Genomic DNA, 47,519 nt, shown 5'->3' on the forward strand with positions numbered 1-47,519 from the left:
GTTCCGCTCACAAACTGCGCTCGTGATGTAATATATGATGAAAAAGAGCTACCCGTAAAAATGACAGCCCACACACCATGCTTTAGAAGTGAAGCTGGTAGCTATGGTCGTGATACTCGTGGACTTATTCGTCAGCATCAATTTGATAAAGTTGAGCTTGTGCAGTTAGTGAAGCCTGAAGATTCGATGGCAGCATTAGAAGAGCTTACAGGACACGCAGAACAAATCTTACAGTTATTAGACCTACCATATCGAAAAGTAGTCTTGTGTACTGGCGACATGGGCTTTGGTGCAACTAAGACTTATGATTTAGAGGTGTGGTTACCTGCACAAAACACATATAGAGAAATTTCTTCTTGTTCAAATATGTGGGATTTCCAAGCTCGTCGTATGCAGGCTCGTTTCCGTCGCAGTGGTGAAAAGAAACCAGAACTATTACATACACTAAATGGTTCAGGGCTAGCGGTTGGTAGAACTTTGGTTGCAATCCTTGAAAACTATCAACAAGCAGACGGTTCGATTGTTGTTCCTGACGCATTAAAGCCTTATATGGGCGGGTTGGAAGTGATTAAGGCGAGCTAAGTGCCAAGTACTTAACCGAGCAAATGCTTGCATTGAGATACAAGTTATTGAAAAAAGGCTGGATCTATCTGGCCTTTTTTTATGACTATCTTATGAATGTTTTTTTACAGGAATTACAATAAAAACCAGCCCAAATTAAATGCAAATTTAGCTTGTCTATCCAACTTCTGATTAATTCAAAGTAAATTTATGTTTTTTACTGCTGTATACCCAAGAATTACAATTATGATCATTGCATGACTCCCCCAGATATGATTTATTGAAGGTATGGGTTTGGCCAAATCTCATCGGTAAGTAGCGCATCTGTATTTTTATGATGTGGCTAGTGTTTAACTTTTCTCAATAAAATCTAAGTTTTAGTTTATTAGTTAGATGAGCAAAATCACGTCCGTGGATACACGTAAGAGTGAGTTTTGTTCTAATCAAGTTTGAACTACGCAGTATCAGTACACTCAAAAGCTGATAGAGAAAAAGGTGAGGATATTACCTATGAAGAGACAGAAAAGAGACCGTTTAGAAAGAGCACATTCACAAGGATTTAAGGCTGGATTAGCCGGACGGTCGAAAGAAAATTGTCCCTATCAACAAGTAGAACACAGATCAGAATGGTTAGGCGGATGGCGAGAAGCGATGGACAATCGCAACATCTTTAAAACCTGATACCGAATTTTAGGAGAACAAAGCCCCGTTAGGGGCTTTGTGCGTTTTACAGAAAATCGTGAGATTATACCAATTTGACTTAATACTTGCTCAATTTTAAGGAGTAAATCTAACGCTAACCGCGTTAAAAATCTCTTTTTTAGAACAACTAAAGAGCAAAATTTTTGCTTGCCTACAGGACTTAGGTACCCCAGCGTGAGCAGGACGCGAAAGCGGTGTTATCGACAAAATTTTCTCGCCTCAAAATAGACTACTTAAATAAGAAAATTGGTATTAAAAAGCGCTGGTGTCTTGGAAAAGGCCAACTTTTAAGTCTTTTGCTTCATAAATAACACGACCATCTACTTCAACGATGCCATCAGCAAGTCCCATAAATAGTTTTCGCTTTATTACACGCTTCATTTCAATACGGTAAGTCACTTTTTTCGCTGTCGGTAATATTTGTCCTGTGAATTTTACTTCACCAACACCAAGAGCGCGACCAAGGCCAGGGCCACCAGACCAACCAAGGAAAAAGCCAACTAGCTGCCACATTGCATCTAAACCTAAACAACCAGGCATAACCGGATCACCTTTAAAATGGCAATCGAAGAACCATAAATCTGGATTGATATCTAACTCTGCTATGATTTGGCCTTTGCCGTGTTCACCGCCATCATCGTTAATTTGGACAATGCGATCCATCATGAGCATGTTGTCACTTGGCAGTCGGCAGTTGCCTTCACCAAACATTTCGCCGCGACCACATAAAATAAGTTCTTCTTTTGTATAGCTGTTCTTAGGTTCCATAACTTTTCTTCTTAGCTTGCAAATTGACGCTACTTTAGCGTACAGATGTACGCTAAACAACTCCGAACAGTTAAAAAGCGTACGCTGACTTGTAAACTTTGCGCTAAGGATATGTCTATTTGATTAAATTTCAAAAAATTGAAGAGATTAAATGCAAATCAGTTCTGATTAGGGGCGATTTATAGTGGGAAAATCATTATAATCAACATTGATTTTTTGTAGGCTATTTTGGGTAATTTATGATCCTTTTTGTTGACTCTTTAACCGTGATTGATTTTTCGTACCTTTGCCCTCGTCGTGGTGCGGTAGGGGAAAGTTGGATCACGGATATCGTATTACATGGCGACTTAAACGCTGAGTCTATGGTGCTAGATTTTGCGAAAGTCAAAAAACAAATCAAACAAATTATCGATGAAAAGCTAGATCACAAATTAGCAATACCTAGCGCGCTTAGCGCTAATACCAAACACACAAATGGTCGATTTGAACTTGATCTTCATATTGGTGATAGTCATTTAGCAATGAGTGCACCAGAGCAAGCTGTGTGTATGATTGAAGGTGAAGAAGTCAACGAAGTAAATACAATTGCCTATCTCAAATCAGTGATCTTGCCTCACTTACCGGATAATGTGAAAGATCTCGACATCACTTTACGACCAGAGGCGACAAGCGGCTTCTATTATCACTATAGTCACGGTCTTAAAAAACATGATGGTAACTGTCAGCGTATTATTCATGGTCACCGTTCACTGATTGGTATCAAGCTAAACGACGTCAGTATGCCGAGATTACAAAAGCAATGGGCAGATAAATGGCAAGATATATATCTCGGAAGTGAGGAAGATTTGATATCCTCAGCTGAGCTCAAACATATCGTAGCGGAAGAGGGAGATTACGCGTTTGCTTATACGTCATCACAAGGCTACTTTGAGCTTGCGATAAGTAAATCGCGCTGTGATATTTTGCCGTGCGATACCACCGTTGAGTGCATTGCCGAATACTTGGCAGGTCAGGTAAAAGTGCAGCATCCTAACGATCATGTGCAAGTGCGTGCCTATGAAGGTGTGGGTAAAGGAGCGATTGCTTATGCTTAAAGCGCTCATGTTTGCCGTAATTGCAAGTACAGCACTTTTTACTGAAGCATTAGAACTAAAAGGCAATTTAACCCAAGGTGGTATGGTCATTGGTAAACTGCCACAGGCCAGTAATATAAAGTTAAATGAAAGAGCAATAAAGCGTTCAAAAGAAGGCTACTTTGTTTTTGGATTTGGTCGCGATGCTGAGTTAAGCCATACGTTAAGCTGGCAATCTCAAGACGGCAAAAAACACTCTCAACCTCTGCTTATTACTAAACGTGATTATGATATAGATAAAATTACAGGGGTGGCTAAAAAATATGTTTCACCGCCTGAGTCAGTCCTCAAACGTATTCGTGAAGAAGCGCAAGCTGTGTCGAAAGCCAGACAAGGTGACTCAGATTTATTATATTTTAAAGAAACAGTATACCGACCTGCCAAAGGCCGAATATCAGGCATATATGGAAGCCAAAGATACTTTAATGGTGAGCCGAGACGCCCTCACTTTGGTTTAGATATAGCGAACAAAACAGGTGAGCCAGTGTATGCACCTGTATCCGGTGTGGTTGTTTTTGCAAATTCAGATCTATACTACAGTGGTGGCACATTAATTATCGACCATGGTCACGGTATTACGTCAACATATATTCACCTCAGTAAGTTAGATGTAAAAGCAGGCGACAAAGTTACAACAGGTGACAAAATTGCTGAGATAGGTGCTACGGGAAGAGTAACCGGCCCTCATTTAGATTGGCGATTTAATTGGTTTGGGGAAAGACTTGACCCTGCTCTACTTATGAAAGAAACATTAGCAAACAAAGCAGTTAAAAAATGACAGAAGAACAAAGAAAGATAATTATAGAGCAGCGTATCGCAAGCTCTATTACTCACGTAACCAAGACAGTGTTTCCTGGACGTACTAATCATCACAACACTTTGTTTGGTGGGGATGCACTAGCGTGGATGGATGAGGTGGCGTTTATTGCAGCCACACGCTTTTGCCGTAAACCGCTTGTAACTATTTCTTCTGATCGTGTTGATTTTAAAGAGGCGATACCAGCCGGCACGTTTGCTGAACTGGTATCAAAAGTAGTGCATGTTGGTAATACAAGTTTGAAAGTAGATGTTGAGATTTATCTCGAGAGAATGCACAAAGACGATAAACACCTAGCAATAACGGGGAGTTTTACCTTTGTTGCAGTAGATGATAACCACAGACCAACCCCAGTGGTATGTGACAAAATGCTAAATGGCTTTTGATGATTTTAACAAGGCATAGTCTTTATATGTCTTGTTAGTCCCTTACAACAAAAAGAACACATCATACAAATTGTTAATTTATTAATACCAATTTTCTTAATTAAGTGGTCTATTTTGAGGCGAGAAAATCTTGTCGATAACTAGGCAAAAATTTTGCCATTTAGTTGTTCTAAATAAGAAATTTTTAACGCGGTTAGCGTCGGATTTACTCCTTCAAATTGAGCAAGTATTAAGTTAAATTGGTATTAACTCAATATACGGTACGGTTTTGTGGAACTTAATCTTAATGTGCAAGTAGAAACCTTGAGTGATAGGGTCTATCAGACCGATATTTTCAGAGTTAGCGAACTATGTTAAACGCATTTTTGAATTCAACGGTTGGATAATAAAGCTTAAGAAAGGCACCATGATACAAGGTGCCTTTCATCAGTCAATATTTTGATAATTTATAGCACCATTGCAGCTATCCAACCAAAGCAGAGGAGAGGTATATTAAAATGAATAAATGTAGGTACTACAGAATCCCAAATATGGTCATGCTGCCCATCAGCATTTAACCCTGATGTCGGACCTAGCGTTGAGTCGGAGGCTGGGGAGCCTGCATCACCCAAGGCACCAGCAGTACCGACCAAAGCTGCCGTTGCCATGGCTGAAAAGCCGACTTCCAATGATAGAGGTACGAACAGCGTCGCTATAATTGGCACTGTTGAAAAGGAGCTACCAATGCCCATCGTGATCAGCAGGCCAACTAATAGTATCATTGCAGCTGCGAGAGGTTTGTTGTCGCCAACAAAGTTTGCGCAACTAGAAACTAGGCTAGCTACATCACCTGTCGCTTTCATCACTGACGCAAAGCCTTGTGCCGAAATCATAATGAAACCTATCATTGCCATCATGGCAACTCCTTTACTAAAAACGTCAGAGTTTTGCTCCCATTTTACAATACCAAATAAGCTGAAAATCATAACACCAACCAGTCCGCCTAGAATCATCGAGCCACTGATATTTTGCGCAATAAGCGATACAGCTACAGCAACAGCGCCAACTAGCATCACCTTTTTAGCTTCTTTTCCCTCGGGCAAAACAGGTACTTGCTCGCTTTGCAGTTGACCTACTTGATATTCGCGTTTTTTTCTATAGCTAATGAATAGGGCAATGATCAATCCCAGTAACATACCAAGCGCAGGAATAACCATTGCGTAGGGCACATCAAACTTTGCAAGTGTTAAACCATTATCAATGAGGTTTTTATGTAAAATAGAATATAAATAAATACCTCCAAACCCATATGGAAGCACCATGTAGCTAGTTGCAAGGCCAAACGTCAAGATACAAGCAATGGCGCGGCGATCAAGCTTTAATTTATTCAATACTACAAGCAAAGGTGGGATCAGGATTGGAATAAATGCGATATGAACTGGGATCAGATTTTGCGATGCCACAGAGCAAGCTAAAATAACAACCATAATAAACATACTCAGGTATGTTGAACCTTCATTGCTATTAGCATTAACAAGGTTAAGGAGCCTTTGTGCTAAAATTTGTGTTAAGCCTGATTTCGAGATAGCGACAGCGAAGCCGCCAAGCATTGCATAACTAAGCGCGATCTCTGCACCACCAGATAACCCATCATTGAACGCATTGAGTGTTGTCTTTATGTCTAAACCAGCAACAAGTCCGGCAGCCATAGCACTAATAGTCATTGCAACGATGACATTAATTCTTACAAGGGTTAGCCCCAACATGAGCAACACGCCCAAAATAACAGCATTCATTTATTTCTAGCCTTTCTTTTTTATTTGCCTGTATAAGGTCTTTAATTTTTTTAACTCAGTCTTAGATAGTGGTTTTTGTTGATACTGTGACTTCTCAAATAACGCATAGAACTGCCAAAGTACCTTCTCATTCTCCGGAAACAATTGTGTTAATTCCTGAATATTCTGTCGAACGCTACCACTGTGTGAGTCCCTATTTAAATAACGCACTATATCATTGTAATAAGCCAACTCGATAGGGGGGGAAGCCCTACGTATATAGTTTACCAAGAAGAAGAGAATGACAGATAGTATCGCAAATATTAGTAATGATATAATCCCAGCCCACAGTGTGCCGTATTTACCAAACCAATTTTTGAACAACTTGCTTTGTTTGTCTCTATCAAAGTTGATGACAACTCTAGTCCACTGATAATCTAGCTCTTCTAGTTTTAATCGTACCCAATTAATTGAATGCCAATTTGAAAAAGCGATTAAGCTGTATCCTAATCCTTGTTGAAACTCATTAGACAATTGCGCTAGCTGCGACAGGCTACCTGTCATGCGTTCTGGTGCTATCCATGCTGTCGGATCTAACCGTTGCCAACCTACTCCAGGCGTAAAATACTCGACCCAAGCGTGAGCATCATATTGATAAACACTATAATAACCTTGGTTTTTGTTTTGCTCACCACCTAAATAACCCGATACCAAGCGCGCTGGAATGTTTGCGCTTCTCAGCAAAAATGCAGCTGCCGAGGCGTAGTGCCCACAAAAACCATTTTGTGTATTAAACAAAAATTCATCAACTCTGTTATCAGACTGACTAGGTGTTGGGGTCAGAGTGTAAATAAATTGATTATTGAGAAAATACAGCCTCATTTTCTCAATAAACTCGCTTGTATTTGACGAACTCATTGCCCAAGTTTGAGCTAACTGGGTTGTTTTAGGGTTAAACCCTTTAGGGATCTTTACATTACGTTGATAATACCAAGGTTTTAGCGTGCTTTCAGGTGAAAAGTCGCTAACCATAATTGAGTACTCAATAGGCTTTGATGTGAGACTTTTGAGGTAAACTGTGCCAAATACATTGCTATTTAACTTTGGGTTATTTGAGTATGAGTAGGATAAACCGTATAACCAAGGAATGTGACTTGGTTGAGCAATGATTGTTGCATGCTCGCCTTCATCGAGGGGAGGTGGCTTCATATTCGTTCTTTGATATTCAGATATTTTCCAGCGTTTTCCGTCAAATTCATCATGAATGATGGCTCGCCAGTAGTAAGGCCCTTCAATCTGCTCATTTTCAAAGGTAGCTCGGAATACGAGTTCTTCCGATTGCGATAAGCTAACAATATCAAACGGATCGACATTTTCAGACAGGCCTGTTTTAGCTTCCTTCTGGGGTTGTGGTAGCTGCCAAAATGCCGGTAACTTTGGTAAAAAAACCACTAAAAATGCAGCCACCGGCAACACTATTATCAAGCCTTTGATGCTTACTTTCAAAGCCGGTTTTAATTTTAAGTTCTGCTCTAGGTTAAGCATAATAGCTAGGTTTACAGCCAGCATGCAAAGCACTAACAAAGCAGCAAACAGGCTTTGTGTGAATAAAAATAAGCACGGATAAGTAAAAAAATTCAAAATACAAATTTGCGTGAACTGGTTTGCCTTTGTGGCATGTATCTGTTTCAGCAAGGAGGCTATTAACATGAGCGCGACGAAAACATTTACGCTATTTTTCAGACCAATTAAGCTTGCAGTTGTAACTGCCCCAAGTAAAGTAACGACATTAATGAATCGCACACTCAATATTGTTGGTGTTGTGAATATGCGAATGGTTTGCCAAAGCATCAGCACGCTTACTAAACCCGTAAAGCCAACCCCAAAGTCATCAATCAGAATGAGGCTAATCAACCAAACAAATACAGAGGTGCTATAGTACCATACTGGAAACTTAGAACTCACTCAGCGCCTCCAAGCATTTTTGCTTATGTGCGTTCCCGCTACCCAGTGGTATACGCAGTTGTTTGAGTTTTATTGCATAATGAGCTTGCTGTTTATCGGCATCCAAAATTTGTGTGCAAAGCTTACCCAAGCGTTCCTCTTTTGTGCCAAGTAATAAGTCATAATCAAAGACGGTTTGATTTGAAAAGTGGCCATTAGAGTTGTGTGTTTTAACTAACATCTGCTCGGTTTTGGCGTAATGCTTCCAAGCGACCCTGCTAAGGCTCATCCCTTTTTGATAAAGGGTAAGGTGGTCAAACTCAGATGCGCTATCCTGCTGTTGTGATAAAGTTTCGTTTTTATCTGGTATATGACTTGGTTGTTGCTCTTTTTCATCTAAAGGTAATGGTGTAGGGTAAATATAAAAGACATCATTTGGTCTTAAATAAGACCATGTCCGGATCAGCCCAAGTGGAAAGTAGCTCATTATTTTAATGGTGCCAGTTTCATATTTACCCCGTGATAAGTTGGTAATAGGAAGCGCTATTTGTATCTCATCTTGAATAATAGGAATATGTGAAGGTGTATGGTTGTATTCACTAGTGAGCCTTAGCGACTGTATCTCTGAGCTTGATGACAACTTTAAATTAAGGGTAGGGTGATAAGGACTAAAGTTATCCTCAGCGCCCAAATACTGAATTTTAGCATTGTTAAAATTAAAAAAAGCGATAAACAAGACCACGACCATGATCACGGCCATTATGTATGATGTCGCGAGGATCAGGTTATTTTGATAATTTATCCCCAAAATGAAGTTAATGAGTGCAACTGTGACAAAAAAGAAGCCATCCTTAGATGGCAAGATATAGATATTGCTGTGTGAAAACGTGAGTTCTGAACTTTGGTGCTTTTTATATATGTGCTGTTTGACTTGAGCTCGCAAGCGTTTGAACATATTTAATGTACCGGTACGTTATCAAATATTTGCAATTTGAGCTGGGCTTCATTTGTGCTCGTTACACCCAAACGATGTGCGCAAACAGAGGTAAAAACAGCTTGTACATCATCTGGGATGACAAAGTCTCGACCATTGATAAATGCGTATGCACGGCTTGCTGAAGCCAGTGCAATACTGGCGCGTGGCGATAGTGGATCGCTAAACATGCCTGAGCTTCTCGTATACGTGATCAAACGCAAAATATAGCTAACTACCGCGTCACTTAAAGTAATAAGAGGGATTTTTTGCTGAAATTTCAGTAGGGCGTCACTATCTATTACTTGCTGAGTCTTGACTGAGGCGCGAGGTATGCCAGCTTGGTGAATTAGCTGTGCTTCAGCGGCCTCTGATGGGTAACCAAGACTAATCCTCATAAAAAACCTATCCAACTGAGACTCTGGTAATGGGTAAGTTCCAGATTGGTGTTGTGGATTTTGTGTTGCAATTACAAAAAATGGGCTAGGGAGCTTGTGACTCTCGCCATCTATGGTCACTTGATGTTCTTCCATTGACTCCAATAACGCACTTTGCGTTTTTGGGCTTGCTCTATTTATCTCGTCCGCGAGTAAAACCTGTGTGAAAACAGGACCTGGGTGGAATTCAAAAGATTGTTGTTCGCGGTTGAAAATAGAAGTCCCGGTAATGTCTGATGGTAGAAGATCGCTCGTAAATTGGACTCGCCGATAATTTAACCCAAGTACATCAGCCAATGAATGCGATAAAGTTGTTTTACCCATACCCGGTAAATCCTCGATGAGTAAATGGCCTCGACAGAGCAAGCTACAAATCGCCAGTTTAATTTGCTCAGGCTTTTCCAAAATCACAGCAGAAAGAGAGTCTATAACATCATTAATGACCTGGTTCATGTCACCAGCTCTAAACGTTTCATTACAGAATCGACTTTGTGTGCATTGAAGGGTTTTGCAATAAAACCTTTAGCTCCTAACTCCCAAGTGTTTTGAACATTTTCCATACTGTTATGTCCGGAGCACATGATGACATGAGCTGTTGGAAAGTTTTCATTGATGTAAGCTAGAATTTCAGTTCCATCAGTATCTGGAAGCTCAATATCTAGAAAGACTACGTTGGGCTGTTTATGCTTTAGTAGCGGTTTTGCTGAATCGAAGTTTTCACAGCCGTAGACTTCTTCAAAGCCTAAATTTTCTAAAATTTGAGTAAGAAAATCTCGGATTTCAACTGCATCATCAATAATCAAAATGGGTTCTAGCGGTCTTACAAATTCCATATGTCGATACTTCAAATTACAAATTCAATCACATACTATAAAATGCTTATCCATAGCTCAACAGTTATTGTTGTAAACTTTATGAATATGTCCGATACCGTCTAGTATTGGACATATTGTAGTAACGATAGTGCGCATAATGCAATCCACACATAACAACCCATAATTTATATTATGTTAAATAGGTTGTTTTATACTGCCAGTTGGATTCCTAATCAGTTGATTACTTCTCTTTTGCCATCTATGTGTTGCTTTAAAAGAAATACCGCACGCTCTAATGTCACATCATTACCATTTTCGTCCATATCACCTGGCATTATCACTGTCGGTTCGAAATCTTCACGGTAACGACCATCTACGTGATATAAACGTTCAAACCCCAGTTCAATCCAAGCATCGCTTTTGTCGAGTGGTAATCGTTTTATGCCGCCCAGTAAATCAGCCATTGGAGTGCCAACCACAGCAATTGCACCAAGCGCGTCTAAACCGATTGTCATTCCTTCGCCTATGCTACCTGTCCATCTCCCAGCCAACGCAATAAATGGTATTTGAATACTTGGCTGCGCTGGTTGAGTGTTTGCTGTCTCAACTTGCGCGCGCTGGTAATGAATAGTCGGAGTTTGTATACGGTGCTTTTGATATGCTGCAGCTGTGGTGGAAAAATGACCTAATATAGGCTCTGCAACACCCGTATTTCCACCACTTGGCGTATTGCGTAAGTCTATAATATACCCTTGAACTTGACCAAGTGCTTGCAATGCAGCTTTAAAGTCTGCAACGGTATTACTATTTCCCATGGCATTGTTAAAGCGAATGTAACCAAGCTCTTCAATTTTTTTGTATAAAACAGTACCTCCTTTAGAAAGCGCATTAATGGCGTCATAACTTGCAGGAAGTTGCATCTCAGATGTTCCCTGTTTCGTTATTAGCTTAAACCTTCTAGGTTGATAGCGCTTGCCGCCAAGCGCGATATTCAAAGCGTAATTTTTCTGAGCATCTGTTAGCCTGCTAAGCTCGACCTGCATTACATCTTCAATAGCACTCACTATTGATTGGCCATTCACTGTTGAAATTTTATTTCCTGGTCTTATGCCTTCAATGTCGGCTGCGCTGTCTCGTTTTACGTCCAAGACCACCGCTATATTTTCTTCAAACACGGCAAAAATATCTGCGCCAGTTGGATAAACAATATAGTCATCTTCATTTAGTGGGCCTAAATTGAGGTGTGGGTCGGTGAAGTGGCGTAAATAAGACTGGCTCAAATCGATAAAATCTTGCTTGTTGTAGACACCGTTTAACTTTTTTCTAAACGCTTGCTCAACAGCTTGATGATTTTCTGCATCTCCAAGGTAGGCATAATGTGTTGCCAGTACCGTGTTTAGTTGTTTCCACGCGCCATTGACATCAAACGTCTTTGCTAAAGCGGCATTTGTGCTAAACAGCGCAAAGCCAAAACACCAAGCATGTACCGTTTTCATGTAGTGTTATCCTTGTCGTTATTTTTAGTTCCTAAGATAAAGCTTAGTGAAGTGCCGCAGTAAAAGGGATGGACTTACAAATCTCCGCCTCTGCAATTAGAATTTCTTCAAGCCGTTGGTCGATAATATGTTTGCCGAAATATTCATATCCAAGCTCTACAAATAGGTTTTTATGTTTCTCTTCTGACTTGGCAATGGCTACGTAAAACTCTTTTTCTTTGCCTTTAGGTAGTGCTTCAGCAACCAGTGAAAATCGTTCATGTCCCCTCGCCTCTATCACGGCACCTATTAATAGCCTGTCAATCAGGTATTCATCACTCCCTTGACGAAACAATGCACGCATCTGTTTTATATAGGGATCTTTTTGGTCATTACCTAACAATGTGCCACGTTCTGTGAGTATTTTTAATACTTGCTTGAAATGTATCATTTCTTCTATGGCAAGATCAGCCATCGCTTTCACTAACTTTATTCTATCTGGATAATGTCCAAGCATCGCCATTGCCATGCCTGCTGCTTTCTTTTCCGCCGCAGCGTGATCTTGTAGAAAAGTATCGAAATCAGCTAAGACTGCATCAGTCCAGCTAAATGGAGTGTGATATTTTAGTTCAAACATAACTTCTTTTTAATTTTAAACCTTTAATTACTATTTTTAGATAGCGTTATTGTATAGTGTTGCGTCTTTATCTGACTTTCCATTTCTTGTGGAGTCAATCTTATTTGAGTGTTGGAACCACTTCCATGCTGTGACTTTACCGTTAATGTTAACATGCGGGATCCGGATGTTTTGTCCAGGACAATCCATAAACTGTGCTAGTTTAGTCGTTATATCCGCATCAGTTAGCATCACCTCGATGTTTTCTATCTGGTTTGAAGCAACAAAATGACGAACTTTTCTTGTATGCTGGTTATAACATGTTAGCCAGTAATCATCATCTTCAAAGTGTTGCTCAAAATTTGGAAAGGTAGCTAGGTAACAACGTTTGATAGTGTCGTTAAACCCTCCTTGCTGAGAGAGTAAATTTGCACGCATTGATGACATTAACCGTCGAATTGAAGGCAGCCATTGCTCAAATTCTCGCGTTAAATGGATAATCTTAGAGCTTGGATACAAGGTATACAGCTTTTCAAAGTCTGCGAACACTGGCGTATCTGCTAAAAAGTTAGCGTCTTTAATAGCCTGTCTTGTATAGGCTGTGTGAGCTGTTTTATATCCTAAATTGAGGGCTGTAATACATAAGCTCGTGGTGCCAGTTCTAGGAAGTCCAGTGACGAGTATTTTCTGTGTGGCCATTATATTAACTAAATAAAATATAGGTATAAATTGGACAGAGATAAGGTAAGGATAACGCCATAGGTAGTGGCCATTGACACTTTGCGTATAGAGAAGTTATTGCGCTGTAGCGCGATAAAATGAGCAACTCGAGAAAAGACAAATGCCGCACCTAAAATGTGAACAAATAAAGCGCTAATATCTTGTAGTTCGAGCAGTAACATCATAATCAGCACAAACGGCGTATACTCAATGAAATTAGCATGAATTCGAATGGCACTACGCAATGTATCAATATCACCATCACCGAGTGAGATCTTATGTTTGTGCCTCAATGAAATGATACTAAAACTCAATTTAATATATAAAAGCGCCAACAGTGCCGCATATAATCCTGTAATCATAAAAAACCCTCCGATTGGAGGGATAGTTTATAACTTTACGGTATTGGCCGCTAGCTCTACTTGAGTAGATAAACGGCATAAACTTCAGCGTTTAGTGTTATTGAGCCTGTGTTATATGCGTCTTTATACGATCCTCGATCAGCTTCCATCGCCATAGCTGCTGTGCGAACATATGGTTGGATGGGTGTTTGCATAGGTTGGAACGACACAGAGTAAAGCTTGTCTAACTCGACTTCAAACTCGCCTGCTAATTCTTTGGCTGCTTTTTTGGCGTCTTTTATCGCCGCTTTTTTAAGGCTTTGCAGGTATTTACCTTCATTTTCTACACTAAACTCAGTGTTATTAAACTGATTAATACCACTATCTACAAACTCTTGTAAAAGCTTTGGGTATTTCGCAATGTCTTTGAGTTTTACTGTCAAACTGCGGCTGACCCGAAACCCATCAAACTCTTCTTCATTGGTTTGACGGTTATAACGCGTTTGCCTGTAAATGTTTAATTGATCTGCGTGAATATCACTTTCCTGAATGTTGAAATCTTTTGCTATTTCGATAGCTTTTGCCATGACTTTGTCCACATTTTCCTTGGCAGTTGGCAATGACTTGTGATTTTCAGTTATTGCCACGCGAACGGTAGCAACGTCAGGCTGTACTTGTATAAAAGAAGTTCCCTTCACATACAGGTGAGGTGAATCAGGCAAGCTGCTTGCCTTTGTAATGCTACTAAAGATCAAAACTAAGGGGAATAAAAGTAAGCGTTTCATATACACGTCTCGTAATGGTTTGGTCAGTAAAGTTTATTAGACCATAACTGTGTTAATCATTGCTGAACGCTAAACGCATTTTCCAGTGACTGGATTATATAAGGTTCCTCTAATTCAAAGAAAAGTCCTTTGTGAGCATCAATTATTTTTGCTTGCATTCTCGGCTCGGATAGAGCCTGTTGAAACAAACGAATTGCTGCTTTACCCTCATCGCTTCTTGCGCATGCTATGTACCCAAAAATAGTGAAGTCGGCTTCTGTAATTGCATGAAAGCTATACTGATTGAGCGAATGTGCTGACGGGTGCTCAGCTATAAACACTGAACTGTATTCAATTATGCCATCCAACTTCCCTTGGCTTAGCATCGCTCTTAAGCGATAAGCGCTTTGGTTTCCCTCTGCGAACCAAAACGTGTCTTTGTGTTGTGATATTAAGTTATCTATTTTGTTACCGTACGAGCGGCCATCGGAAACCCCTATGCGCAGGCCTCTGTCTATAACAGTTGCCAGTGAGACAATGTCAGGTATCTCTTTTTGATTTCGCAGTATAAGTCGGTTGGCAGGAAATGACATCAGTGGTAAGTCTGTAAAAACCGCAACTTGCTCTCGCTCTGCTGTTTTTACTTTATTATAGAGGCAAGCGTTGGGGTTTTGGCTCAGCTCTCTCCACTCCCTTGCTCGACTGGCCGCAATAAATGACATTGTCATTGCATTACCCAAGCTTCTTTCCAATTTGATTAAGAGTTGAGTCGCTAAATCGTTTGGTGCGGTTTGCCTGTCGGGGTCGTAATCGGACACCACTTCTATTTTCAAATCAGCGGAGTACACAAATATACTGAAAATAGCTGCAAACAAGGCGACCAAATCGCGCATGCCATTCCCCTTTCAATAAACAACATGCAGTGAAGCATATGCTCCTTGACCGAGTAACTGCATTTAAACGCTTAAGTGCTCCTAGCACCGTTGATTATAGAAGTATGGCGCAACTTTAACCATTGCGCCAAAATAAAGCGTTTAAATACTGCAACGCTTGTAGTTTCTGTATTCAGGCGTCCAATAGTTTTTCTCTAATGCTGCCCAAATGGCATCATCATCCATTTCAAGTGCGACGCCCTCTTCCATCGCCTTTTTCGCAACAGCGAATGCGATACGTTTACTCAACGGTTCAATTTCAGTGAGCGCAGGTAAAAGGCTTCCCTTGCCAGTGTTTGCACGTGGCGATGACTCAGCGAGCATTTCACTTGAAACCATCAGCATGCTGTCTGTAATGCGTGTAGCTTTAGCTGCTAACACACCAAGGCCAATACCTGGGAAGATATAGCTGTTGTTACACTGAGGGATAATAATAGTTTCGTCACCGTGTACCACAGGCTCAAAAGGGCTGCCAGTCGCAACGATAGCTTGGCCATCAGTCCACTCAATCACATCTTTTGGATGCGCTTCGACTTGCCTTGACGGATTACTCAATGGGAAGATAATCGGCTGTGCGCAGCCACTGTGCATAGCTCTGATCACTTGCTCAGTAAACAGACCTGCTTGACCCGATACGCCAATCAAGATGTCTGGTTTTGCACAGTGCATAACGTCTAGCAAAGAGGCAAACTCTCCGCTGTACGTCCAGTCATCTAAATTAGCTTTTTGCTGCACAAGGGCTTGTTGGAAGTCTCTTAACCCTTCCATTCCTTCTGTTAATAACCCAAAACGGTCAACCATGAATACTTGGCTTCTCGCTTGCTCATCTGTTATCCCTTCAGAGATCATTTGACTGATAATCTGTTCAGCAATTCCACACCCTGCCGAACCGGCACCAACGAAGACAACTTTTTGTTCAGAAAGCTTAGCGCCTTTCACGCGACAAGCCGCAAGTAGAGAACCCACGGTTACTGCTGCTGTTCCTTGAATGTCATCATTGAAACTACAGATTTCATCGCGGTAACGTTTTAGTAAAGGCATCGCATTAGGCTGAGCAAAATCTTCAAATTGTAGCAATACATTTGGCCAACGACGCTTTACTGCTTTGATAAATAAGTCAAGAAACTCATCATACTCATCTTGGCTAATACGTGGGTGTCTTGCACCCATGTACATCGGGTCGTTGAGTAGTTTTTCGTTATTTGTACCCACATCTAACATTACCGGTAGTGTATAAGCTGGGCTGATCCCACCACACACTGTGTAAAGCGCTAATTTACCAATCGGGATCCCCATACCACCGATACCTTGGTCGCCCAAGCCTAGAATACGTTCACCGTCAGTAACTACAATGACTTTTACTTTACCTTTCGTTGCGTTTCGTAAAATATCGTCAATCTGATGGCGCTCTTCATAAGAGATAAATAAGCCGCGAGAACTTCGGTAGATGTCAGAGAATTTTTCACACGCGTCACCTACTGTAGGCGTGTAAATAATAGGCATCATTTCCTCTAAATGATCACGTACTAGACGGTAGTACAACGTTTCATTGTTATCTTGAATGGCGCGCAGATAAATATGCTTATTAAGGTTATCACTGAAGCTTGAGTACTGCTGGTAGCAACGCTCAACTTGTTCTTCAATGGTTTCATAGCGAGGAGGAAGAAGACCTGCTAAGTTAAAATTTTCCCGCTCACGTTGAGAAAAAGCACTGCCTTTATTTAGTAGTGGCGTTTCTAAAAGTGTAGGTCCTGAATATGGAATGTAGAGATAATTTGGATCGGTTTGTTTAGTCATATTTACAAGCTTGACACGAATTTTTTAGTCTAAGGGTTTATTATTGTCGAAAAGGATTAAATTACAATGAATTTAGTGCTCATCAGACCAATATTAACGCGCTCCAGAGCGCATCGATGAATCGTTTTCTGGAACGCGAAATTATAGCTTAAAAGCACCTATATAACTATGGCTTATTCACTACTTTCACCAAGCGCGATGCCTTCTCTTCTTGGATCGGCACCACCTACTAAATGACCACCTTTAATCTCGATGGCATGCAGCCCTGAGTTTAAGTCACGGATCTGTACCTCGTGTCCCTTTTTTTCAAAAAATTGCACGTGACCTACAAGCTCGGTGCCTTTTTCAAGGGTGGTATATTTATTGCGGTTGGTAATTTTAGGCAAATCAATTGCAGCTTGAGGAGATAAACCCCAATCTAATACACCTACTAAGGTTTGTGCAACGTAGTTGATGATACGGCTTCCGCCAGGAGAACCAACAACGAGTTTTAGTGAGCCATCCTTATTAAACACCATGACCGGTGCCATGGAGCTTCTTGGACGTTTATGGGCTTCAACACGGTTTGCTACCCATTTATCTCCCGATTTAGGAGAGAGTGCAAAGTCCGTTAGTTGATTGTTAAGCAAATAGCCATTGACCATAACAGTTGAGCCAAATGCCATTTCAATCGAGCTAGTCATGGAAATTGCGTTACCGTCAGCATCGACTATTGATACATGGCTTGTAGAAGGTAACTCATAGCTATCATTCATAGCATAAGCCAGCTTCCCAGCAGTTGGATCGCCTACTGGAAAATCATGGTTATCCATCTCACTAATAAGTTTGCTTCTACCTTGTAAATATTGCTCATTGAGTAATTCGTTTGTAGGTACTTTAACAAAGTCAGGATCTGCTACATAAAAGTCCCGATCCGCAAACGCTAGCCTTGAAGCTTGAGTAAACAGGTGAAGCGCTTCAGGGGCATTGGCTTTGTATTTTCCTAATTCAAATGGTTCTAGCAACTTCATCATTTGTAATACAGCAATACCACCGCTACTTGGTGGTGCCATAGAGCACACTTTATAAACTCTATAGCTGGTACAAATTGCCGACCTTGTCTTGCTTTCGTAGTTTGCTAAATCACTTAACGCTAGTGTGCCAGGTGCAATCTCAGACTTTTGTACCGCTTCAATTAGCTGAGTAGCATTTTGCCCTTCATAAAAAGCTTGAATGCCTTGTGTTGCCAGTTTGAAATATAGATTAGCCAAAGGTTGGTTCTTGAGTAAGGTGCCAGTTTTTAGCGCTTCACCATTAGGGTAGAAATATTCTTTCGCAGGGCTTAGCTTTGTCAAACCTGGATTTAGCCTCTTCTCAAGTAACATATTTAATCGTGGTGATACGATAAAACCATCGCGGGCAAGCTCAATTGCCGGTTTAAAAAGTGTTTGCCAGGGTAGCTTTCCGTACTTGTCATGAGCAGACTTAAAAGCATGTAAGATCCCGGGAACACCGACTGAGCGCCCTCCAACAACGGCTTCTATCCATCTAACAGCGTTTCCTGAGTCGTCAAGGAATAGTTCAGGGCTTGCGCCTTTTGGCGCTGTTTCTCTACCATCAAAAGTAATTAATTCTTTGCTCTTCTTATCATAGTGCAAGATAAAAGCACCGCCGCCTATCCCCGAGGATTGCGGCTCTACTAAAGTTAACACCAGTTGCGTGGCTATCATGGCATCGACGGCACTACCGCCTTTTGACAACATCAGTTGTCCAGCTTTACTAGCATATGGATTTGCGGCTACCACCATATACTTTTCAGCAATGCGAGCTTCTTTTGACTGAAAGCCAGTCGCTGCTTCTGGCTCTCTAATTTCGGTTGTTTTTTCTTCAGCTAAGGTGTTTGTTGAAAAGCTGAATGCGGCTATCACGCTGAGTGATGCAAGTGTATGTTTCATAATACCCACTTTGCTAGCTACTAATATTTGGCATCATAAAAGCAATTAGGCACAATATGCAAAAAGAATAATGCGAAATTGTATGTTTGAGCTTCCGACCAACAAAGAATATGTCATAGCACCACTGTCTCTGGCGATTTTATCAACAGTATTAATGCTATTCAATCTTGGTTATTACCTAGATTTTGACCGAACAGCGATTGCCAATGGCGAGGTTTGGCGTTTATTAACAGGGCAATTTACCCACAGCAACTGGTATCATTTGTTACTCAACATATTGGGTATTGTGTTTATATGGTTATTACATGCTGAGTACACAACAATCAAAAAGTATTGGGTCAACGTCGGCCTTTTAGGCGCGTTTACGGGACTTATGATCTGGTTGTTTGCACCAAACATAGTTGTATATACAGGGTTGAGTGGCTTGCTACATGGTTTAATTGTCTGGGGGGCGCTTGAAGATATAAAGCGTAAGCTAACCACTGGATACCTGTTGTTGATTGGTGTTTGGGCAAAGGTTTTATGGGAGCAATATGCTGGCGCAAGTGCTGATGTTGCTATGCTTATAGATTCGAGAGTCGCCATTGAAGCGCATCTATTTGGTGCTATTGGAGGCGTACTGTTAGCCATTATTTATTTATTCTACAAAACAAAAAAGCCAGCTTAAGCTGGCTTTTTATTTGCGAGATATTGTACTAATTTAACTTGATACTTGCTCGAGTTGAAGACGCAAATATGCCGAGAACCGCATTAAATGTTTTTCATTTAGCATAGCTAGATAGCCATCTAACCTTATGATTCTCGGCAAAGTTTTCTTGCCTCAATATAACGCCCTTCGTTGAGCAATTGGTATTATAAGTTTTCCTTAAACAGCTTGTATATACGACGGTATTCATCCAACCAACTTGATGGCTGTCTGAAACCATGTGGTTCCACCGGATAAATTGCGGTTTCAAAGTCTTCCTTTTCTAACTCAATCAAACGTTGTACAAGACGCACGACATCTTGGAAAAACACATTATCATCGACCATAGGTGCGTTGATGAGAAGTTTGTTTTTCAACCCTTCAGCATGGTAGATAGGTGAGCTGCGCTCGTATGCTATTGGGTCAACATCCGGTCGGTTAAGAATATTTGACGTGTAAGGGTCATTGTAATAAGCCCAATCGGTTACCGGACGCAGTGCAGCACCTGCTTGGAACAGGTCAGGCTGAGTGAATAACGCCATAAAGGTCATAAAGCCGCCATATGAGCCGCCGTAAGTTCCCACTGCGCCACGGTCAACGTTTGCATTATCCACCATCCACTCTACACCATCTGCCAAATCTTCAATTTCTGGTTTACCCATATGGCGATAGATAGCAGTCCTCCAATCACGCCCGTAGCCTTTCGAGCCACGATAGTCCATATCCATAACAACATAGCCTTCACTAGCTAGGAGTGAGTGGAACATAAACTCTCTAAAGTAGTTGGACCAACCCATATGCGAGTTTTGCAAGTAGCCCGCACCATGGTTGAAGATAACCGCTTTACGATTTTTACCGGTTTCACCTTCTTGATAGTCGGCGGGGTAATATACTTTTGCATAGACAGGCTCACCTTGATGACTAGAAGGCACAGCTACAATTTTTGGTGCGATTAACTTTTTATTTAAAAATGTGTCTGAAACAGTGTTTGTTAATCGAGATACTGAGGCTTTCGGTGCTGCGTCTGCAACGTAAAGCTCAGGTGGCATCATGATTTTAGAGTGCGTAAGTAAAAGCTGTTGTTCATTTGGGCTTAGCTGATAATCCGTAAGGCCATCTAAATCTGTGATTTGCTCGTCTTGCCCTGTCTCTAAGTTTACACGATAGATTTCATATAAGCCCGGGTGCTCTTTATTCGCCTTATAGTAGATAAACTTGTTATCTGAAGTTAGGGTCGGCTCTGAGACTACAAACTTACCAGCAGTCATTGCCTTTGCTTTGCTATTAAGTGGTTTAAGATATAGTTGGCTGTAACCTGACTGTTCAGAAAGGTAATACAGTGTATTTTGATCATTTAGCCAGCCAAAATCATTGTAGGTATAATTGATCCACGCATTGTCATGAAGACGGTGCTGTGAGATGAATTGCTGCTTATCGAAATCCACCGTGGCGATCCAGCGATCTTTATTATCCCATGCGCCTAACATGACAGCTACCTGTGAGCCATCACTGTTCCACCGGATAGCAGATTGATTCCAACCCCAAGTATCTATCAGGTTAATGTCACGAGGTACCTTTTTGCTGTTATAGGTTCCGCCTTTAGCCTCAGCATTTTCACGTTTAACCTCAGCTAATACGTCCTCATCAAAACCAGGTAATGTGTCGTAACTTAGTGTTACTTGCTCAGCACGGTTTAAATCAATGAAAATGATTTCCGAACTCATTGGCTCCGTATCAGCCACTCGACGGCGTGCTTTAACAGGATCGATATCGCCATTTTGACTCACGTAATTAGGCATAATGTCGGTATCTGCACGACTAGGTTTGTTATCGGTTATGACAGCAATAAGCTTATCTCCTGTCGGAGCTAAGCTTACAGACACTAATGCCTTGCCTTTGCCTAAGTAGAATTGATTGCTTTGAATACTGGCATTTTTGGTGTCAATCTCTTGCGCGCGAGCTTCACGGTCTTTACTATTTTTATGCGTTAGTGCCACAAATTGAATAAGCTTGTGCTGTTGCTCAGCAATATAGCCACTGGGCTCTTTCACTCCTTGTGGTTTATCGGCCAAATGTAACTTAACTAGCTCTTTGGTTAGGCCAGTTTTTAAATCCACGGCAAATAACGCATTACCAGCGCGGTAAGCTAAACGATTGTCTGTTAAAAACTGCGGTGCATATTCATAAGCTGATGAGTGAGTAACTTGTGTTAAATCGCCTGACTCTATGTTTTTTACGAATATGTTTCCTTTGAACTCATACGATTGCAATGTTCTATCTGAATTGTAAATCGCATTTTGGGCACCAACCGCGTGTAATTCAGCAAGTGACACCTTTGTACTTTTTTGTTTATTGCTAACTGCAAAAAGATCCCTTAACTCGTTTCCTGCTTGCTTGCGTTTGTAATAAATCGTGTCGCTATCAGCACCCCAGAATGCACTTTCAGGCTGACGTCCTAGCCAGTCAGGATGTGCCATTGCTTGTTTTAAAGTGATCTGCTCACCGCCAAAATCAACAGGAGTCGTAACAACAGGCGAAACGGAATTATTTGTTGCTACATCCTTGGTTTGCTGGCTTACTTCGGTCGTTTGGCAACCTGAAAGAAAAAGGCTTGAGGCTACAGCCACTGAGATAAGAGAGAGTTTTAACATGTGCTTTCTTATAAGTGATTAAATTTGCCTAATTTAAGCAGAAAGCTAGCGGAATATCGAATAATTTAAGATTAAAGACCGCATGGGTGGGACAAAAAAAGGCCAGCATGGGATGCTGGCCAAATACTCTCTGCGCTCACATAGTCGTTGATGGACAACGAGTATGAAGTGAGGCCTATCCACGCCTCGTTAAAGTAGACAGTACATTTGAAAAAGAGTTCCAAAAAAACAGCAAAAAAATAAACTTTTTTTAATGCTATCAAAAATTGCATTTTTATCAGGGAGCTAGAGCCACTAGTAAGCTTGTGAGAAACTAGGTGTTGAAGGAGTTAATAATAAAACTTAACTCCTTCTAAAATGTGTTAATTTAAGACTAACTGCTGTGCAGTGTCCATCACACCGGGGTAATGCTGCTCTGGTAAAATGTCGGCCAGCTCAGCCAGTACTTCACCTAATTTATGTAAAGAGTCTGCTGAAACATTAATGTGTCCAACTTTGCGTCCTGGTTTTGCAGATTTACCATACCAGTGGCTAGTGACTCCAGGTATTGCGAGTACTTGTGGTGGGATATGTGCTTGTCCTAACACATTTATCATAGCAGTTGGACGCAGTAGATTTGTATCACCGATAGGTAAACCCGCTACAGCACGAATGTGGTTTTCAAACTGACTTACGTGAGCGCCCTGTTGAGTCCAATGACCTGAGTTGTGAACTCTTGGAGCAATTTCATTAACCAGTAGCTGCCCTTCAACATCAAAGAATTCGATAGCTAAAACACCAACATAATTCAGCTCATTGGCGAGCTTGGAAAATGCTTCTTCTGCTTGAGCTTGAATACTCGCCTTTTCTTTACCTGCAAGAGAAAGCGTCAGTACACCATTTGTGTGCTGATTTTCTGTCAGAGGATATATTTTGCAATCGCCCTCTTTTGTTCGAACACCGATAATTGATACTTCGCGATCAAATGGGATCATTTTTTCCGCTACAATAGAGTGAGGCTGCGCTTGTGTACCTGCTTGCAAAAATGCTGACATTTCATCCCAGATTGCATCGATTTCTGCTTCTGACTTTACTCGCCATTGCCCTTTTCCATCGTATCCTGCTTGGCAAGTTTTAACCACCAATGGCATACCAAGTTCATCAATTGCTTCAAGAAAGTGGGATCTATCTGTGATAATTTTAAACGGTGCACATGGTACTTTGGTCTTGTCCAAGAGTGCCTTTTCTTTTGCTCGGTCTCCGCCCGTCGCAATGGCTTCAGCACCGGGATAAAACTTACCACTTTGTTGGCATAAAGCCAGTATATCCAGTGGGATATGTTCAAACTCAGCAGTAATCGCATCGGCACTTTCGATTGCTTGTTGAAGTGACTCTGATGTCGTTGTAAAAGTAACGGGGTTTATTACTGTTTTACTACCAACATCGTAAGCAAGCACTTTGATATCTAGATGAGTTGCTGACAGACTCATCATACGAGCCAACTGGCCCGCACCTAAAACAAGAATATTCATGTTACTTCGCAGGGTCTGGGTTAGCTAATACGGTGTCTGTTTGCTCTTTTCTGAACGCTTCTACCTTTGCAAATATTTCAGGCTGTTGACAACCTAAGATTTGAGCTGCTAACAATCCTGCATTTGCAGCACCGGCATCACCAATTGCAAGTGTGCCTACTGCAACACCTTTTGGCATTTGGCAAATAGAAAGTAATGAATCAACACCATTTAGGGTTTTCGATTTTACTGGAACTCCAAGTACCGGTAAGCTAGTGAATGCGGCTGCCATACCAGGCAAATGTGCAGCGCCGCCGGCACCTGCAATAATTACTTTGATCCCACGCTCAGCTGCTGTCGAAGCGTAGTCAGCCAGAAGCTGAGGTGTGCGGTGAGCAGAAACCACCTTTGTTTCATACTCGATACCAAACTTTTCCAACATTTCGGCTGCATGTTGCATTGTAGGCCAATCTGATTTTGAACCCATAATGATGCCAACGGTCATAATAATTCCTCGACTAATTTTGAACGATACAGAGCTAAGGCCCTTCATGCCTTAGCTCGGCGCATTATACCTGAGTTCGTCTTTAATGCGAAGAATCAACTTATTGGAACAATCGGAGGAATGATTACCAATTCAAAACTTACTTTTTTGCAGTTATTGGACCGCGTAGTAACGTAATTCTATCCGTGTACAGCCTTACGCACTGACTATTCAACATATGGAAACGTTAATCCTATGAGTAAAGTAAAATCTGAGCTGTGCCTAACTTCTGGCTCTACTTTCATTAGTTTGTACTGTTAATTCTAGACCTTTAGCTCTTTTAAGGTGAGCAAAGAAAGATTTTGGTCCCATAATCAAACACAAAACCGCCAACCCTCCTGGCAACAAAACAAGCTTTAATATTGGTCCTAGTACATAACTATAAAAGCCAATGAACGGCATAAAAAGTATATATCCTATGAATAAACGCAACTGCTGCATGGTCGAGACTCCTATCTTTTTTTGAGCGTGCTCAATTATAATAATGAGCGTGCTCAAAAAATGCAAATTATATCTGAAATTACTTATAACCGTGCTACAATTGCCTGCAAATAAAATGGTAACCTTATGAAAAAAAGAGAAATTACATATAAGAAGATCCTAGAGTCAGGTTGGCTGCTGTTCCAGCAAAAAGGCTTTGAAGAGACCACTACAAGGCAAATTGCTCAACAGGCAGGTGTTGCCACGGGCACGGTATTTGCGCACTTCCCTACTAAACTAGAGATTTTAAAAGTAGCGATGTACGAACAGATAGAGCAGCTCATAGCACAAGCCCAAAAATCTGATACTCAACACAGTGCCAGCTTGAAGCTTAGGCATTATGCTAAATACTTATTTGCCTTTTATCTTGATAATCGCGCGTTTAGTAAAGAACTAATAACTGGGATAATCTGGCAGAGCCATTTTTTCTCTGCTCAGTTGGACTTATTTAAGCAGCTACTTTTTAGTGAGCAGGAATATGATGAATTAAAAGCTTCGGTAATGATGGATTGCTACTTTATGACGGTAATTGAAGGGTTAAATGATGAGACCTCTTCTGTTGACGATCTTATCTATAGATTATCACAAAAGTTAAAATTAATTAGCCACCAAAGTGTATGATGTGTTCCTTTTGAAATATTCATGTAATTTAACTTGTACTTTTGTACAGATGGCCATATAAATGCAGCAAGGGCTGATGTAATAAGCAAGTGCTTGGGAAAAGTTACTTAGTTCCTTACTTTGTCTAATGAGGTCAAAATGAAACGCGTCATCTTATTCTTGATAACTAACTTAGCAGTTATGCTGGTGTTAGGGATCGTGCTATCTATTATAATGTCTGTATTTGGCATATCTAGCCGTAGTTACACTGGCATTATGATTATCGCCGCCGTATTTGGGTTCGGTGGTTCCTTTATTTCATTGTTTATGTCCAAATGGGTGGCTAAAAAGTCCACTGGCGCAGTTGTTATTGAACAGCCACGTAACGAGACTGAACATTGGCTAGTATCAACTGTAACGCAGCAGGCTAAAAAAGCAGGAATTGCTGTGCCTGAAGTTGCAATTTATGATAGTCCTGAAATGAACGCTTTTGCTACAGGTCCTAGTAAAAATAACAGCCTAGTTGCTGTTAGTACAGGCCTGCTGCATAACATGAGTCAAGACCAAGCCGAAGCGGTATTAGCACATGAAGTATCACATATCGCTAACGGTGATATGGTTACGCTTACGTTGATCCAAGGCGTGGTTAATACCTTTGTTATCTTCTTTGCCAAAGTATTAGCTGGGATTGTAGATAACTTCTTGAATAGTGATGAAGAAGAGTCTGGCGGTAGTTGGACGTATTTTATCTTCGATATGATCTTCCAAATACTGTTCGGGATTTTAGCTTCTGTCGTCGTTGCCTACTTTAGCCGTAAACGCGAATTTGCAGCTGATAAAGGCGCAGCAGACTTAGTTGGTGCACATAAAATGCGTTCAGCTTTAGAGCGTTTAAAGCATAACCACGAATCGCAGCTTGAAGGCTCAATGATGGCTTTTGGCATTGCATCTGGTAAATCAGTGGCTGATTTCTTTGCATCACATCCACCGCTAGATGAGAGAATCAAAGCATTATCGTGATAGAATATATATAGATTACAGGGCAGCGCTTAGCTGCCCTTTTTTATAGCGAAATACGATATAACCCGTCACTTACACAGCAAAACCCTAATCGTGATAATAAGTTAAGCGAGCGATGATTTTTGGGAGATACCCTTGCTAACACTGTAGAACAAGCAAATGGTAGTTGTTTTGCTTGTTTAAATAGGTGACTGAGCGCTTCAAACATCAACCCACTCCCCCAATACTCAGGTGAAAGTTCGTAGCCTACATAAATGCCATCAGGCTCTTCATGTTCTAGATAAAAGCCAACACACCCAATGATCGTGTTGCTCTTTTTGCAAATAAGGCAAAAACGCCCTCCAATTCGTTCATACAATCGCTCAATATCCATCTGGATCATACACTTTAAATCTACTTCCGTGAGATTATCACCATAATCATTAAAGGCTTTGACTTGTGGTAAATTGAGTAACGGTAGTAATTGACTACTGTCTCTATGACGAATTGGTCTAATAACCAGTCTATTGGTTACGAATTCCATTTAAGGCCTACACAAATAAGTGATTGATGCAATAGTAGCACTATTGGTAACGATTGGATCTTTCAATTTTATGATTTATTGGAATGTTTTATAATATCCATTTTTGGGAATAGTATAAATGAGCGAAGAATTCAAAGTCATCCCACCTACAACAAAAGTTTATTGCCCAGAGCGAGGCGAAGGCTGGACATTAACAGGCATTACAGGAATAGATGAAAACGCGTCAGTGATGTTTTCTGGGGTGCGTTACACTATCTCAGCAAAAGAAATCATAGGTTCTTTATTGCCCAATTATGAAGCAAAACACAAAGCCGAATAAATACACCTTAAAAGCGGCTAAAATAAGCCGCTATCAAGTTCACTTAGCTACCGAAGAAGGCAAATTAAACAACGATAGCAGCGAAGCACGCAGTTGTAGTTTTGGCGTACCGTCACTGTATGGTGCAGTTGCAAGTAACGGACAACCTAAACGTAGTTTTAGGCTATCAAGGTTTTCTTCAAACACAGCCATATTAGGATCCACTTGATTGGCAATCCAGCCCACCAAATTAAGCCCTTTTTGTTTTATAGACTCCGCGGTTAAAAACGCGTGGTTTAAACATCCAAGCTTCATACCTACTACCAAAATGACCGGAAGCTGGGCTCGCGCAACCCAATCATATAGATATTCTGTGTCATTGATAGGTAGCGCCCAGCCACCTGCGCCTTCACACAATATATATTCAGCCCCTAATTGGCTTAGATCTTCATATCGAGCTTGTAATTTATCAACGGTGATCTCAACATTCGCCTGCTTTGCCGCAATGTGAGGAGCAATAGGCGGAGCAAAACAAAACGGATTCACTTGTTCGTAGGTACCATGTACAGTCGCCGCTTCCATTAGACTGATAGCATCAACATTAACTAACTCACCAAACGCCTCTTCTGCGTCAGCTGCAATGGGTTTAAAACCGATAGCTTGCTTAGTATGCTTTGCTAATAGCCTTAACAACAAGGTAGAGATGTAGGTCTTACCTACTTCGGTATCTGTTCCGGTTATAAAATATGCGTGTTTCATTTTTGTAGTTCCAAAAAGCCCACTTGATAACTTACATCAAAACCGCAGCCACTTTGCGGATAATGTGCTAATAAACGCCTAAACGCCGCCTTACCCAATAGTCCTTGGCGCTTTGTTGGCGCTTTAACGTCATTGGCACCGATTTTTTTAACTGATCGCAACGCCTTGAGCGCAGAATCATATCTATCGATTAAGGTTTCTTCTTGTGTCCAAACTACCTTAAACCCTGCTTTTTCAGCAAATTTGCTAAGTTTCGTTAAAGTATGGAACGTATTGACATGACTACACTCATCAATTGCTTGCCAAGCAGTGTTGATTTCGGCTAATGAGCCAGTTAATACCGAGCTAAGTATCACACGCCCCTGATTTTTTAATACTCTATAAAGCTCTTGAAATAGCATTTCAGGTGAATTGGACCATTGAATAGCAAAGTTACTAAACACTAAATCGATGCAGCTTGCTTGCAGCGCTAATTTGTCCATATCGCAGCAAACACTCGCGCTCAAATTTACTTGGCTTGCGAGCATTGCATGGCTTAGATCTGCACCTAGATATTGGGTGGTATACCCTTTGAGTCTGTGGTAGTTTTCATGAGGCCCACACCCCAAATCAAGCATACGAGGAAACATACGCACTACCCCCTGCTCACTATTGTAATGAGCTAAACGAGAGAACAATATGTTTGCGGCTTGCTTTTGTACATTGGCGTGTTGTGAGTACGTTTTCGCGGCTTTAGAAAAGCACTTAGCAGTTTGTGTTACTTCTGCTTTACTCATGACACCTCCACTAGAGCAGAAACTAGATATTCAATATCTTGAGTGCTGTGTTCTGCCGTGATTGTTATACGTAAACGCGCTGTATTTTGAGGTACGGTCGGCGGCCTTATCGCCCCTACCCAAATCCCTTTTTGCTTGAGCTTATTTTGTGCTGCTATCACATTTTCGCTCGTGCCGAATACCAATGGCTGGATGGCTGTGTCGCTTGGAATAGTTGATAGCTTAGTGGCACTAATTAACTTTTTAAAATATGCAATATTCCTCGACAACTTGTCCCTAGGCTCTGTAGCCAACAGCAATCTATTAAGCTGATGTAAAGCCACACTTGCCATAATTGGTGATAATGCTGTGGTATAAACAAACTCACGGTTAAATTGCACCAAATATTCGATAACCTGCCGACTGGCTAATACTGCTGCCCCTTGGCAGCCCATTGCTTTACCAAACGTTACCACTAGTATTTCTGGTCTGATACCTGTATCTACTGTCCCTAGACCATTTTCACCAATCACCCCGAAGGCGTGGGCATCATCAACCATTAGCCATGAAGAATGGGATTGCGCAAGTTTACTTATTTCAACAATAGGTGCGGTATCTCCATCCATAGAAAATACGCCTTCCGTAACAATCAATTTATTGTTAGCTTTTGTTTTTTCCAGTCTAGACCTTAAGTGGTTCAGGTCATTATGGTTAAACCGCACGAACTTAGCGTTTCCAGCTAATCCACCATCTATTAAACTGGCATGATTTAACTTATCTTGAAACACCGCTGCACTAAATTGCTTTTCCCCAGAGGTAAATAATGCCTTGAGTGTGCTGGTATTCGCAGCAAAACCACTTGGAAATAACAGCGCAGCTTCATAGCCAAGTGCGCCACACAATTGACGTTCAAGCTGTTGATGTACGCTCAAATACCCTGTTACCAATGCCGAGCTTCTGCTTCCAGCCTCTATAGAGACCAGCTGAGTAGCATCTAGTTTCGTCGCAAGGCCAAGATAATCATTGCTCGCAAAGTTAAGGTATTGCTCACCGGCAATCGTAATTCGACTTGCACACGCATGCTCTACTAACACGCGCTGCCTAAACAGCCCTTCGGCGCGACGCGTTGCAAGGGCTTGCGTTATATATGAAAATGACATCAATTAGTTTGCTTCGTAGAACAACTCTGACGTCGCTTTATCCGCAATAGCTGAACTTAACGATGCTTCATAGGCTTCATCTGAGTAATCTTCCCGCTTCTCTGGGTTCATGCCCAACTTTTTGATCAGATTCATATCTGCATCTGCTTCTGGATTCTCTGTGGTCAGTAGCTTATCGCCGTAGAATATAGAGTTTGCACCGGCAAAGAAACACATAGACTGCATTTGTTCATTCATTGCAGTTCTACCTGCGGATAAACGCACATAACTGTGTGGCATCATAATACGCGCGACGGCAATCGTACGAATAAACTCAAAATGATCTAAGTCATCAACATTTTCAAGTGGCGTGCCCTTAACCTTAACAAGCATGTTAATCGGTACACTTTCAGGTTGCTTTGGTAAGTTTGCAAGTTGAATCAACAGACCATAACGATCAGATGCCTGCTCTCCCATCCCAACGATACCACCAGAGCATACCTTCATGCCTGCGTCTCTAACATGGTCAAGCGTATCCAAGCGGTCTTGATACGTTCTTGTGGTAATAATTTGCTCGTAATACTCAGGAGAGGTATCCAAATTATGGTTGTAATAATCAAGGCCTGCTTCTCGTAGCGTATGTGCCTTTTGATTATCAAGCTTACCTAAGGTCATACAGGTTTCTAGGCCAAGCTCTTTAACTTCTTTGACCATTTTGGCGATGTAAGGCATATCTCTGTCTTTTGGATCGGACCACGCTGCCCCCATACAAAAGCGCGTCGCCCCTTTTTCTTTCGCCAGCTTTGCTTGAGTTACAACCTTTTCCACTTCCATCAAGCGCTCACGCTCTAGATCTGTTTTATAGTGGCCTGACTGCGGACAGTATTTACAATCTTCAGGGCAAGCTCCCGTTTTGATAGACAGCAAAGTTGAGATCTGTACTTCATTGGGGTTGAAATTTTTGCGGTGAATGCTTGCAGCATAGAAAAGTAAGTCATTAAAAGGCATAGTGAACAGCGTTTTTACTTCTTCATGTGTCCAATCGTGTCTTAGCGCGCCTAATTCCATATTTTCATTCTCTTTTTATTCTTGCCTAAATTTAGCGCACGGATACCGTGTGGTGGTTAAATTTAGAGCATTCAAACTGACGGTGATTGGCTTAGTCTACTTCTTAGCTTAGTATTGTCAACGTTGCACGCGCCCACAAGGTTTACAAATGAACAATAAAAAAACAATTGATATTGAATTTGATCGCCAGCACATTTGGCATCCCTACACCTCAATGATTGACCCTTTGCCTGTTTATCCAGCCAAAAGAACGTTTGAAAACAAAATTGAGCTTGAATCTGGTGAAATACTCATTGATGGTATGGCCTCTTGGTGGAGCGCTGTACATGGCTATGGCCACCCAGAAATAATCACGGCAATAAAAAACCAAGCCGACACCATGAGTCATGTCATGTTTGGCGGTCTAACCCACCAGCCTGCCGTTGAATTATGTAAATTACTCATAGAGCTAACCCCTGCACCACTTAATCGAGTTTTTCTCGCCGACGGCGGCTCTGTCAGTGTGGAAGTGTCAATTAAAATGGCTATTCAATATTGGCTGAGCAAAGGCAAAAGAAATAAGACCCAAATTATGACGGCCAAAAAGGGCTATCACGGTGACACATTCGCAGCCATGAGTGTGTGTGATCCTGTCAACTCCATGCACGCGATGTACCAAGGCTTTTTACCTGAGCAAGTGTTTGTCGACGCTCCTAGTAGCAAATTTGAAGGCACTCAATGTCAAGAAGAGCTCAACCAGCTGGAAGCCGCTTTTGCAACCCACCATGAAAATGTGGCGGCGTTTATTATCGAACCCATTGTGCAAAATGCAGGAGGCATGAACTTTTATCACCCTGATTACCTAAAAGCGCTTAGGAAGCTATGTGATAAATATGAAGTGCTGCTGATTTTAGATGAAATAGCCACTGGGTTTGGCCGTACTGGTAAAATGTTCGCTTGTGAACACGCCGATATTTCACCTGATATCATGTGTGTAGGTAAAGCACTAACCGGTGGTAATATGACACTAGCCGCGACCTTGGCTACAGAGGACGTGGCATTGGGTATTAGCCAAGGTGAAGCTAAGGTATTAATGCACGGCCCGACTTTTATGGGCAACCCACTTGCCTGCGCTGCTGCCGTCGCCAGTTTAACACTCCTAAAGCGTAAAGAGTGCGACGCCAATATTAAACGAGTATCTAAAGCGCTAGAGGCACTCAAGCATTGTGAAAATCTACGTGCAGTAAAAGCAGTCAGAGTGCTTGGTGCAATCGGTGTTGTTGAAGTAGATAGAGTGGTCGATGTCGCCAAAATTCAAAAGTTCTTTATCCAAAAAGGCGTATGGATAAGACCGTTTGGCAAACTTATTTATATCATGCCTGCATATATTTCATCTGATAAAGACATCTTAACGTTAGCTGATGCCATCTATGCAGCAATTGCAGGTGATCATTTTTAATTGGTAATTTTAAAGGAGTTAGGTCTAATTAACGAGCTAACTCCATTAAACTAAGCCAAAGAGATTACCACAAAGCTGTGAAGTTGCATTTTTTCGAACTTTCCGACATTTGTACCTGAAATGATAATGGCAGCATGTTACCATGCTCGTTTTTATAATTTGCAAGTGAGAAAGAGACAAACTAAATATGCAGCAAACCGTCAAATTGCAGCCAGCTGAAGCTTACCAGCCACCTCGTTTTACCGTTTATCAGCACCGCCAAATCGATAAGATTGAGCAGCTAGATAAACTGCCAGAGCACCTGCGCTTTCAAATGAAAGTCGTTGCCAACGTATTTCCTTTTCGCGTTAATAATTTTGTAATTGAAGAGCTTATCGACTGGGACAAAGTGCCTAACGACCCTGTATTTCAATTAACTTTTCCACAGCGTGGTATGTTGGATGACGAATCTTACGATAAAATGGCTGCGCTGTTGAGTAAAGAACATACCCCAGAAGAGGTATTTAACCTTGCGACTGAAATTCGCCAAAAGTTAAATCCACACCCTGCTGGGCAAATGGAAAAAAACGTCCCTGAATATGAAGGTGAGCGTGTAGACGGGATCCAGCATAAATATAAAGAAACCGTTTTATTCTTCCCATCTCAAGGTCAATACTGCCATTCATATTGTACATTTTGCTTCCGCTGGGCTCAGTTTGTCGGCAAAGCAACGAGATTCAATAATAATGATGCCGAGCTACTTCATAATTACTTAGCACAGCACACCGAAGTGACGGATCTCTTGATGACTGGTGGCGACCCTATGGTTATGCGCACTGTTAAACTACGAAAATATCTAGAGGCATTGAAAGAGCCAAGGTTTGATCACATTCGTACTATCCGTATCGGTACGAAGTCCCTCACCTTCTGGCCATTTAGATACGTAACTGATCCAGACGCACAAGAGTTGCTAAAATTACTCAAAGAGCTTGTTGACGCTGGTAAACACGTATCAATTATGGCGCATGTTAATCACAAGCAAGAACTTCGCACAGAAGTCACCCGTGAAGCAATCAAGCTCATACGTAAGACTGGTGCTCAGATAAGAACACAAGCGCCTCTTTTAAATAATATAAACGTAGATGCAGATATGTGGGCCGAAATGTGGAAAGAGCAAACTCAGCTTGGCATGATCCCATACTACATGTTTATCGAGCGTGATACAGGAGCTAAGCGCTACTTTGAAATTCCACTACATAAAACGTGGGAAACCTTCCGTGAAGCTTATAAACAAGTGTCTGGAGTCAGCCGTACAGTGAGAGGCCCTTCAATGAGTGCAGGCCCTGGTAAAGTTGAAGTGTCAGGTGTGACTGAGATAGGCGGTGAGAAGGTATTTGTGCTGCGCTTTATTCAAGCACGAAACCCTGACTGGGTGCAGCGCCCTTTCTTTGCCAAATTTGATGAAAATGCTCACTGGCTAGATGACTTAAAGCCAGCATTTGGGGAAGAAAAATTCTTCTGGCAAGACGAATACGACGCCATGTAAATGTAATAACATCAAAAAAGCCAGCAAATTGCTGGCTTTTATTTGGCGCATTTAAATACCCTTGGGCTTGGATACAAAATGAGTTCACTCATTGCCTTTAAAATCACATTAAAGTATTGTCCACTTCCCTTAACATATAACGCCCACAGCTGCGGAAACCAGGGGCTTTAGCCACGAAGTGGCGTCCCGGTTTTCCGACAGACTGTGCTTGTTATGTTTTTTCGTGCTCTTAGTCAATTACCTGCGGTATTGCCGAAATTGAAACTAGGAGAACCAAAAGAGATAAAAACAGCATTGATTTTTGGCCCACATTTCTTTCGACACGAACCCCATAGTAGACACCCAAAACACAAGCTATAAACGCAAATGCTGTTGAGATTCTTGGCATGATACTAAACATGAATGCATTTAGCTGGTTCGTTGTATCAATACCTCTTGTACTTTGCCCCCATTGGAGAACAACAAAGTACAATATATCTACTGCCAGCAACAACGCTGCAATTACTGCTGTTCCAAAAAATACGTGCTTAATCTTCTTTCCGCTATCCACGATATCTACTTTCGTCGAGTGAAACATAACATTTTATTCGTGCGCATGCGCGTTTACCTCGTTGGACCAGTGAAAACGCGCGCAGTTAACTATCAGTATGTAAAGAACTTATCAGCATTCTTCTAAATATACCATCTAGAAAAATGCGCATGCGCGTTTCCCAAACCTATTATCTCAAATCGAAAACAAATAACCTATTGATAAAAATAATATTTTTAATTTATTCATGCGTAAACGCGCAAAAATTTTTTCATTATTTCCCTTGATATCCTAGAACTTTAGATAATACTGTATATATACACAGCACTATGAGGTAAGGAGTTATCATGAGTCTAAAAAGCCCATTTCTGAAAGGCCTTCAGGAAGAAATGCGTATGCGTGGTTACAGCATTAGAACAGAAAAAACCTACCTATATTGGATTAAGGCATTCATTAACTTTCACCACAAGCGTCACCCTGAGACAATGGGAACGGAAGAGGTTACATAATTCTTAACTTTCCTTGCCAACCAACGAAATGTGGCTATCAACACACAAAAAATTGCACTTAACGCGTTAGCCTATTTGTATCAGAAGCATTTGCACCATGAGCTTGGGGATTTAGGCTTTTGCTATGCCACTAAACAAAGACATTTACCTACGGTGTTATCCCCATCAGAAATCTCACTAATACTAAATGAACTTGATGGCCGCGATAGACTAATAATAGAACTACTCTATGGTAGCGGACTAAGAGTTTCAGAATGCCTCAGGTTACGTATCCAAGATATTGATATTGATAGAGCTTCGCTGACCGTTAGAGACGGAAAAGGGTATAAAGATTGGCAAACCACCCTCAGCAATAGATGCTAAAAAAGTTGGTTGCACATTCCACTGCTGAATCGAAATGGGGCTGGAATGAGTTGACTAAACGGCCGCTATGTAGAATGAAGCTAACATTGACGACCGTCTCTTGTTTGCTCGAAGGCGAACTCTAAACCCGCTCTTTTTGACTGTAAGATCGGATACGATACTACCCTGTTTACTTGCACGAGCGTTGTTAGCGTTACTCTACTCTGTGCTTGATCACCATTCGAAGAGGTGTGCCATTTTCGAAATCGTTTTCAGCCCAACGCCATGGCCATTTCGTTTGGCGTATAAATGTTGTAGTGACTTATCCCTAATTTCGCCAACGATCACTTCTTTAACTTGATAACCCATCGCAGTAGCCGCAGAGGCGTAAGCAACAAATTCCCACTTTTTAATATTGGTGTTATCAACGACCACAAGCGGGATCCCCTCTGCTAGTGCGTTTATAAAACGGGCAAGATTTAAATTGTGGTACTCGGACAAGCGCTGCTTTTCAAAGTGATACTCACCATTTTCATTAACGAAAAAGTCGTCCGTTGAGCAAATAAAATACTGTGTTTCATCACCAGCAACTAAGTCATCAGCTAGCGTTTGCGCGTAATGCGATTTACCAGAGCCTGGTAGCCCCCTCAAAATAAAAACTTGTTTCATCGAATTTTGAACGTCACTGTTAGTATTATTTAAGTAATTTTTATCATCGGATGTTCATAATGCCACAACATCGGTATTTTTTCATGGTTTTAGTCGTTTAATTGAGTGTAGTTTTTTGCATTTCAGTGTTTTTTTATTTGTTCATCGCAGGTAAGATACGGCTTACATGACGATAAGACATTCTGTCTTTTAATTTACAAATAAAAAATAAATCATTTGGAGTAAAGATGAGCCACACAGCGATAACGGAGCTACTAGCAGGCACCGTTGCGGTTGACAGCCAAGTTACAGTAAAAGGCTGGATCCGTACACGACGTGATTCAAAAGCAGGTATTTCATTTCTAGCCGTTCATGACGGTTCTTGTTTTGACCCTATTCAAGCCGTAGTCCCTAATTCGCTGAATAATTATGACGAAGTGACTCGTCTTACTGCTGGGTGTTCAGTAGCGGTGACTGGTGTGCTTGTACAATCTCAAGGTCAAGGCCAATCTTTTGAGATCCAAGCTAACAGTGTTGAGGTATTAGGCTGGGTCGAGAATCCTGATTCTTACCCAATGGCGGCAAAGCGCCATAGTATTGAATACTTACGCGAACATGCACACCTTCGCCCGCGCACTAACGTAATGGGCGCAGTGACACGTGTGCGTAACTGTCTTGCACAAGCAATTCACCGCTTCTATCACGAGCGTGGCTACCAGTGGATCAGCACACCTATCATTACCGCGAGTGACTGTGAAGGTGCAGGCGAGATGTTCCGTGTATCTACACTTGATATGAACAACCTACCACGCACAGACAAAGGCGATGTAGACTATTCAGAAGACTTTTTTGGTAAAGAAGCATTCTTGACGGTATCAGGTCAGCTTAACGGTGAAACCTACGCCAGTGCCCTTTCAAAAATCTACACGTTTGGCCCGACATTCCGCGCTGAGAACTCAAACACGTCTCGCCACCTAGCTGAGTTTTGGATGGTTGAGCCGGAAGTTGCGTTTGCCGACCTGAACGACATTGCAGCACTTGCAGAAGATATGTTGAAGTATGTGTTTAAAGCAGTACTTGACGAACGTCGTGATGATATGGAATTTTTCGCACAACGCATCGAAAAAGATGCCATTACTCGCCTAGAGTCATTCATCGACAAAGACTTTGCTCAGGTAGATTACACAGATGCTATCGACATTCTTAAAGCATGTGATAAAGAGTTTGAATTCCCTGTTGAATGGGGCGTCGACTTACAGTCTGAGCACGAACGCTACCTAGCTGAAGTACACTTTAACGCACCGGTAGTAATCAAAAACTATCCTCGTGATATTAAAGCGTTCTACATGCGTCAAAACGAAGACGGTAAAACCGTTGCCGCAATGGACGTTGTTGCACCTGGTATTGGTGAAATCATTGGTGGCTCACAACGTGAAGAGCGTTTAGATGTGCTAGATGCGCGTCTTGAAGAAATGGGCTTGAACAAAGAAGATTACAGCTGGTACCGTGACCTACGTAAGTATGGAACAGTGCCTCACTCAGGCTTTGGTCTTGGCTTCGAGCGTTTGGTTGCATATGTAACGGGTATGGGCAACGTACGTGACGTGATTGCATTCCCACGCACAAAAGGTAGTGCAACGTACTAAGTCTTAGTAAATAGCCAGAGTTGCGCTCTTATCGACTTTGGTTAAATGTAAAAAGGCCTTCATTTAGAAGGCCTTTTTGTTTGTGTAACAAATACTATTTATTACAAAACTTCTAGTAGCTCAACGTCGAAGATTAACGTTGAGAAAGGTGCGATTGATGCACCCGCACCGCGCTCACCGTATGCAAGCTCGTGTGGAATATATAGACGCCATTTAGAGCCAGCAGGCATCATTTGTAGTGCCTCAGTCCAGCCTTTGATAACACCATTTACAGGGAATTCAGCTGGCTGACCACGCTCGTATGAGCTATCAAACGTTGTACCGTTAATAAGTGTACCGTGGTAATGAACGCGTACTTTTGATTCCGCTTCAGGCTTAGCACCTTCGCCTGTTTCAACAACCTCGTATTGAAGGCCAGACTCAGTTACCGTTACTTCTGCACGCTTTGCATTTTCCTCAAGGAATGCAATGCCCTCAGCAGCCAATACTTTCGCTTCTTCTTCACGACGCTGTTGGATCTCAGCATTGATCTTTTCAAATGCAGCTTGGATTTCAGGGATCTCAACGCGGAAGCTGTCACCAGCATAAGCGTCTTTCATACCTTCGAATACAGAGTTAAGGTTTAAGCCTTCGAAAGGATTCGCTTTTAATTGCTCACCCATCTGTAAGCCAATACCATAGCTCGCTTTATCTGCGTCTGTGTTGAATTGAGACATAGTCTTTCCATATTTTTATTTAACAAGAATTTATGATTGTATCACAGCAAAATTACTCAAGATACCGAAGCTGCTGGAATATCAAGCACTCGAGCTCAGCTGCAAAGACAAAAAAACCGCTAACTAGCGGCTTTTTCTTCGGCGTATTGTTTGAGTTTTTTCATCACAAAGGTTGCAAACGGTAATAACAAAACCAAGCCAACATTTAGCTCATCACTGTATTGACCTAAGCTACCAGTAAAATAGTGGCCAAAACCAATAACACCACACAATGCAATAACCACACTCGCCAATTGCGGCCAGCTCTTTTCATATTTTGTTATTAAGTGGCCTGCAAGACAATTAAATAAAAACACATGTAATAGTGTCATCGTTATGTCTGGGTCTTGTTGCGAGTCAATCGATAGCGTAAGCGCCATGTTGAGACCACTAAGATAAAAATAACTAAATACAATCCAAAGAGAACTATGTTTTATTATTACAATATTACTAGCCGCTGACATGTACGCCTCCAAACGAAAAAAACCGCCAAATAAAGGCGGTTTTGGGAATGAGGTGGCGGAGAGATAGGGATTTGAACCCTAGATACGCTATTAACGTATGCCGGTTTTCAAGACCGGTGCTTTCAACCACTCAGCCATCTCTCCGTTGTTGGCGCGCATTTTATGGATTAAATACCCGCTTGTAAAGCTCTATTTTGATTTTTGCATTTAATCGAGCAAATTACAGTCAATAATATTGTTTTGGTCTCTTAGCTATATAGGCAAACACACTACTCGCCACAACCACTCCAATAATAATGATCCCCGAGTCAATCATACCAACAACGGCATTTTTTGCCGGTAACACCCGCTCAATGATGACAGGTATTGTCGACACTAATACCACGGTACTAAGGACTTTAAATGCTCTAGAGAAGTCGAATCGCTTGGTATAACTCATCCATGTAGTTAATACACCTAATACTATGATTGGTGCAAGTAGGCTCATCCAAATTTGGCTGGTATAGCTTGAAAGCATCACAGTCGCGGAGCATCCTATTAGGCTCCAAATGATCCAGGCAGTCCAATTTTCCCGTTCTTTTAAAAATAAATTACCCATGACACATCTTCTTTCAATTAGCTTATTATTTTTTATTGTTATAGAAAACAGGATTTACTGTCTTAGAGTAGCAAACATAATGGCTATAAAACAACCACATCGACTGAGACAGTTTAATTTGTGGAAAGTTCAAGAAAAAATACCAAAGTATCCGTTACCACAGCATTAATCATTGCACAAAAAAAGCACAGCTTTTGCTGTGCTTTTTAGGGGTTATTTTGAAGTGATAAAGTTAACTGTCTGCTTTATCAAGTTCATCTACTAATAACTTGGTTTCATCAGCTCTTGGTTTAGTGAATCTAGCTAATCCAAGATAAACGACAGGTGTTAGGTATAAAGTAAAGAATACAGCTAACCCAAGACCACCAAACACTACCCAACCAATTGCATTTCTCGACTCAGCACCTGCGCCAACCGATAAAATCAACGGTAATGCACCTAGTAATGTCGACACTAATGTCATCATGATCGGACGTAAACGTATCACCGCAGCCTCTTCTACTGCTTGCCTAACAGTACGTCCTTTGTCACGTAATTGATCCGCGAATTCAACCAATAAAATTGCATTTTTAGCAATTAGCCCTATCAGCATGACTAAACCAATTTGAGAATAGATATTAAGTGAAGTGCCGGTTAGATAAAGTGCGAGTATCGCTGAGGAGATCCCAAACGGCACGGTTATCATCACAACAACCGCACTATTCACGCTTTCAAATTGTGCAGCAAGTACTAGCAATACAATTAAAAAGGCCAACACGTAAGTCAATAACACCTCATTAGCAGTCTCTTCAAACGTTAACGCTTCCCCTTTGAACGCCAAGGTTACGCTATCCGGTAAGCTACGCTCTGCTAGCGTGCGTAACTGTTCAACTACTTCAGCCATTGGTATTGCTTCAGGCTGCTTCATATCAAGCTCAATACTACGACGCTGAGCATGACGCTCAAGCTCAGCCGCAACGCCCTCTTCTACAATTACCGCGAGGCTACTGAGTGGGACTAACGCACCAGAGCGACTACCCACGTAGAGATTGGCCAAGTCACTGGGATCTCGAATAGTATGATTTTGTGCTTGGAGCATGATAGGAATAGATTGATCGCCAACATTAAGGTCGGCAACATCATCTCCATTGATTGCAGCCCTCAGAGTGGTTGAGATGTCACTCAAACTCACACCAAGCTCTTCTGCTCTGCGGCGGTCAATGTTAACACGAAGCTGAGGTTGCGAAGGTTGATAAGATATTTGTACAGGAGCCGCATCCGGCATTTCTTTTTCAACTAAGGCAGCAAACGTCTGCGCTGCTTTGAATATTTCAAGGTAGTCATTACCAAGTAACGCAAGTTCAATTCCCCCACCTTGACCTCTTAGGTTTAGGCTATTTGCGCCAAAAGCGCGTGCCGGGGCACCTAGAATATTACCAAGGGGAGCTCGGATTTTGTCAATAATCTCTTGTTGTGAGAAATGCCTTTCATCCCAGTGCTTTAATGGCACAGTAATAAACACGATATTGGGATCCCACTGGCCAACTACAGTGTAAATAGACTCTATCTCGCCACTCTCTACAAACGGTAACAAAATGTCTTCCATTTGCTTGGCTTGCCTATCCATAAAGTTAAGACCAACACCGTCAGGTCCTCTGGCGAATATTCGGATCTTGCCTCTGTCTTCTGATGGTAACAGCTCATTGTCTAGCTGTGTATACAGCGCGCCTGATAGTCCAGCGATAATCACAAATATGCCAAACGTAAGCCAAGCATGATCTAGTACCCAATGGATCGTACCACGGTACCAAGTCGCGAGCTTAACTCCCGCTGCAGAGAAAATGTGCTTTTTACCATCTTGTTTTAATTTTAGCTTTGAAGTCAGTGCCGGTACTAACGATAAAGCTACAAACGAGGAAATAATCACAGCTCCTGCCAGCACACCACCAAACTCTCTAAATAATCGACCAGCCGTTGAGGGTAAAAAGGCAATGGGCACAAATACCGCAGCCAATACTGCTGTTGTGGCCACCACAGCAAAAAAGACTTCTCGGGTGCCTAATACCGCCGCTGCACGACGGCCAATCCCTTCCCCGCGACGACGCTGGATATTCTCACTGACTACGATGGCATCATCAACAATAAGCCCTGTCGCCAAGACTAATGCCAGCAGAGTAAGAACATTCACTGAAAATCCCAGCGCCCAAATAAGTGCCAGCGAGCCGATCAGCGCAACTGGGATGGCAAAAGCAGGGATCAGCGTTGCACGCCATGAACCGATAAAAACCCACAGTGTGAACACGACTAGTAATATAGTTATCACCAAAGAGCTAAGCACTTCATCCACTGACGAACGAATAAACTGGGCATCATCAGAGGTAACAGAAAGCGCGAGATCAGGAAATCGTGCTTTAGTTTTCTCAACAAGCTGTAGCACTTCATCGGAGATCTCAATGGTGTTGGACTGGGCTTGACGAATAATTTCAAGACCAATGACAGGTTCACCATCTAGCCGTACCATAGAGCGAGGATCTGCTGGACCGAAATACACAGACGCAATGTCTCCAATGCGTGTATCACCTCGAATGATGATGTCACTGATCTGCTCTGCGGTAATAGAGGTCGCGTCTGCACGAACAATCAGCTGCTGGTCATCTGATTTCAAGCTACCGGCAGGCACATCAAATGGCGCTTGTTTAAGTGCAGCTGCTACATCTGGCACTGTTAAGTTAAAACTTGTCAACTTGAGTGGATCAAGTCTTACCCTAAGCACTCGCTCTCGGTCACCGTTGAGGCGAACATCTGCAACACCTGGAATGGTTAAAAATTGTGGTGCTAAATCTTTCTCAACACGCTCGGTTAGACCTTCAAGTGTCAATGAAGCCGAGCTTACCGTTAAAGACACAACAGCTTCAGCGTCATTATCCGCTTTTATTATCGAAACACGCTCAACTTCTTCAGGCAACTCTCTTTGTACTCGCGATACAGATTCACGGGTCTCGTTTGCCGCATCATCGAGGTTAATCCCAGGACGAAACTCAACAACGATGCGCGCATTATTTTCTTCGCTTTGTGCACGGATACTTTTGACTCCGCTTACCCGAGCTACTGCGCCCTCTAGCTTACTGGTTACTTCGGTATCGACAGTTTCAGGAGAGCCACCAGGAAAAGAAGCTGAAACAGTTAATCTTGGCCTATCTACATCTGGCAATTCCCGTACTTCTACACCGGCTAATGCCGCAATTCCCGCAATAATGATTAACAAATTTAAAACGACGATAAGTACCGGACGGCGAATGGCCATTGACGGTAAATCTTGTAGTTGTGGTAAATCAGGCTTGGTCACAGTTTATTCCCTCGCCAGCGCATTTGTAATTGCAATCTCATGACCAGGACGAAGTCGTTGCACCCCTTCAACAACCAATAACTCTCTTGCTGCTAACTCCCCAGACACCAGTAACTTGCCGGGTAAGCGTTGCTGGATTTTCACATCAACCCGTTTAGCTTTACCATTTTCTTCTTTCCATACATAAGGACCTGTTGCTCCCCACAGAAGCGCAGCTTCTGGGATAACTGCAAATTCTTGGCCTAGCAAAGTTAGAGATACTCTAAAGCTCATGCCCGGTAAAAACCGCGCATTTTGATTGTCGAAAATGGCTTTCACTCTCAAGGTTCTTGCTGTCGGGTCTATCCGCGAGTCCATCTGAGCTATATCAGCACTAATGCGGGTGTCATTATCATTCCATGGTGTTAGTAGAACGTTATCAATCTCTTTGAGCATGCTGTAAGCCGATTCAGGTGCTGCAAATTGAACGTAAAGTTTGTCGAAATTATCAATACTGGCAATCGCGGTTTGTGTTGTAATACGGTCGCCCACTTCAACGTCAGTTAACCCCATCACGCCACTAAACGGCGCAATAACGCGGCGATCTTCAAGCTCGTTTTCGGCTTGTACTACTGCAACTTTTGCAAGATCACGCTCTGTTACCGCCTTATCTAACTCATTGATAGGCACGGCTCCGCGCTTTTGGCTGTCGGTCAAACGCTCAACTGTACGTTGTGCATCAGCCAAGCGAATTTGTGCTTCTTTCAGCGCAGCTTTTTGACGGCGTGAATCTAATTCAAGTAACAAGGTGCCTGCTTCTACATGGTCGCCCGGACTAAAATGCACGGCGGTTACCTTGTCTCCTGTTGCGGGATAAAGTATGACTGATTGGATCGCTTCTGCATTGCCTACAGCTTGGATTTGCTCACTGCTACTTTCAAATTGAATTGGCTCTGCAATCACTTGCGAAGGTTTTGCCTGCACGGCGCTGGTTATCAACATGGTAGCTACAATAGCTACCAAGCGCGTTACTTTACACATATTAACCTTATAAACTACCTTTATTTTAGCTGCTTTGAGTGTAACAGTTATTCACTCAAACCAAGATAAACTATTCGATAACACACAGTATAAGTGCGATAAAATGCAGTATGCCTTACAGTGGCCTAAAGAAAAGATAAGCCCCTGTAAAGTAAGGTAAAGTTATGTAAAGATAGTGGTCAAAATGAGCGCGATAGGCATTCGCGCTGTGGTTTTTTATTGCGCGGCTGCGCGCATTAGCCTGTCATTCACGTCTCGCCACTTAGGCGTACGTGGAGGTGCTTCCAATAAAATTTCTGTTGCACTAGATTGGTCTAACTGATGCAGGCCGTAATACAGCCCTTGTGCATATTTGGTTTTTTCCGCACCAAGTTTTAGATCCACCAGCTCATTTATATCGCGATGCTCCGAGAGTATTGACTCTATTTCTGAAGAATAATATAAAATTCCCGTATTGGGCGCACATCCTAGCTGCAAGCGAGACGTCAGCGCTTGAGTTGATAGAATAGTAAGACGTTTGCTGGGCTGATAATGCGCTTTTACATTACCAGGCACAGCCACAGTGTGGACATCAGGTTCTTCCACTTCCATATTTAGTACCGCTTCAAGATCAGCTTTGGTAATAGGCCCCGCCCTTAAGATCCTTGGTGTAGGCGATGAAATATCAACAATGGTCGACTCGAGACCCACTTCACAGGAGCCACCATCTAAAACCGCAGCAATTTTACCAGACAAACCAAATAATACTTGCTCGGCAGTGGTCGGACTGATTTTCTTGTAGGGATTCGCTGATGGCGCAGCAAGTCCCGACTGCACTTGTTGTAACAATGCTAACATCGCTGGGTGATTTGGTACTCGGATCCCAACTGTTTTGTGACCGCCAGTAACTACATCGCTGACATGTGCACGCTTTTTAGCAACTATGGTCAACGGTCCTGGCCAAAATGCGTCAGCCAAGGCATCAAAATAATCAGGCAAGGTTTCAGCCCATTGAGTTACCAAAGACTTGTCGGCCACATGAACAATGAGAGGGTGATCAGCTGGGCGCCCTTTTGCTGCAAAAATTTTTTTTACTGCATTTGGCTGATTAGCGTCAGCTGCTAAGCCGTAAACGGTCTCAGTCGGAACCGCAACCAGTTGACCATCACGTGCAAGCTCAGCCGCTTGAGTCACCGCGGTTGGATCTGTTGCCAATAAATGTAAGGTAGTTAAGCTCGCTTCACCCACGTTGTCTTCTCACTGTAAAAAATGGACGCGAATTATAACCAATTTAAAATGCAAAGAGCCAGTATTACTGGCTCTGGTATACATCCATAGTCAAAAATACTTAACCTGAGGTTTGGATAAGGAATGCTCCAACTCATTGTTGCTATCGCACAACTTAGTTGTTCCCTTGTCTAGCCAGAAAGTTTTAGGGAAAACACCGCTTCCGCGCCCTGCTCTCGCAAAGGTGCCTACATCCTGTAGGCAAGGCGAATTTACGCACCACTAGCTGGCTATTGGAAAGACTGGCTGCTAGAAGGCATTGATTATCCGCAGCTCAAGTTACTTACTGTGCATTTGCAACCATTACCGTTTTCACATTAACAAATTCCTTTATTCCAAAACCACCGTGCTCTCTGCCATAGCCGCTGTCCTTTACCCCACCGAATGGTAAATTGGGCTGTGCAAGAGAATAACCGTTTATGTTCACCATACCTGTGTCGAACTCTTTGATGGCAAGCTTCATTGCATGCTGCGTATCTTTGGAGAAAATCCCAACACCTAAGCCATAGCGCGAATCATTAGCCACCATCATTGCTTCAGCTTCATCTTTTACACGGATCAAAGACGCTACTGGCCCAAATAACTCATCATACGCAGGCATACCGGGTTTAACATCTTCTAAAATAGTGACCGGATAATAAAAGCCTTTGTCCTTTGGAATTTTGCCACCAAGTGTGCACCTTGCACCAGCGTCAATAGATGCTTCGACTTGTTGATGTAATTCGTCACGTAAGTCTTTACGTGCCATAGGACCAAGATCTGTGTCTGCCGCGCTCGGATCTCCAACTTTTAACTGTTTAAACCCTGACACAAAAGCCTCTCTAAACTGATCATAAATTTCATCAACAATAATAAAGCGCTTCGCGGCAACGCAGGTTTCACCGTTGTTGACAATACGCCCTTGTATACATGCTGCTACTGACTTTTCGATATCGGCATCCGCCAACACGATAAAAGCATCGTTACTGCCCAGTTCCAGTACCGTCTTTTTGGACAGCTCAGCAGAGCGCTTCGCAACTTGCTTTCCTACTTTGTCACTACCCGTAAAGGTCACACCACGAATATGCTGATTTTCGATCAGTTCACCTGCTGTCTTTCCGTCAATGAGTAAAGATTGAAAACAGCCTTTTGGAAACCCAGCTTCTAAATATAACTCTTCAATTAGTTTCGCCATCCCAAACACATTAGATGCGTGTTTCATAACAGTGGTATTGCCCGCCATCACATTTGAAACACTATACCTAATAACTTGGTAAAGCGGAAAATTCCACGGTTGGATCCCTAAAATCACACCAATTGGCTGGTACGTGATAATCGCATGACCCTGTTCAAATACACGATGTTCATCTTGGAGCTCACTTTCTCCTTGCTCCGCTGTATAACGGCAAATCTTTGCACATAATGCGACCTCTTGCTTGCCTTGCTCCGTTACTTTGCCCATTTCCTCGGTCATTAACGCAACTAACTTGGGGGAGTTTGCCTCAATCAAATCAGCCAGTTTATTTAACTTTTGAGCCCGTTGTGTAAAGGTAGTTTTTTTCCAAAATTAATAGCAATCATTCGCTAAATCTACCGCTTTATTTGCTTCATGCAAATTCATCAATCGATATTCGTTTACTGGTTGCTCGTTGGCGGGATTAATTGTAGTGACCATATTTGGCATCATGAGACTCCTTCAAAGATTGTAACAACGTAAATCAGTATTAGTGATTTACTGCTATTGCCTTTAGCTGTTGCAAAGAAAGCGCCATCAATATATAAATATGTAACAGTATGATTTTTAATTAATTTATTTTTATTATTTGTGTTAAGAATAATAATGGGGATAACTTGGTTAGAAAAGACTACATACTGAGTATGAAAAGTTTGCACATCTAATAGCAAAAAGGAGCCATTGGGCCAATGCCAGTCAGTTAAGCTGACTGGCATTTCTTTTTTTATATGGGTACTTTGATGGCTTAGGCTTTATCGCTCTTGGATACTGCCTATCTTCTCTTCTAGGTGGCAGTTTAAATAGTCTTAGCGTACCTAGCAGATGCCCCCAGTGAATTGGAATGTTACCGGGACTCATTATTGATATTGATGAGAAGTATTGAATCACCGCCATCGAGCAGCTTGAGAAACTGAGTTGATTAGGCCATATTCCTTCGGCTTTCGCTGCTAGGGTCATCAACCTTCGAATTAAATTGTATGCGAGGAGGATCCCCCACAGCTCCTGTCTAACCATATCAGGGCGCTTGCTTCGAAGATGATATGTGCTATCTAGCATGGTTTGCTTTATTTCTCGATACCCTAACTCTATTTCCCAGCGGTGGCTATATAAATCAACTATTTCACTACATGGAAAGCGGAGTCTATCTACCATCGAGGTTAGTATTCGATAGTTTTTACCCTTTATGATTTTACTAACCAGCCTTGCTTTAATAACCTCGGGAACATCAGGGAAGTTCTTTTGCGCATGCTTAGTGGTTTTAAGCTCAATTATCAGGTCATTTTTACCAACCTTAGAAACAACTTCGTATTGTAAATCAGGCCTGGCTGGTATTAGCCAATGCCTTTCTTCTCCAGTGCTG

44 protein-coding genes, 1 tRNA gene and 2 pseudogenes (1 of these 47 only partly in view) are annotated in these 47,519 nt (G+C 41.9%); 13 read left to right on the forward strand and 34 right to left on the reverse strand.

What is annotated here, in order from left to right; all coding sequences use genetic code 11:
- Both serS and rmf read left to right on the forward strand, forming a co-directional pair.
- Positions 1–582, forward strand: the 3' portion of a protein-coding gene (serS, locus tag F9Y84_RS08045; RefSeq protein ID WP_147391190.1) for a serine--tRNA ligase. The gene continues 714 nt to the left of window position 1, outside the view; the window shows 582 of its 1,296 coding nt (coding positions 715–1,296); the start codon falls outside the window, past its left edge; its stop codon occupies positions 580–582.
- A gap of 489 nt (positions 583–1,071) precedes the next feature.
- On the forward strand, positions 1,072–1,242 hold the full coding sequence (gene rmf / locus F9Y84_RS08050; protein WP_010372771.1) for a ribosome modulation factor: 171 nt from the start codon (positions 1,072–1,074) through the stop codon (positions 1,240–1,242).
- A 273-nt stretch (positions 1,243–1,515) separates the two neighbouring features.
- Here the strand turns inward: rmf and fabA are convergent, their stop codons facing one another.
- Positions 1,516–2,031 carry a 3-hydroxyacyl-[acyl-carrier-protein] dehydratase FabA gene (gene fabA, locus F9Y84_RS08055; protein WP_010372774.1) on the reverse strand — a complete coding sequence of 172 codons (516 nt, stop codon included), beginning with the start codon at positions 2,029–2,031 and terminating at the stop codon, positions 1,516–1,518.
- 239 nt (positions 2,032–2,270) lie between these two features.
- Here fabA and F9Y84_RS08060 point away from each other — a divergent pair, with 239 nt between their 5' ends.
- The 3 genes from F9Y84_RS08060 to F9Y84_RS08070 are packed head-to-tail and all read left to right on the forward strand — an operon-like array spanning position 2,271 to position 4,367.
- On the forward strand, positions 2,271–3,125 hold the full coding sequence (locus tag F9Y84_RS08060; protein ID WP_147391455.1) for a 6-carboxytetrahydropterin synthase: 855 nt from the start codon (positions 2,271–2,273) through the stop codon (positions 3,123–3,125).
- Positions 3,118–3,942 (forward strand): M23 family metallopeptidase, encoded by an 825-nt coding sequence (locus F9Y84_RS08065; RefSeq protein ID WP_147391456.1) that lies wholly within the window; start codon positions 3,118–3,120, stop codon positions 3,940–3,942. The genes F9Y84_RS08060 and F9Y84_RS08065 overlap by 8 nt, the downstream gene beginning before the upstream one ends.
- Positions 3,939–4,367: an acyl-CoA thioesterase gene (locus tag F9Y84_RS08070; RefSeq protein ID WP_125254139.1), complete on the forward strand. Its 429-nt coding sequence runs from the start codon at positions 3,939–3,941 to the stop codon at positions 4,365–4,367. Before F9Y84_RS08065 ends, F9Y84_RS08070 begins: the two co-directional genes overlap by 4 nt.
- 446 nt (positions 4,368–4,813) lie before the next feature.
- On the opposite strand, the gene F9Y84_RS08075 is transcribed toward F9Y84_RS08070, so the two are convergent.
- The 13 genes from F9Y84_RS08075 to ggt all read right to left on the reverse strand — a co-directional run bounded on the left by F9Y84_RS08075 (position 4,814) and on the right by ggt (position 18,869).
- Complete coding sequence (locus F9Y84_RS08075; RefSeq protein WP_147389487.1) at positions 4,814–6,142, reverse strand: Na+/H+ antiporter family protein; 1,329 nt, start codon at positions 6,140–6,142, stop codon at positions 4,814–4,816.
- 6 nt (positions 6,143–6,148) lie between these two features.
- Positions 6,149–8,086: a transglutaminase TgpA family protein gene (locus tag F9Y84_RS08080; protein ID WP_147389488.1), complete on the reverse strand. Its 1,938-nt coding sequence runs from the start codon at positions 8,084–8,086 to the stop codon at positions 6,149–6,151.
- Complete coding sequence (locus tag F9Y84_RS08085; RefSeq protein ID WP_147389489.1) at positions 8,076–9,020, reverse strand: DUF58 domain-containing protein; 945 nt, start codon at positions 9,018–9,020, stop codon at positions 8,076–8,078. Before F9Y84_RS08085 ends, F9Y84_RS08080 begins: the two co-directional genes overlap by 11 nt.
- 2 nt (positions 9,021–9,022) lie before the next feature.
- Positions 9,023–9,928, reverse strand: a complete 906-nt coding sequence (locus tag F9Y84_RS08090) for an AAA family ATPase (RefSeq protein ID WP_147389490.1) — start codon at positions 9,926–9,928, stop codon at positions 9,023–9,025.
- A complete protein-coding gene (locus F9Y84_RS08095) occupies positions 9,925–10,308 on the reverse strand; it encodes a response regulator (RefSeq protein WP_125254144.1) in 384 nt (127 codons plus the stop codon). Before F9Y84_RS08095 ends, F9Y84_RS08090 begins: the two co-directional genes overlap by 4 nt.
- Positions 10,309–10,523: 215 nt before the next feature.
- A complete protein-coding gene (locus F9Y84_RS08100; RefSeq protein WP_147389491.1) occupies positions 10,524–11,786 on the reverse strand; it encodes a S41 family peptidase in 1,263 nt (420 codons plus the stop codon).
- A 43-nt stretch (positions 11,787–11,829) separates the two neighbouring features.
- A complete protein-coding gene (locus tag F9Y84_RS08105; RefSeq protein ID WP_147389492.1) occupies positions 11,830–12,402 on the reverse strand; it encodes a MiaE family protein in 573 nt (190 codons plus the stop codon).
- A 36-nt stretch (positions 12,403–12,438) separates the two neighbouring features.
- A complete protein-coding gene (locus F9Y84_RS08110) occupies positions 12,439–13,080 on the reverse strand; it encodes a sulfotransferase (RefSeq protein WP_147389493.1) in 642 nt (213 codons plus the stop codon).
- An 8-nt stretch (positions 13,081–13,088) separates the two neighbouring features.
- Entirely contained in the window at positions 13,089–13,463 is a 375-nt protein-coding gene (locus F9Y84_RS08115; RefSeq protein WP_147389494.1) for an MAPEG family protein, read from the reverse strand.
- Between the two features lie 56 nt (positions 13,464–13,519).
- The gene (locus F9Y84_RS08120; RefSeq protein WP_225740719.1) at positions 13,520–14,164 is read right to left on the reverse strand and encodes an SIMPL domain-containing protein; all 645 of its coding nucleotides are present in this window, start codon (positions 14,162–14,164) and stop codon (positions 13,520–13,522) included.
- 119 nt (positions 14,165–14,283) lie between these two features.
- Positions 14,284–15,099, reverse strand: a complete 816-nt coding sequence (locus tag F9Y84_RS08125; protein ID WP_147389496.1) for an ABC transporter substrate-binding protein — start codon at positions 15,097–15,099, stop codon at positions 14,284–14,286.
- A 141-nt stretch (positions 15,100–15,240) separates the two neighbouring features.
- Positions 15,241–16,935, reverse strand: coding sequence for an NAD-dependent malic enzyme (locus tag F9Y84_RS08130; RefSeq protein ID WP_147389497.1), 1,695 nt, complete (start codon positions 16,933–16,935; stop codon positions 15,241–15,243).
- Between the two features lie 173 nt (positions 16,936–17,108).
- Entirely contained in the window at positions 17,109–18,869 is a 1,761-nt protein-coding gene (gene ggt, locus F9Y84_RS08135; protein WP_147389498.1) for a gamma-glutamyltransferase, read from the reverse strand.
- An 82-nt stretch (positions 18,870–18,951) separates the two neighbouring features.
- Between ggt and rrtA the strand changes: the two genes are divergently transcribed.
- Complete coding sequence (gene rrtA, locus F9Y84_RS08140; RefSeq protein WP_147389499.1) at positions 18,952–19,536, forward strand: rhombosortase; 585 nt, start codon at positions 18,952–18,954, stop codon at positions 19,534–19,536.
- A 185-nt stretch (positions 19,537–19,721) separates the two neighbouring features.
- Here rrtA and F9Y84_RS08145 read toward each other — a convergent pair whose 3' ends face one another.
- The 4 genes from F9Y84_RS08145 to F9Y84_RS08160 form a co-directional block, all read right to left on the reverse strand.
- Positions 19,722–22,205: a S9 family peptidase gene (locus F9Y84_RS08145; RefSeq protein WP_147389500.1), complete on the reverse strand. Its 2,484-nt coding sequence runs from the start codon at positions 22,203–22,205 to the stop codon at positions 19,722–19,724.
- A 362-nt stretch (positions 22,206–22,567) separates the two neighbouring features.
- Positions 22,568–23,716: a 5-(carboxyamino)imidazole ribonucleotide synthase gene (locus F9Y84_RS08150; RefSeq protein WP_147389501.1), complete on the reverse strand. Its 1,149-nt coding sequence runs from the start codon at positions 23,714–23,716 to the stop codon at positions 22,568–22,570.
- Position 23,717: 1 nt separating this feature from the next.
- A complete protein-coding gene (purE, locus tag F9Y84_RS08155) occupies positions 23,718–24,200 on the reverse strand; it encodes a 5-(carboxyamino)imidazole ribonucleotide mutase (RefSeq protein WP_125254160.1) in 483 nt (160 codons plus the stop codon).
- Between the two features lie 261 nt (positions 24,201–24,461).
- Complete coding sequence (locus F9Y84_RS08160) at positions 24,462–24,680, reverse strand: hypothetical protein (protein ID WP_128732508.1); 219 nt, start codon at positions 24,678–24,680, stop codon at positions 24,462–24,464.
- 126 nt (positions 24,681–24,806) lie between these two features.
- On the opposite strand from F9Y84_RS08160, the gene F9Y84_RS08165 reads away from it, so the two are divergent.
- Positions 24,807–25,340: a TetR/AcrR family transcriptional regulator gene (locus F9Y84_RS08165; RefSeq protein ID WP_147389502.1), complete on the forward strand. Its 534-nt coding sequence runs from the start codon at positions 24,807–24,809 to the stop codon at positions 25,338–25,340.
- 138 nt (positions 25,341–25,478) lie between these two features.
- On the forward strand, positions 25,479–26,339 hold the full coding sequence (gene htpX / locus F9Y84_RS08170) for a protease HtpX (protein WP_128732506.1): 861 nt from the start codon (positions 25,479–25,481) through the stop codon (positions 26,337–26,339).
- Positions 26,340–26,382: 43 nt separating this feature from the next.
- Here htpX and F9Y84_RS08175 read toward each other — a convergent pair whose 3' ends face one another.
- A complete protein-coding gene (locus F9Y84_RS08175) occupies positions 26,383–26,862 on the reverse strand; it encodes a GNAT family N-acetyltransferase (protein WP_147389503.1) in 480 nt (159 codons plus the stop codon).
- Positions 26,863–26,980: 118 nt separating this feature from the next.
- Here F9Y84_RS08175 and F9Y84_RS08180 point away from each other — a divergent pair, with 118 nt between their 5' ends.
- A complete protein-coding gene (locus tag F9Y84_RS08180; protein WP_125254165.1) occupies positions 26,981–27,181 on the forward strand; it encodes a hypothetical protein in 201 nt (66 codons plus the stop codon).
- A 39-nt stretch (positions 27,182–27,220) separates the two neighbouring features.
- On the opposite strand, the gene bioD is transcribed toward F9Y84_RS08180, so the two are convergent.
- Genes bioD through bioB form a run of 4 tightly spaced genes read right to left on the reverse strand, consistent with a single transcriptional unit; the run spans position 27,221 to position 30,881 of the window.
- On the reverse strand, positions 27,221–27,919 hold the full coding sequence (bioD, locus tag F9Y84_RS08185) for a dethiobiotin synthase (RefSeq protein ID WP_147389504.1): 699 nt from the start codon (positions 27,917–27,919) through the stop codon (positions 27,221–27,223).
- Complete coding sequence (locus F9Y84_RS08190) at positions 27,916–28,695, reverse strand: methyltransferase domain-containing protein (protein ID WP_147389505.1); 780 nt, start codon at positions 28,693–28,695, stop codon at positions 27,916–27,918. Before F9Y84_RS08190 ends, bioD begins: the two co-directional genes overlap by 4 nt.
- The gene (locus tag F9Y84_RS08195; protein ID WP_147389506.1) at positions 28,692–29,834 is read right to left on the reverse strand and encodes an aminotransferase class I/II-fold pyridoxal phosphate-dependent enzyme; all 1,143 of its coding nucleotides are present in this window, start codon (positions 29,832–29,834) and stop codon (positions 28,692–28,694) included. Before F9Y84_RS08195 ends, F9Y84_RS08190 begins: the two co-directional genes overlap by 4 nt.
- A gap of 3 nt (positions 29,835–29,837) precedes the next feature.
- Positions 29,838–30,881: a biotin synthase BioB gene (bioB, locus tag F9Y84_RS08200; RefSeq protein WP_147389507.1), complete on the reverse strand. Its 1,044-nt coding sequence runs from the start codon at positions 30,879–30,881 to the stop codon at positions 29,838–29,840.
- Between the two features lie 148 nt (positions 30,882–31,029).
- Here bioB and bioA point away from each other — a divergent pair, with 148 nt between their 5' ends.
- Together bioA and F9Y84_RS08210 are read left to right on the forward strand one after the other, a co-directional pair.
- Entirely contained in the window at positions 31,030–32,319 is a 1,290-nt protein-coding gene (bioA, locus tag F9Y84_RS08205; protein WP_147389508.1) for an adenosylmethionine--8-amino-7-oxononanoate transaminase, read from the forward strand.
- 187 nt (positions 32,320–32,506) lie between these two features.
- Complete coding sequence (locus tag F9Y84_RS08210) at positions 32,507–33,844, forward strand: KamA family radical SAM protein (RefSeq protein ID WP_147389509.1); 1,338 nt, start codon at positions 32,507–32,509, stop codon at positions 33,842–33,844.
- Between the two features lie 229 nt (positions 33,845–34,073).
- Here F9Y84_RS08210 and F9Y84_RS08215 read toward each other — a convergent pair whose 3' ends face one another.
- Positions 34,074–34,394, reverse strand: a complete 321-nt coding sequence (locus F9Y84_RS08215) for a hypothetical protein (RefSeq protein WP_147389510.1) — start codon at positions 34,392–34,394, stop codon at positions 34,074–34,076.
- Between the two features lie 326 nt (positions 34,395–34,720).
- On the opposite strand from F9Y84_RS08215, the pseudogene F9Y84_RS08220 reads away from it, so the two are divergent.
- Positions 34,721–35,242, forward strand: a pseudogene (locus tag F9Y84_RS08220) (phage integrase N-terminal SAM-like domain-containing protein); the annotation flags it as partial.
- Between the two features lie 216 nt (positions 35,243–35,458).
- On the opposite strand, the gene F9Y84_RS08225 reads toward F9Y84_RS08220, so the two are convergent.
- Positions 35,459–35,893, reverse strand: coding sequence for an AAA family ATPase (locus tag F9Y84_RS08225; protein ID WP_125253940.1), 435 nt, complete (start codon positions 35,891–35,893; stop codon positions 35,459–35,461).
- A gap of 227 nt (positions 35,894–36,120) precedes the next feature.
- Between F9Y84_RS08225 and asnS the strand changes: the two genes are divergently transcribed.
- The gene (gene asnS / locus F9Y84_RS08230) at positions 36,121–37,518 is read left to right on the forward strand and encodes an asparagine--tRNA ligase (protein ID WP_125253939.1); all 1,398 of its coding nucleotides are present in this window, start codon (positions 36,121–36,123) and stop codon (positions 37,516–37,518) included.
- Between the two features lie 101 nt (positions 37,519–37,619).
- Here asnS and bamJ read toward each other — a convergent pair whose 3' ends face one another.
- The 9 genes and pseudogenes from bamJ to F9Y84_RS08275 form a co-directional block, all read right to left on the reverse strand.
- Positions 37,620–38,234, reverse strand: a complete 615-nt coding sequence (bamJ, locus tag F9Y84_RS08235; RefSeq protein ID WP_125253938.1) for a BamJ family beta-barrel-assembly machinery protein — start codon at positions 38,232–38,234, stop codon at positions 37,620–37,622.
- A gap of 119 nt (positions 38,235–38,353) precedes the next feature.
- Positions 38,354–38,737, reverse strand: a complete 384-nt coding sequence (locus F9Y84_RS08240; RefSeq protein WP_147389511.1) for a hypothetical protein — start codon at positions 38,735–38,737, stop codon at positions 38,354–38,356.
- Positions 38,738–38,790: 53 nt separating this feature from the next.
- Positions 38,791–38,881 (reverse strand) — tRNA-Ser (locus tag F9Y84_RS08245).
- Between the two features lie 82 nt (positions 38,882–38,963).
- Positions 38,964–39,335, reverse strand: coding sequence for a hypothetical protein (locus F9Y84_RS08250; protein ID WP_125253936.1), 372 nt, complete (start codon positions 39,333–39,335; stop codon positions 38,964–38,966).
- Between the two features lie 232 nt (positions 39,336–39,567).
- A complete protein-coding gene (locus tag F9Y84_RS08255; protein ID WP_192503261.1) occupies positions 39,568–42,618 on the reverse strand; it encodes an efflux RND transporter permease subunit in 3,051 nt (1,016 codons plus the stop codon).
- Positions 42,619–42,663: 45 nt separating this feature from the next.
- Complete coding sequence (locus F9Y84_RS08260; protein WP_147389513.1) at positions 42,664–43,680, reverse strand: efflux RND transporter periplasmic adaptor subunit; 1,017 nt, start codon at positions 43,678–43,680, stop codon at positions 42,664–42,666.
- A 216-nt stretch (positions 43,681–43,896) separates the two neighbouring features.
- Positions 43,897–44,907, reverse strand: coding sequence for an L-threonylcarbamoyladenylate synthase (locus tag F9Y84_RS08265; protein WP_147389514.1), 1,011 nt, complete (start codon positions 44,905–44,907; stop codon positions 43,897–43,899).
- 322 nt (positions 44,908–45,229) lie between these two features.
- Positions 45,230–46,609 (reverse strand): annotated as a pseudogene (locus F9Y84_RS08270) (NAD-dependent succinate-semialdehyde dehydrogenase).
- A gap of 246 nt (positions 46,610–46,855) precedes the next feature.
- Positions 46,856–47,519, reverse strand: a 664-nt coding sequence (locus F9Y84_RS08275) for a transposase (RefSeq protein WP_168756749.1), incomplete at its 5' end; no start/stop codon positions are given.

Source organism: Pseudoalteromonas peptidolytica (assembly GCF_012641745.1).
Classification (GTDB): Bacteria; Pseudomonadota; Gammaproteobacteria; order Enterobacterales; family Alteromonadaceae; genus Pseudoalteromonas; species Pseudoalteromonas peptidolytica.

What these genes read in the sequence shown, in the direction of transcription:
- rmf (WP_010372771.1), top strand. Translation starts at nt 1,072, where the DNA reads ATGAAGAGACAGAAAAGAGACCGTTTAGAAAGAGCACATTCACAAGGA.
- fabA (WP_010372774.1), bottom strand. Translation starts at nt 2,031, where the DNA reads ATGGAACCTAAGAACAGCTATACAAAAGAAGAACTTATTTTATGTGGT.
- F9Y84_RS08060 (WP_147391455.1), top strand. Translation starts at nt 2,271, where the DNA reads ATGATCCTTTTTGTTGACTCTTTAACCGTGATTGATTTTTCGTACCTT.
- F9Y84_RS08065 (WP_147391456.1), top strand. Translation starts at nt 3,118, where the DNA reads ATGCTTAAAGCGCTCATGTTTGCCGTAATTGCAAGTACAGCACTTTTT.
- F9Y84_RS08070 (WP_125254139.1), top strand. Translation starts at nt 3,939, where the DNA reads ATGACAGAAGAACAAAGAAAGATAATTATAGAGCAGCGTATCGCAAGC.
- F9Y84_RS08075 (WP_147389487.1), bottom strand. Translation starts at nt 6,142, where the DNA reads ATGAATGCTGTTATTTTGGGCGTGTTGCTCATGTTGGGGCTAACCCTT.
- F9Y84_RS08085 (WP_147389489.1), bottom strand. Translation starts at nt 9,020, where the DNA reads ATGTTCAAACGCTTGCGAGCTCAAGTCAAACAGCACATATATAAAAAG.
- F9Y84_RS08090 (WP_147389490.1), bottom strand. Translation starts at nt 9,928, where the DNA reads ATGAACCAGGTCATTAATGATGTTATAGACTCTCTTTCTGCTGTGATT.
- F9Y84_RS08095 (WP_125254144.1), bottom strand. Translation starts at nt 10,308, where the DNA reads ATGGAATTTGTAAGACCGCTAGAACCCATTTTGATTATTGATGATGCA.
- F9Y84_RS08100 (WP_147389491.1), bottom strand. Translation starts at nt 11,786, where the DNA reads ATGAAAACGGTACATGCTTGGTGTTTTGGCTTTGCGCTGTTTAGCACA.
- F9Y84_RS08105 (WP_147389492.1), bottom strand. Translation starts at nt 12,402, where the DNA reads ATGTTTGAACTAAAATATCACACTCCATTTAGCTGGACTGATGCAGTC.
- F9Y84_RS08110 (WP_147389493.1), bottom strand. Translation starts at nt 13,080, where the DNA reads ATGGCCACACAGAAAATACTCGTCACTGGACTTCCTAGAACTGGCACC.
- F9Y84_RS08115 (WP_147389494.1), bottom strand. Translation starts at nt 13,463, where the DNA reads ATGATTACAGGATTATATGCGGCACTGTTGGCGCTTTTATATATTAAA.
- F9Y84_RS08125 (WP_147389496.1), bottom strand. Translation starts at nt 15,099, where the DNA reads ATGCGCGATTTGGTCGCCTTGTTTGCAGCTATTTTCAGTATATTTGTG.
- F9Y84_RS08130 (WP_147389497.1), bottom strand. Translation starts at nt 16,935, where the DNA reads ATGACTAAACAAACCGATCCAAATTATCTCTACATTCCATATTCAGGA.
- ggt (WP_147389498.1), bottom strand. Translation starts at nt 18,869, where the DNA reads ATGAAACATACACTTGCATCACTCAGCGTGATAGCCGCATTCAGCTTT.
- rrtA (WP_147389499.1), top strand. Translation starts at nt 18,952, where the DNA reads ATGTTTGAGCTTCCGACCAACAAAGAATATGTCATAGCACCACTGTCT.
- F9Y84_RS08145 (WP_147389500.1), bottom strand. Translation starts at nt 22,205, where the DNA reads ATGTTAAAACTCTCTCTTATCTCAGTGGCTGTAGCCTCAAGCCTTTTT.
- F9Y84_RS08150 (WP_147389501.1), bottom strand. Translation starts at nt 23,716, where the DNA reads ATGAATATTCTTGTTTTAGGTGCGGGCCAGTTGGCTCGTATGATGAGT.
- purE (WP_125254160.1), bottom strand. Translation starts at nt 24,200, where the DNA reads ATGACCGTTGGCATCATTATGGGTTCAAAATCAGATTGGCCTACAATG.
- F9Y84_RS08160 (WP_128732508.1), bottom strand. Translation starts at nt 24,680, where the DNA reads ATGCAGCAGTTGCGTTTATTCATAGGATATATACTTTTTATGCCGTTC.
- F9Y84_RS08165 (WP_147389502.1), top strand. Translation starts at nt 24,807, where the DNA reads ATGAAAAAAAGAGAAATTACATATAAGAAGATCCTAGAGTCAGGTTGG.
- htpX (WP_128732506.1), top strand. Translation starts at nt 25,479, where the DNA reads ATGAAACGCGTCATCTTATTCTTGATAACTAACTTAGCAGTTATGCTG.
- F9Y84_RS08175 (WP_147389503.1), bottom strand. Translation starts at nt 26,862, where the DNA reads ATGGAATTCGTAACCAATAGACTGGTTATTAGACCAATTCGTCATAGA.
- F9Y84_RS08180 (WP_125254165.1), top strand. Translation starts at nt 26,981, where the DNA reads ATGAGCGAAGAATTCAAAGTCATCCCACCTACAACAAAAGTTTATTGC.
- bioD (WP_147389504.1), bottom strand. Translation starts at nt 27,919, where the DNA reads ATGAAACACGCATATTTTATAACCGGAACAGATACCGAAGTAGGTAAG.
- F9Y84_RS08190 (WP_147389505.1), bottom strand. Translation starts at nt 28,695, where the DNA reads ATGAGTAAAGCAGAAGTAACACAAACTGCTAAGTGCTTTTCTAAAGCC.
- F9Y84_RS08195 (WP_147389506.1), bottom strand. Translation starts at nt 29,834, where the DNA reads ATGTCATTTTCATATATAACGCAAGCCCTTGCAACGCGTCGCGCCGAA.
- bioB (WP_147389507.1), bottom strand. Translation starts at nt 30,881, where the DNA reads ATGGAATTAGGCGCGCTAAGACACGATTGGACACATGAAGAAGTAAAA.
- bioA (WP_147389508.1), top strand. Translation starts at nt 31,030, where the DNA reads ATGAACAATAAAAAAACAATTGATATTGAATTTGATCGCCAGCACATT.
- F9Y84_RS08210 (WP_147389509.1), top strand. Translation starts at nt 32,507, where the DNA reads ATGCAGCAAACCGTCAAATTGCAGCCAGCTGAAGCTTACCAGCCACCT.
- F9Y84_RS08225 (WP_125253940.1), bottom strand. Translation starts at nt 35,893, where the DNA reads ATGAAACAAGTTTTTATTTTGAGGGGGCTACCAGGCTCTGGTAAATCG.
- asnS (WP_125253939.1), top strand. Translation starts at nt 36,121, where the DNA reads ATGAGCCACACAGCGATAACGGAGCTACTAGCAGGCACCGTTGCGGTT.
- bamJ (WP_125253938.1), bottom strand. Translation starts at nt 38,234, where the DNA reads ATGTCTCAATTCAACACAGACGCAGATAAAGCGAGCTATGGTATTGGC.
- F9Y84_RS08240 (WP_147389511.1), bottom strand. Translation starts at nt 38,737, where the DNA reads ATGTCAGCGGCTAGTAATATTGTAATAATAAAACATAGTTCTCTTTGG.
- F9Y84_RS08250 (WP_125253936.1), bottom strand. Translation starts at nt 39,335, where the DNA reads ATGGGTAATTTATTTTTAAAAGAACGGGAAAATTGGACTGCCTGGATC.
- F9Y84_RS08255 (WP_192503261.1), bottom strand. Translation starts at nt 42,618, where the DNA reads ATGGCCATTCGCCGTCCGGTACTTATCGTCGTTTTAAATTTGTTAATC.
- F9Y84_RS08260 (WP_147389513.1), bottom strand. Translation starts at nt 43,680, where the DNA reads ATGTGTAAAGTAACGCGCTTGGTAGCTATTGTAGCTACCATGTTGATA.